The organism is Paenibacillus chartarius, assembly GCF_042432825.1.
Classification (GTDB): Bacteria; Bacillota; Bacilli; order Paenibacillales; family NBRC-103111; genus Gordoniibacillus; species Gordoniibacillus chartarius.
In genome coordinates this window covers 1-55,037 of record NZ_JBHLWN010000046.1, presented here as the reverse complement: position 1 = coordinate 55,037, position 55,037 = coordinate 1, and the positions used below count along the sequence as shown (strand labels likewise).

The 55,037-nt window shown below is 53.2% G+C and carries 56 protein-coding genes, 3 tRNA genes and 2 pseudogenes (1 of these 61 running past the window's edge); 16 read left to right on the top strand and 45 right to left on the bottom strand.

From position 1 onward, the window contains the following. The 4 genes in view from ACFFK0_RS11845 to ACFFK0_RS11830 are tightly spaced (at most 17 nt apart) and all read right to left on the bottom strand, a layout consistent with a single transcriptional unit that may run on beyond the window. Window positions 1-284: the 5' portion of a YolD-like family protein gene (locus ACFFK0_RS11845; RefSeq protein WP_377470397.1), read on the bottom strand. 43 nt of this gene lie to the left of the window's left edge; 284 of the gene's 327 nt are visible here — the first part of the coding sequence; it begins with the start codon at window positions 282-284; its stop codon lies off the left edge, out of view. Next, entirely contained in the window at window positions 281-1,522 is a 1,242-nt protein-coding gene (locus ACFFK0_RS11840; RefSeq protein WP_446686274.1) for a DNA polymerase IV, read from the bottom strand. The genes ACFFK0_RS11845 and ACFFK0_RS11840 overlap by 4 nt, the downstream gene beginning before the upstream one ends. Window positions 1,523-1,539: 17 nt before the next feature. Further along, on the bottom strand, window positions 1,540-1,917 hold the full coding sequence (locus ACFFK0_RS11835; RefSeq protein WP_377470395.1) for a YhjD family protein: 378 nt from the start codon (window positions 1,915-1,917) through the stop codon (window positions 1,540-1,542). Further along, complete coding sequence (locus ACFFK0_RS11830) at window positions 1,917-2,129, bottom strand: hypothetical protein (RefSeq protein WP_377470394.1); 213 nt, start codon at window positions 2,127-2,129, stop codon at window positions 1,917-1,919. Before ACFFK0_RS11830 ends, ACFFK0_RS11835 begins: the two co-directional genes overlap by 1 nt. 164 nt (window positions 2,130-2,293) lie before the next feature. Here ACFFK0_RS11830 and ACFFK0_RS11825 point away from each other — a divergent pair, with 164 nt between their 5' ends. Next, a complete protein-coding gene (locus tag ACFFK0_RS11825; RefSeq protein ID WP_377470393.1) occupies window positions 2,294-2,977 on the top strand; it encodes an SOS response-associated peptidase in 684 nt (227 codons plus the stop codon). 127 nt (window positions 2,978-3,104) lie between these two features. Here ACFFK0_RS11825 and ACFFK0_RS11820 read toward each other — a convergent pair whose 3' ends face one another. Next, the gene (locus tag ACFFK0_RS11820) at window positions 3,105-3,371 is read right to left on the bottom strand and encodes a DUF1292 domain-containing protein (RefSeq protein ID WP_377470391.1); all 267 of its coding nucleotides are present in this window, start codon (window positions 3,369-3,371) and stop codon (window positions 3,105-3,107) included. A 124-nt stretch (window positions 3,372-3,495) separates the two neighbouring features. On the opposite strand from ACFFK0_RS11820, the gene ACFFK0_RS11815 reads away from it, so the two are divergent. Together ACFFK0_RS11815 and ACFFK0_RS11810 are read left to right on the top strand one after the other, a co-directional pair. Further along, entirely contained in the window at window positions 3,496-3,729 is a 234-nt protein-coding gene (locus ACFFK0_RS11815; RefSeq protein WP_377470390.1) for a coat protein F, read from the top strand. Between the two features lie 14 nt (window positions 3,730-3,743). Next, window positions 3,744-4,019 (top strand): spore coat protein, encoded by a 276-nt coding sequence (locus tag ACFFK0_RS11810; RefSeq protein ID WP_377470388.1) that lies wholly within the window; start codon window positions 3,744-3,746, stop codon window positions 4,017-4,019. An 18-nt stretch (window positions 4,020-4,037) separates the two neighbouring features. On the opposite strand, the gene ACFFK0_RS11805 is transcribed toward ACFFK0_RS11810, so the two are convergent. Next, window positions 4,038-4,367 (bottom strand): hypothetical protein, encoded by a 330-nt coding sequence (locus ACFFK0_RS11805; RefSeq protein WP_377470387.1) that lies wholly within the window; start codon window positions 4,365-4,367, stop codon window positions 4,038-4,040. Between the two features lie 131 nt (window positions 4,368-4,498). On the opposite strand from ACFFK0_RS11805, the gene ACFFK0_RS11800 reads away from it, so the two are divergent. Further along, on the top strand, window positions 4,499-4,672 hold the full coding sequence (locus ACFFK0_RS11800; RefSeq protein WP_377470386.1) for a hypothetical protein: 174 nt from the start codon (window positions 4,499-4,501) through the stop codon (window positions 4,670-4,672). Window positions 4,673-4,790: 118 nt separating this feature from the next. Here the strand turns inward: ACFFK0_RS11800 and ACFFK0_RS11795 are convergent, their stop codons facing one another. From ACFFK0_RS11795 to ACFFK0_RS11775, 5 genes are all read right to left on the bottom strand, one after another. Continuing rightward, window positions 4,791-5,627: a hypothetical protein gene (locus ACFFK0_RS11795; protein WP_377470385.1), complete on the bottom strand. Its 837-nt coding sequence runs from the start codon at window positions 5,625-5,627 to the stop codon at window positions 4,791-4,793. A 153-nt stretch (window positions 5,628-5,780) separates the two neighbouring features. Next, entirely contained in the window at window positions 5,781-6,338 is a 558-nt protein-coding gene (locus tag ACFFK0_RS11790; RefSeq protein WP_377470384.1) for an NUDIX domain-containing protein, read from the bottom strand. 118 nt (window positions 6,339-6,456) lie between these two features. Continuing rightward, window positions 6,457-6,900 (bottom strand): response regulator, encoded by a 444-nt coding sequence (locus ACFFK0_RS11785; RefSeq protein ID WP_377470383.1) that lies wholly within the window; start codon window positions 6,898-6,900, stop codon window positions 6,457-6,459. Window positions 6,901-7,080: 180 nt separating this feature from the next. Continuing rightward, window positions 7,081-7,464, bottom strand: coding sequence for an SMU1112c/YaeR family gloxylase I-like metalloprotein (gene gloA2, locus ACFFK0_RS11780; protein WP_377470382.1), 384 nt, complete (start codon window positions 7,462-7,464; stop codon window positions 7,081-7,083). Window positions 7,465-7,588: 124 nt separating this feature from the next. Further along, window positions 7,589-8,053, bottom strand: coding sequence for a hypothetical protein (locus ACFFK0_RS11775; RefSeq protein WP_377470381.1), 465 nt, complete (start codon window positions 8,051-8,053; stop codon window positions 7,589-7,591). 319 nt (window positions 8,054-8,372) lie between these two features. On the opposite strand from ACFFK0_RS11775, the gene ACFFK0_RS11770 reads away from it, so the two are divergent. Together ACFFK0_RS11770 and ACFFK0_RS11765 are read left to right on the top strand one after the other, a co-directional pair. Continuing rightward, window positions 8,373-9,449, top strand: a complete 1,077-nt coding sequence (locus ACFFK0_RS11770; RefSeq protein ID WP_377470380.1) for a ParM/StbA family protein — start codon at window positions 8,373-8,375, stop codon at window positions 9,447-9,449. Between the two features lie 5 nt (window positions 9,450-9,454). Continuing rightward, window positions 9,455-10,054 (top strand): hypothetical protein, encoded by a 600-nt coding sequence (locus ACFFK0_RS11765; RefSeq protein ID WP_377470379.1) that lies wholly within the window; start codon window positions 9,455-9,457, stop codon window positions 10,052-10,054. An 83-nt stretch (window positions 10,055-10,137) separates the two neighbouring features. Here the strand turns inward: ACFFK0_RS11765 and ACFFK0_RS11760 are convergent. From ACFFK0_RS11760 to ACFFK0_RS11750, 3 genes and pseudogenes are all read right to left on the bottom strand, one after another. Next, a pseudogene (locus ACFFK0_RS11760) lies at window positions 10,138-10,284 on the bottom strand (RidA family protein); the annotation flags it as partial. 209 nt (window positions 10,285-10,493) lie between these two features. Next, the gene (locus tag ACFFK0_RS11755; RefSeq protein ID WP_377470378.1) at window positions 10,494-10,922 is read right to left on the bottom strand and encodes an SRPBCC family protein; all 429 of its coding nucleotides are present in this window, start codon (window positions 10,920-10,922) and stop codon (window positions 10,494-10,496) included. A 366-nt stretch (window positions 10,923-11,288) separates the two neighbouring features. After that, window positions 11,289-11,531, bottom strand: a complete 243-nt coding sequence (locus tag ACFFK0_RS11750; protein ID WP_377470377.1) for a hypothetical protein — start codon at window positions 11,529-11,531, stop codon at window positions 11,289-11,291. A gap of 243 nt (window positions 11,532-11,774) precedes the next feature. Here ACFFK0_RS11750 and ACFFK0_RS11745 point away from each other — a divergent pair, with 243 nt between their 5' ends. Further along, on the top strand, window positions 11,775-12,788 hold the full coding sequence (locus ACFFK0_RS11745) for a fibronectin type III domain-containing protein (RefSeq protein WP_377470376.1): 1,014 nt from the start codon (window positions 11,775-11,777) through the stop codon (window positions 12,786-12,788). Window positions 12,789-13,161: 373 nt separating this feature from the next. On the opposite strand, the gene ACFFK0_RS11740 is transcribed toward ACFFK0_RS11745, so the two are convergent. The 3 genes from ACFFK0_RS11740 to ACFFK0_RS11730 all read right to left on the bottom strand — a co-directional run bounded on the left by ACFFK0_RS11740 (window position 13,162) and on the right by ACFFK0_RS11730 (window position 14,462). Further along, window positions 13,162-13,458 (bottom strand): hypothetical protein, encoded by a 297-nt coding sequence (locus tag ACFFK0_RS11740; RefSeq protein ID WP_377470375.1) that lies wholly within the window; start codon window positions 13,456-13,458, stop codon window positions 13,162-13,164. Between the two features lie 535 nt (window positions 13,459-13,993). Beyond that, window positions 13,994-14,182: an alpha/beta hydrolase family protein gene (locus ACFFK0_RS11735; protein ID WP_377470374.1), complete on the bottom strand. Its 189-nt coding sequence runs from the start codon at window positions 14,180-14,182 to the stop codon at window positions 13,994-13,996. Next, window positions 14,172-14,462 (bottom strand): hypothetical protein, encoded by a 291-nt coding sequence (locus tag ACFFK0_RS11730; protein WP_377470373.1) that lies wholly within the window; start codon window positions 14,460-14,462, stop codon window positions 14,172-14,174. Before ACFFK0_RS11730 ends, ACFFK0_RS11735 begins: the two co-directional genes overlap by 11 nt. Window positions 14,463-14,795: 333 nt before the next feature. Between ACFFK0_RS11730 and ACFFK0_RS11725 the strand changes: the two genes are divergently transcribed. After that, window positions 14,796-16,097, top strand: a complete 1,302-nt coding sequence (locus ACFFK0_RS11725; protein ID WP_377470371.1) for a phytoene desaturase family protein — start codon at window positions 14,796-14,798, stop codon at window positions 16,095-16,097. Next, entirely contained in the window at window positions 16,075-16,938 is an 864-nt protein-coding gene (locus ACFFK0_RS11720) for an RNA polymerase sigma-70 factor (RefSeq protein ID WP_377470370.1), read from the top strand. Before ACFFK0_RS11725 ends, ACFFK0_RS11720 begins: the two co-directional genes overlap by 23 nt. 242 nt (window positions 16,939-17,180) lie before the next feature. Here the strand turns inward: ACFFK0_RS11720 and ACFFK0_RS11715 are convergent. Beyond that, a tRNA-Val gene (locus tag ACFFK0_RS11715) sits at window positions 17,181-17,253 on the bottom strand. Between the two features lie 277 nt (window positions 17,254-17,530). Here ACFFK0_RS11715 and ACFFK0_RS11710 point away from each other — a divergent pair. Next, entirely contained in the window at window positions 17,531-17,845 is a 315-nt protein-coding gene (locus ACFFK0_RS11710) for a hypothetical protein (RefSeq protein ID WP_377470369.1), read from the top strand. A gap of 110 nt (window positions 17,846-17,955) precedes the next feature. On the opposite strand, the pseudogene ACFFK0_RS11705 reads toward ACFFK0_RS11710, so the two are convergent. Further along, a pseudogene (locus tag ACFFK0_RS11705) lies at window positions 17,956-18,807 on the bottom strand (Gfo/Idh/MocA family protein). 123 nt (window positions 18,808-18,930) lie between these two features. Between ACFFK0_RS11705 and ACFFK0_RS11700 the strand changes: the two are divergent. Next, window positions 18,931-19,764, top strand: coding sequence for an S-layer homology domain-containing protein (locus ACFFK0_RS11700; RefSeq protein ID WP_377470368.1), 834 nt, complete (start codon window positions 18,931-18,933; stop codon window positions 19,762-19,764). A 119-nt stretch (window positions 19,765-19,883) separates the two neighbouring features. Then, window positions 19,884-21,062 (top strand): hypothetical protein, encoded by a 1,179-nt coding sequence (locus ACFFK0_RS11695; RefSeq protein ID WP_377470480.1) that lies wholly within the window; start codon window positions 19,884-19,886, stop codon window positions 21,060-21,062. Between the two features lie 80 nt (window positions 21,063-21,142). Here the strand turns inward: ACFFK0_RS11695 and ACFFK0_RS11690 are convergent, their stop codons facing one another. The 9 genes from ACFFK0_RS11690 to ACFFK0_RS11650 form a co-directional block, all read right to left on the bottom strand. Further along, window positions 21,143-21,337 carry a hypothetical protein gene (locus tag ACFFK0_RS11690; protein ID WP_377470367.1) on the bottom strand — a complete coding sequence of 65 codons (195 nt, stop codon included), beginning with the start codon at window positions 21,335-21,337 and terminating at the stop codon, window positions 21,143-21,145. A gap of 100 nt (window positions 21,338-21,437) precedes the next feature. Beyond that, entirely contained in the window at window positions 21,438-21,890 is a 453-nt protein-coding gene (locus ACFFK0_RS11685; protein ID WP_377470366.1) for an NUDIX domain-containing protein, read from the bottom strand. Window positions 21,891-21,928: 38 nt separating this feature from the next. Further along, window positions 21,929-22,858: an NAD(P)/FAD-dependent oxidoreductase gene (locus tag ACFFK0_RS11680; RefSeq protein WP_377470365.1), complete on the bottom strand. Its 930-nt coding sequence runs from the start codon at window positions 22,856-22,858 to the stop codon at window positions 21,929-21,931. Then, complete coding sequence (locus ACFFK0_RS11675) at window positions 22,855-23,397, bottom strand: 5' nucleotidase, NT5C type (protein WP_377470364.1); 543 nt, start codon at window positions 23,395-23,397, stop codon at window positions 22,855-22,857. The genes ACFFK0_RS11680 and ACFFK0_RS11675 overlap by 4 nt, the downstream gene beginning before the upstream one ends. A 311-nt stretch (window positions 23,398-23,708) precedes the next feature. After that, on the bottom strand, window positions 23,709-25,664 hold the full coding sequence (locus ACFFK0_RS11670) for a methyl-accepting chemotaxis protein (protein ID WP_377470363.1): 1,956 nt from the start codon (window positions 25,662-25,664) through the stop codon (window positions 23,709-23,711). Between the two features lie 321 nt (window positions 25,665-25,985). After that, a tRNA-Ile gene (locus ACFFK0_RS11665) sits at window positions 25,986-26,059 on the bottom strand. Between the two features lie 26 nt (window positions 26,060-26,085). Continuing rightward, window positions 26,086-26,162: transfer RNA gene (locus ACFFK0_RS11660), tRNA-Met, on the bottom strand. Window positions 26,163-26,263: 101 nt separating this feature from the next. Next, window positions 26,264-26,428, bottom strand: coding sequence for a hypothetical protein (locus tag ACFFK0_RS11655; RefSeq protein WP_377470362.1), 165 nt, complete (start codon window positions 26,426-26,428; stop codon window positions 26,264-26,266). Window positions 26,429-26,489: 61 nt separating this feature from the next. Then, a complete protein-coding gene (locus ACFFK0_RS11650) occupies window positions 26,490-27,455 on the bottom strand; it encodes a Gfo/Idh/MocA family protein (RefSeq protein WP_377470361.1) in 966 nt (321 codons plus the stop codon). A 138-nt stretch (window positions 27,456-27,593) separates the two neighbouring features. On the opposite strand from ACFFK0_RS11650, the gene ACFFK0_RS11645 reads away from it, so the two are divergent. After that, a complete protein-coding gene (locus ACFFK0_RS11645) occupies window positions 27,594-28,106 on the top strand; it encodes a 2'-5' RNA ligase family protein (RefSeq protein ID WP_377470360.1) in 513 nt (170 codons plus the stop codon). Window positions 28,107-28,214: 108 nt separating this feature from the next. Here the strand turns inward: ACFFK0_RS11645 and ACFFK0_RS11640 are convergent, their stop codons facing one another. The 9 genes from ACFFK0_RS11640 to ACFFK0_RS11600 form a co-directional block, all read right to left on the bottom strand. Beyond that, window positions 28,215-29,942 (bottom strand): hypothetical protein, encoded by a 1,728-nt coding sequence (locus ACFFK0_RS11640; protein WP_377470359.1) that lies wholly within the window; start codon window positions 29,940-29,942, stop codon window positions 28,215-28,217. A 12-nt stretch (window positions 29,943-29,954) separates the two neighbouring features. Beyond that, window positions 29,955-31,232 carry an efflux RND transporter periplasmic adaptor subunit gene (locus ACFFK0_RS11635; protein ID WP_377470357.1) on the bottom strand — a complete coding sequence of 426 codons (1,278 nt, stop codon included), beginning with the start codon at window positions 31,230-31,232 and terminating at the stop codon, window positions 29,955-29,957. 20 nt (window positions 31,233-31,252) lie between these two features. Continuing rightward, window positions 31,253-34,366 carry an efflux RND transporter permease subunit gene (locus tag ACFFK0_RS11630; RefSeq protein WP_377470356.1) on the bottom strand — a complete coding sequence of 1,038 codons (3,114 nt, stop codon included), beginning with the start codon at window positions 34,364-34,366 and terminating at the stop codon, window positions 31,253-31,255. A 466-nt stretch (window positions 34,367-34,832) separates the two neighbouring features. Then, window positions 34,833-37,028 carry a hypothetical protein gene (locus ACFFK0_RS11625; RefSeq protein ID WP_377470355.1) on the bottom strand — a complete coding sequence of 732 codons (2,196 nt, stop codon included), beginning with the start codon at window positions 37,026-37,028 and terminating at the stop codon, window positions 34,833-34,835. 42 nt (window positions 37,029-37,070) lie between these two features. Continuing rightward, window positions 37,071-38,570, bottom strand: coding sequence for an ABC transporter substrate-binding protein (locus ACFFK0_RS11620; RefSeq protein ID WP_377470354.1), 1,500 nt, complete (start codon window positions 38,568-38,570; stop codon window positions 37,071-37,073). Between the two features lie 6 nt (window positions 38,571-38,576). Further along, window positions 38,577-39,455, bottom strand: coding sequence for an ABC transporter ATP-binding protein (locus tag ACFFK0_RS11615; protein ID WP_377470353.1), 879 nt, complete (start codon window positions 39,453-39,455; stop codon window positions 38,577-38,579). Window positions 39,456-39,459: 4 nt separating this feature from the next. Continuing rightward, complete coding sequence (locus ACFFK0_RS11610) at window positions 39,460-42,387, bottom strand: ABC transporter permease (protein WP_377470352.1); 2,928 nt, start codon at window positions 42,385-42,387, stop codon at window positions 39,460-39,462. Window positions 42,388-42,390: 3 nt separating this feature from the next. Then, window positions 42,391-43,506, bottom strand: a complete 1,116-nt coding sequence (locus tag ACFFK0_RS11605) for an efflux RND transporter periplasmic adaptor subunit (protein ID WP_377470351.1) — start codon at window positions 43,504-43,506, stop codon at window positions 42,391-42,393. Then, window positions 43,469-44,248, bottom strand: coding sequence for an ABC transporter ATP-binding protein (locus ACFFK0_RS11600; RefSeq protein ID WP_377470350.1), 780 nt, complete (start codon window positions 44,246-44,248; stop codon window positions 43,469-43,471). The genes ACFFK0_RS11605 and ACFFK0_RS11600 overlap by 38 nt, the downstream gene beginning before the upstream one ends. A gap of 196 nt (window positions 44,249-44,444) precedes the next feature. Between ACFFK0_RS11600 and ACFFK0_RS11595 the strand changes: the two genes are divergently transcribed. Next, complete coding sequence (locus ACFFK0_RS11595) at window positions 44,445-45,827, top strand: dipeptidase (RefSeq protein WP_377470349.1); 1,383 nt, start codon at window positions 44,445-44,447, stop codon at window positions 45,825-45,827. 246 nt (window positions 45,828-46,073) lie between these two features. Here the strand turns inward: ACFFK0_RS11595 and ACFFK0_RS11590 are convergent, their stop codons facing one another. The 3 genes from ACFFK0_RS11590 to ACFFK0_RS11580 all read right to left on the bottom strand — a co-directional run bounded on the left by ACFFK0_RS11590 (window position 46,074) and on the right by ACFFK0_RS11580 (window position 50,435). Continuing rightward, entirely contained in the window at window positions 46,074-46,733 is a 660-nt protein-coding gene (locus ACFFK0_RS11590) for an HAD hydrolase-like protein (RefSeq protein WP_377470348.1), read from the bottom strand. 98 nt (window positions 46,734-46,831) lie between these two features. Next, on the bottom strand, window positions 46,832-48,691 hold the full coding sequence (locus ACFFK0_RS11585; protein WP_377470347.1) for an ABC transporter ATP-binding protein: 1,860 nt from the start codon (window positions 48,689-48,691) through the stop codon (window positions 46,832-46,834). Further along, window positions 48,684-50,435 carry an ABC transporter ATP-binding protein gene (locus tag ACFFK0_RS11580; RefSeq protein ID WP_377470346.1) on the bottom strand — a complete coding sequence of 584 codons (1,752 nt, stop codon included), beginning with the start codon at window positions 50,433-50,435 and terminating at the stop codon, window positions 48,684-48,686. Before ACFFK0_RS11580 ends, ACFFK0_RS11585 begins: the two co-directional genes overlap by 8 nt. A gap of 271 nt (window positions 50,436-50,706) precedes the next feature. Here ACFFK0_RS11580 and ACFFK0_RS11575 point away from each other — a divergent pair, with 271 nt between their 5' ends. Together ACFFK0_RS11575 and ACFFK0_RS11570 are read left to right on the top strand one after the other, a co-directional pair. Next, a complete protein-coding gene (locus ACFFK0_RS11575) occupies window positions 50,707-50,970 on the top strand; it encodes a hypothetical protein (RefSeq protein WP_377470345.1) in 264 nt (87 codons plus the stop codon). Window positions 50,971-51,010: 40 nt separating this feature from the next. Further along, on the top strand, window positions 51,011-51,682 hold the full coding sequence (locus ACFFK0_RS11570) for a YidC/Oxa1 family membrane protein insertase (RefSeq protein WP_377470343.1): 672 nt from the start codon (window positions 51,011-51,013) through the stop codon (window positions 51,680-51,682). An 81-nt stretch (window positions 51,683-51,763) separates the two neighbouring features. Here the strand turns inward: ACFFK0_RS11570 and ACFFK0_RS11565 are convergent, their stop codons facing one another. From ACFFK0_RS11565 to ACFFK0_RS11545, 5 genes are all read right to left on the bottom strand, one after another. After that, window positions 51,764-51,847, bottom strand: a complete 84-nt coding sequence (locus ACFFK0_RS11565) for a hypothetical protein (protein ID WP_377470479.1) — start codon at window positions 51,845-51,847, stop codon at window positions 51,764-51,766. Window positions 51,848-52,047: 200 nt separating this feature from the next. Then, window positions 52,048-53,298, bottom strand: coding sequence for a copper amine oxidase N-terminal domain-containing protein (locus ACFFK0_RS11560; RefSeq protein ID WP_377470342.1), 1,251 nt, complete (start codon window positions 53,296-53,298; stop codon window positions 52,048-52,050). Then, a complete protein-coding gene (locus tag ACFFK0_RS11555) occupies window positions 53,295-53,897 on the bottom strand; it encodes a copper amine oxidase N-terminal domain-containing protein (protein ID WP_377470478.1) in 603 nt (200 codons plus the stop codon). Before ACFFK0_RS11555 ends, ACFFK0_RS11560 begins: the two co-directional genes overlap by 4 nt. 205 nt (window positions 53,898-54,102) lie before the next feature. Beyond that, window positions 54,103-54,663: a hypothetical protein gene (locus ACFFK0_RS11550; protein ID WP_377470340.1), complete on the bottom strand. Its 561-nt coding sequence runs from the start codon at window positions 54,661-54,663 to the stop codon at window positions 54,103-54,105. Between the two features lie 20 nt (window positions 54,664-54,683). Beyond that, entirely contained in the window at window positions 54,684-54,902 is a 219-nt protein-coding gene (locus ACFFK0_RS11545; RefSeq protein WP_377470339.1) for a hypothetical protein, read from the bottom strand. Window positions 54,903-55,037: the final 135 nt, after the last annotated feature.

Sequence of the window (55,037 nt, the reverse complement as noted above, 5' to 3'; positions counted from 1 at the left end):
CATGTGCCGTCTACCAGCAGCTTGCGGGTCAGCACGTCGACCTTGGCGATGCTCCCGGTGACTACCCGGTATTCGTACGGGTCGAAGATGCGGACCGTAACGGTCAAGCCCTCCCGGTACGCTTCGCCGAGCAAGGCGTTGATCTCTTCCCACTTGTATGGGTCGAGCGTCGGACGCTCCCGCTTGCCCAGGAGCTGGTTCTCCCGGATCATCCGGGCTTGGTGCTCCGGCAGCCGCATCCGGCTCGATTCCCAGAGCCCGTTTCCTTCCAGCTTTTTTCTCATTTGTAATGCCCCCCGATCTTGCCGGCCCGATCCTTCGCCTGCCCGGCGGCCGAAGCCGACACCGCACGCATGATGACCGTATCGCCGAACCGCAGCTTCAGCGCATCCGTCGTCCGCTCCAGCGCCCGATACTTTTCGCGCTCCTCAAACATCGTCAGTTGGTACTGCTCCTCGTTCACAAGCTGCGACAGCCCCATGCCGACCTTGCGCACCGGCAGGCCGTTCCAATGCCGCTGAAACAGCTGCACGGCCGAGCGGTACAGCTGAATGGTCGCATTCGTCGGATCGGGCATTTTCATCTGCTTATAAAATCCCGTCGGCCGGTCGAAATCCGCCCCTTGGCAGCCTACGAACACGACGCCGCCCATGTAGCCGTTCCGCCGCGCCCGCTGGCAGACGAGCTCGGCCAGCTCCAGCAGCACGACCTTGATATCGGCCAGCGTGCCGTAATCCCGGGGCAGCGTAATCTGGTGGCCGATCTGCGTCGGCGGCGCCTCGTGCGTAAACGGGCTGACCGGACTGTCGTCGATTCCGTTCGCAATGCGCCAGTACAGCTCCGCGTCGATATCGCAGTTTTTGTGAAACCGGCGCCGCATCAGCACCTTCAGCTCCGCCAGCGGCGTCCGCGCCAAGTGGCCGATCGTCGGCATCCCCATCGCCAGAAAATGCTGCGTCATCCGGCTTCCGACCATGAACATCTTATGAATCGGCTGCGGCCACAGCTGCTTCGGCAACTCCTCCTTCGTCAGCACAAACTGCCCGCCCGGCACCTTCTTCGCCCACATGTCGCACGCCATCTTGGCCGTAACTTTAGAGTAGCTGATCCCAAGCCGCGTATATACCCCTGTCTCCGTTCGCACCTCGGCCTGAATCGCCGTGGCGATCTGCTCCGGCGTCCCGAACAGCTGGGCGCTTCCCGTCACGTCGATAAACTGCTCGTCGATCGAATACGGCTCCACAAGATCGGTGTATCGCCTCAATATTTCCGTAATCTTCGTCGACACGTCAATATACGTCTGCATCCGCGGCTTCATCACGACGAGCTGCGGACACTTCGCAAGCGCCTCCCTCAGCGTCTCCGCCGTCGTCACGCCAAGCTCCTTGGCAAGCGGGCACGCCGCAAGAATAATGCCGCTGCGCCGCTCGGGATCGCCCGCCACGACCAGCGGCCGATCCGCGTATTCCGGATGCGCCGCCTTCTCTACCGACGCATAAAAGCTCTGGCAGTCCGCCAGCATAATAATGCGCTCCTTGCTCACCCGCCATCACCGCTCGTCAGCTTGATGTTCGCATATTCACTCGCCTTCGTCAGCACCGCCGTCCGTATCGTATCCCATAACAAACTGGTCTGATGCTTGTAGCCCCGGCACAAATACTCCGCTTCAATGCCGTACCGGGTGCGTCGTTCGGTCTGAACCCGAATCCCGCATTCGCGCAGCGTTCGCTTAATCACATAATGCTCCTTCACAATCTCGTCCTGCACCTTCTTCAATCCCCTGATGAGCAGCAGATCCAGCTTGAAGCCCGCCGTCTGCGCCGTCTTGATGTCGTTGTCGAGGTAATCCAGCAGTACCGGAATGATGAGAAAATCCCGTACCAGCCTCATCTCCCCCTCGGTTGCCAGAGGTCTCATCAGCTCACCCTGCTTCTTCGCGGCAGCGGTCTGGCCGCCAGCACGTTCTCCAGCTTGAAGCTGCGCGGCGCCTGACGGCGGTAGCAGAACGCCTGCAGCGTATCGCCTTGCACCGCGCGGATCTCCACAATCCGGTGCGTCAGCTGGCGCCGGCTGTCCAAGTAAATGATCTCGACGACCGAACCGACATACTTGCTGAACTTGATCGGCATCGCAAATCCCCTCCTCAGAATGCGAATAAATGTTCGCATATTCCGTGGTATTCATTATACACCCGGAACACCTGTTCTATGCAAGAGGGAAATGTTCCTTGTAACGGAAATTTAACAAACCGGAATTTTGCCTTTATACTGATAGTACATAAGGAGGGCTGATCATGTGCGGACGGTATACGATTGTCGTATCGATGGAGGAGCTGATGCTGCGGTATTTGTCGGATTTGCCGACGGATCGCTACCATAGGCCGCGGTATAATGTAGCGCCCATGCAGCAAGTTCTGGCCGTCATTCATGACGGCGAGCGGAACCGGCTCGGGGAGCTGCGCTGGGGACTCGTGCCGAGCTGGGCGGGCGACGAGAAGATCGGCAGCCGCATGATCAACGCCCGCGCCGAGACGCTGCTGGAGAAGCCGGCGTTCCGCCAATTGGTGAGCCGCAAGAGATGCATCGTGCCGGCGGACGGATTTTACGAGTGGAAGGCTGTCCGCGGCGGCAAGCAGCCCATGCGCATTACGCTGAAGGAGGAGGCGGTGTTCTCCTTTGCGGCGCTGTACGATACGTGGGTTCATCCGGAGGATGGCCGCAAGATCAGCACATGCACGATTATTACGACCGAGCCGAACCGGCTGGTGGCGGATATTCACAACCGGATGCCGGTTATTTTGCGCCGCGAGGACGAGGCGTTGTGGCTGGATCGCAGGAATGGGGACGTTCAGCAGGCGATAAAGCTGCTGCGGCCGTATCCGGCCGAAGAAATGCGGGCTTACCCCGTCTCCGCCAAGGTCGGTAATGTGAAGAACGATACCGCGGACTGCTTGGACGAAATTGCGCTGGAAGCCTGATCCGGCAAGGAAACGCCAAAAAAGCTAAGTGAGGCGGTATCGCCTTCGCTTAGCTTCTTGGCCGTGCTGCATCAGATTGCGTTGCTGCCGGCTGCTGCTGTTTCGGTATGCAGGCTGCGCCGCAATTTTACTCGGCCGGCGCCGCCTCTATCGCCACCTGATAAGCATCCAGAATCGCCGCAGCTTCTTCGGGATTGTCGATCCCGACCAAGTACTGATCCTCCTCCTCATCCCCGACAACCCGCATCAGAATGAGTCCTTCCTCCTCATCATCGGACGCCAGCAGCGCATAAGACTCCTCGTCCATGTCGAACAACGCCTCGACGGCATACTCCTTCGTTCGTCCCTCTTCGTCCTCGACCGCAATTCGGTCTCTTACCGGCTGCTCTTCCATTAAGCTCTCCCCTTTTGGACCTTCCCGTCCGAATATTTTGATTTGGGCTCATGCGGAACTTCTTCCGGCGGCGGGCATATGCTGCAAGCATGAAAATGTATTCCGATCAGAGAGGAAGATGTCCATGTTTTCCACAGCCGGAATGACGCCGCCGCGCCCTGCGCTGGCTCCCCACGAAACGATCGAGCTTCATGAGCTGCTATCCTTTAAGTCCGTTTCTCTTGTCAAAATGAAGGAAGCTGTCGGCAAAGTGACCGATCCCGTTCTTCAGCAGCTTTATCTGCACAACATTCGGATGACCGAAGGGCATATCGCCGAATTGATGCAGCTGCTGCAGCACCGGGCCCTATTACCTTAATGAAGGAGACTGGCATGATGATGGATGATCGTTTCTACGCATTGGAACTGCTGCTGACGGCCAAAACCGGTATTCGCGACACGGCGGTCGCAATTAGCGAAACCTCTACCCCGTCCGTGCGGGATGTGCTGCTTCGCCAGTTTGAGGAAGAAGCCCAGGCCCATCAAACGGTGTTCCTCTACACGTTATCCCGCGGCCTAACCCCGTCCTACTCGCCGGAACAACTGATCCGAAATGATTTCGAGAACGCCTATATGGCCCTTCAGCTTCCGCTCCCTGCCTTAAAATAGTTCTTGGGCGGGAAAACGTTAAGGAAAATCCCGGTCCGGGACGTCCAGATAGCCTTTCAGCGAAAACAAAGCTGACCGCAGCTCATCGTTATCCATTTGCTTCGTCGCCCGGAGATGGTCCAAAAGGCTCGTATACAGGCTCATCAACCGATCGTTAAGGCTCGGCTCCGCCGAGTATTGCGGCTCATCCACGACGACCATGTTCGTTTGGAGGTCGAGCTCCTTTTCCGATAAATCGTTCAGCTCTCCCCGGACCGCCCTAAGCTCCGCTTTCAGTGAAGCGGGAAAGCTGTCTGCGTAAGAATCCAGTTGGTTAAGAACGGCTTCGATTTGCGTTCGTTTCATCATCTTGAGCACTCCTTAAGAATCTGGGATGTCTTCTGTAGCGTCCCCTCCCCAGCCCAAAAAGATGCCGACATGAACACGAGCCCGATAGCGCATCCTATCCTCATCCCGTCTTAGAGAGGAGGAACGAGCGTATGCCGCGTTCAGGAACGAACGATCAAACGTACGTCCACGATCCGCTGAGCTCCGATGCAGGCTCGAATCGACTCGAGAGCACGCAAATCGGTGAAAGCTTGGAGCAATCCAAGGCCCGAAAGCGTGCGGAATCGCATCAGGAGTCGTTCTCGGAGGTTTCACTGCCCGAATAACAAGGCCGACCTATCTGCCATTGCGGTAAAATGCAAAAAAAGAGTCCCTCATGGAACATCTCCATGAAGGACTCTTTGGCTTTCACTTTGCTTGGAGGCGTACCGGAAACGCTTCTGCTTACGGTTGAGGGACCAGCTCCCCGCCGAAATAAAGAAAGGTACGCTCAGGCCGCTCTTCGTCCACGATACCGGAAGCGATCCGACCGTCTTCGCCAAGACGCGCATAGGCTTTATGCTCTGCTCCCCATATCGAGGCGCTAGCCGATGCGCTTCGCTGCAGGACGTCTCCCGACCAACGATACACGATCACATCCGGGAAATGCATATGAAGTCCTTCGAATTGAATCGCCAGCTCCGCTCTTCCGTCACGATCGAGGTCCGCGGCATAAGGCGTTCCCCACTCCTCAAAGCGAAGCCACTTCCGCTCACCGAAATCATAGACGAGGTAAACCTTAAACCCCGGCCCGTTAGCGAACAGCTCAAGACCCGCAGCGATAGACTGCAGCCCGGAAGCGGAATGCACGGAAAGGCCGGACGGAGGAAGCCAGACGTCGGAGGAGCTCACCTCCGGAATGGCATACGATTCCCCGCCGAACCGAAGCACCGCTGTCAGACGTCCCGGCTCTTCCGCAGCGTCGTAAAGCTCCAAAGTGCTGTCCGTGCCATCTATGCTTCCTAACGAAACGTTTTTTTGGGGATAACCCGCGGGGACGTTATCGAGAGCTGCCCCCTTCGATATGACCTCCATCTCTACCGGCGCAAACGCAAGCTTTACGCTCCGCTGCAGCTCCTGCGTCGAGGCTGCCGGTATCGGCTCCGAAACGGAGGCCGCCTCACCGCGACTTAGTTCTCCTTCGCCCCTCGCCGCCCCCCGGCCGTATACCCAAGCAGTCACGCTGCCCACTAGAAGCAGCACTGCGGCGGCAATCCCGATCAATCTCCGTGCCATATTCATCCGCTTCCCCCCACTAACTCCCGGGACTCATACGCCTATGGACGTAAGCGGCTCTGGAAAGTTGCAGCGGAGCACAAGACGCGGTCCAAACCTTGCGCAAGCAAGCGGCTCCATACGGCTTGTCCGGCGGCGGGTCCTGCGGCAGCACGGCCTCTACCCGCGAAACAAACCGTATCCGTCCAGAGGCACGATCGGCTCCCTGTCCTGAAGGAGACCGTCCGACTTCGCCTCGAGCGCTGCATGAATCAGCCAGCGGGTGAAGCTCGCCACCTTCATCGATTCCATCTCTTCCATACTGTAAAATCCCGCTCCATCCACCTCAACGCCATCCGGGACGGGATCCCCCGACACATAATCCATCGCAAACGCAATGTACACGTTATGGATGTCGCGGGGCTGATCGCGCAGCGCGATCATGCTGCGAACGGTCGCCTCCACGCCGGTTTCCTCCCGCACCTCGCGGACGATCGTGTCATGTATGAGCTCCTTCTGCTCAATATATCCGCCCGGATTCGTCCAGTACCCTTTGCCCGGGTCCTGCGCCCGGCGGACGAGCAGCACCTTGCCCTCCCGAACAAGGATCGCCCCAACGCCAATGCTGTAATGTCCCCAATGCACGAAAGTGCAGACCGGACAAGCGGGACGCAGCGTACCGTCGAAATCCCTCATTTCAAGCTCCGTACCGCATGACAGACAAAATCTAACGTTCATTCTCTCAGCCTACTTTCTGTTCCCGTTCATCCTGAAGCGACGTCTCATCAACAGTATCGATAATAATTAACTTTCAAAGGAAGAAGCCGCGCAGCCGGTTCGAGCCGCGCGGCTTCTTCTATAACCTTAGCTTGCGGTACATCGAGGGCAGCCACCCGCCAGCAGAACTGTTCACAGTAGCGGACGGCGGAACATAGTACGGAGACTTCAACGTAACCGTTCCGTCCAGCACTTGTCTGGCAAAGCTTATAAATTCATCGATATCGAACGGCTTCGTTACGAGGGCGCGCGGCTTGTCAGCCGGGCCGTACGCCGACATTGTAATGATCGGAAGACGATCGTTCACCTGCAGCAGACGTTCGATCGATTCCCAGCCGTCCACATCGGGCATCACCAAATCATGGATAACCAAATCCGGCATCGACAACCGAACCGCCTGAAGCGCCTCCGCGGCACTGGCCGCCATCGTTACCTCATAACCCTCGCTGCGAAACACCTCGTTCAAAAGCACGCGGATTCCCAACTGATCGTCAACGATTAGCACTTGCTTTTTCTCTACCATGCCGTATGTGTGCTCCTTTACCTTGCGTCGAGTGCAGACGCCCATCATGCCATTCATGGTGCGGCACGCCGCTTGTTCAGCTTTGCCGACTCAACAAGTATAAGGCAAGCCTACGGATTTTGTTGTCACTTTATCGTGTCGAACGGTAGGAATACAACAAGGAAATTCCACAGCTTTCGATCATTTTTCATAGAGTTCGATCGGAAGCCGGTCGGGGTCCTGGAAGAACGTATACCGTTTCCCCGTCCACTCATCAACGCGGATCGGCTCGCAAGTAACGTGGAACTGCTGCAGATGAAGCACGGTCTGCTCGACATCGTCGACCTCGAAAGCTAAGTGCCGCAGCCCCCGCGCTTCCGGATAGCTCGGCCGCTCCGGCCGGTCCGGGAACGAGAACAGCTCAATTTGACTGCCGCCGATCTCCAGATCAAGCTTGTACGATTCCCTTTCCTCACGGTACACTTCCCGAATGACGCGAAGCCCGAGGATCTTCGTATAGAAATGTTTAGACACCTCATAATCCGAGCAAATGATCGCAACGTGATGAATGTTGTTCAGCACCATGTAAGAGCATCCTTCCTCTCGCTTGGCAATATATTCTACCCCGTTCTATTGTAACCACCGACGTATAAAAAAAGATAGAGTCATCAGAAAAAAACTGACGCTCTATCTTCACATATAGAAAAAATTAATTCGTTGCCGGAATCACAACATCGTCCGTATTGTAATTCAGAACTTGAAGGTTCGCTTGATAAATATATTCGACATGCAAGCCGCCGCCGCCGTCGATGCCGAAGCTTTTACCGATTTTGAAAGTCGTGACCGTCTTCACCAGCTTGCCAGCAGCATCGTACTGATACAAAGTCGTAGTAATGTTTGGAGTGTGGTTCGTGTACAGCGACTCGCCGTCCGTACGGAACGCGCGAACGCCGGTAATCGGCGATGTATCGAACAAGTTCTTGTCGATCACGACCAAATAGTATTTCGTACCGAGACCGTAGAACGCGTAATACTGTGTCGACGTATTCACCTTGCTGCCGATAGCTGTACCCATCCAGGACGGCGCGGTTTCCGTTGCGGCGCTGGCAGTAGTCGGAAGTACCAGGGTGAACACAAAAGCAAGAACGAAGAACAGACGGCTAAACATTTTCATAAATAACTGAAATCCTCCTTTAGGTATGCAACCAGTTCGAAATATCGACATCATTTGATGTTTCTTCATCATTATAATGTAATATTTTGTATTTACATCCCACCAAAGACCCGATGAAATATTAAGTATTGTTTGAGTTTGATTCTAAAGTCACAGATAAGCAGGTATATTCTGGGTATTTGGAAAAAATACTGATCTTCATGAACCGACAAGTCAGCCTAAAGCGTCTCGCTCCCTAGGTAGCTGTCACACCATGCGCCTGCCCATCATACAATTTTATTGAATGGTTTTGTATTTTGTTTTACTTGGAGGCTATACAATGAGTGAACATGTATTTATCGTGATGGGGATTGATCATGGAAACGGATATTTCAAAGGATACAGCGACGACGTTCCCGGACTTGTTCTCCCCAGCGGCTTACTAACGAAGGATAGCGCTCAGCGGGAGGATTCCACCGGTTTGGGCGGAAATACGATGAACGAGTTTGAGTCCAGTTTATATGCAGGAGAAAGATATGTTTGGGGGCCGTCCATCGACAAAGCGAAGGGACGCTATTTGTCTACCTATACGAGTGAAGACCGCTATGCCCAGAAGCACTACAAAATTTTGAGCCAATTCGGCATCGCCAGCCTGCTCCGGGATGACGAAGGGGCGTACGACGTATTCCTGGTTACCGGCTGCCCGCCTCGTGAAAAAGGAACGAAACGGGAGCAAGAGATCATCGATCTGTTCAAAGGGACGCATATTGTCCAAATCAACAATACCGACAAAATTATTCACGTCAAGGAATGTAAAGTATTGCCGCAGCCGCTCGGCAGTATTCTGGATCTATATATTGATGAAACCGGAACGATCGTCCGCGAGGAGATCGGCACCTCCTATATCGGCATCGTCGATATCGGATCCGGAACAACGGACTTCGACGGCATCGATGCGTTAAAGGCCATCCCTGAAGATCGTCATACGATTTCCATCGGGATGTATGAAATTTACCAGCGTCTGGCCGACCACATCAATAACCAGCACCCCGATGCGAACGCCACTCCGAAAAGCGTCGAGCTGCAATTTTCCCAAGACGTTTACCAGGTCTCCAAGCGCCTTGCCATTCCGATTCAAGAAGCAAAGGACAAAATCGTACGCGAAACGGCGGAATACCTGATCAACGAGCTTCAAGTACGGTGGAGACATCGCAGCAAATTTGACATGGTCATCCTGACCGGCGGCGGCGTTAACGTACTCGCGCCCTGGTTTAAGCTCTTTATTAAGGACATCCACATCGTTGAAGATGTCCAGCTGTGCAATGCTCGGGGATTTTATAAATTAGGCTTGCTGATGGCTAAGGAGCATTCGGAATTCGCCGCAGCCAAGCAAAGCAATGTGCCTGTCGGGAGCTGATCTGCATGAAGAAGCGCGCATCCATTGCATTTCAAATCAACTTTGCCGATCTCGAGCATCTTACTCCGGAGAATAAAAGCCGCTTATATTTGTTCTATCGGCAGCTCCGCAAGAAACGCAAGCTGGGGCAATTTTGCAAAGAGGCTTTTATTGAGAAAGCGACCCGCCGGCTTGTCGAACAGGAGCGTAAAAAGCTCAGCCGGCCGCAGGTAGCGTCCCCGGAAACTGCGGAGTCCGCAGCGCCTCCCGCACCTGTAGTGCATATCACTCAGCTTCGGACTGAAGAAAATGTCAAGAAGGCGCCGCAGCCGGTTCCTCCCCTCGCGCAGCCTGTGGGCGAAACGCAGGCAGCTCCGCCGCTGCCGGAGAACCAATCCCTGGCAGCCGCACCACTGCTGGGAAACGAGTCGCCGCAAGCCGCTTCGCCGCCGCCGAAGGCAGGTGCCCAGACCGGGCAAACCGGGCAGCATGTGGAGCATGTGGAGCATGTGGAGCCGGAACAGCCTGTGCGGTCGGAACAGGCCGAGCGGCCGGAGCAGCTGAAGCAGCTGAAGCAGCCGGATACCAAGAAAGTCGACCTGGAGAAATTGAAGGGATTGCTATAGGGGCATACAAAACAAACTCGGTCCGCCATGTCGCAGCAATCGCGAAATCGCGGACCGATTTTTTTTGCAGATTGCAGGACATCTCACTCAATTCCAAAGATGGAATCAACGATAAGGGAAAGATTGTCTCTCACGGATACCGCGCCGAATACGGACCGTGCATGCACTCCGCGTTCGCCGAACACTTCCAGCATCAGATCGGAAAAGCCGTTCAGCACCTTATGATGTTGAATGCTTCAGTGGGCGAATCGCAACGGAGGCTATATTTGGGCTTTGAGGACGTCAAGGAGCAGGATACGGTGCACGGCGTGGTACGGCTGCAGAAAGCGTGGTCAAGCGTGCTTTAAGGATGGACAGGAGTGAGGGGGTGCTGCAAATTTCAGGTTGGCATCACGAAACAACGCCGCAGTTCGTTCCTGCGACGTTATTTGTTCTATTCTTATTTGGAGGCTTCGCAATATTTTTTGAAATTGTCCATAAACGCCTGCCAGCCTGCTTGCTGCATTTCAACGGGATTAGAAGTCTCAGCTTCGAAGGTTTCAACGACTTTCGTCTCGTTGTCTTGGCTAATGAAAGTAATCTCCACTTTTCTTCCATCACCCAGCGTATAAGCAATGTATTCATTTGTTCTCACTTCATCATAGACACCGCCAAAATCAAACCCAAAGCTGCCATCCTTAGCTTCCATTCTTGTGGAAAATTTTCCGCCAACCCGTAAATCATTTTCGGCACTCGGCGCATGCCACTCTTCGGAAGCAAAGCTCCATTGAGTAATATGCTGCGGCTCCGTCCAATACTTCCACACTTCTCCAACCGGTGCCTGAACTGTGGTTTCCACCGTAATTGCTACTTTATTGCCTGTTTCCATTTAAAATCCACCTCACCATTGAAATATCGTGGCGTTGCTCATTTATTCGAAATCGTTTGAACATTTATAATATACATCGATTGGAATATATCTGTCAAGGAATATTATAGAGCGATTTGCTCTCCACATGCTATGTTCTACTTGTTTTAAACATTATGGTTATAGCATATACTAGGATTCGAACCATATTTCGTTTTGTCACTCCAGTATTCCATAATAGTATTCCGATATCTACGAATCTTTTCTCCTTTTTATTAATCTTGATTTTATACATTTTCAGCTAAATCGCTCTATTTTCCCCGTCTAATTTCAATGGCCTCTTCAAAAAGTTAACCATTCAATCCTCTATCAAAAAATCTCGTTCAACTAGTCCCAAAAGTTAAACACGATTTCCCCAATAGTATTAGGCTTCCAATACTTCACTTGTTCCAGTTCAGCCTTATTTAGCTCATGTTTGTGATCAAGAAGCAATTCAGCGCCGCTGTATCGTAAAAGCACATTTAATTCATCGCTGCAAACAACTTGATAATACCTACTTAATTCTTTCGAAAGTTGGGGGGCATCCATAAAGGTTATATTGAAGCCTGAAATTCCATTCCTGAGCAGCATATTACCCCCTAATTTGATCAAGGATAACCATTTGGGGACTGTATGTTGATAGAACTTATATAATGTCGAGGTTAAGTTATAAAAACATAATTATCAGACAAGAACCTCACTAGCGAGGCTATTTGATACAATATTTTAACATCAACTTACTATATTGTTTATATATGTATATAAATGTTTAGACAAAATTCGTCGTATAGAATAGAATCATTGTCGAATCCACAAAATTATGGAGGTAACTCGATGAAAAAAAGACTGCTTTATGGATTGATTTTCACGATTATTTTGGCAACTCTTATGCCGTTTTCGGCATCAGCAGCAACGGTTGGGCAACAATTACCAACCGAAGAGCCTGGTTGGCACAGAATCGATGACACAGATAGGAATATTCTATATTATGGGAATTTCGCACACCATACTCTAAGCGGCAATTATGCAAACACCGAAACATACTTCACCTCGGCTTCAAGTTCCAATAGTATACATTTTAAGTTTCGAGGTACTAAATTACGTATTATCTCAAACAAATATACGATTTACCCAAAGCCTACTACAATTACAATCGACGGATCATCCGAAACTTACAGTACTTATGATACCAAATTAACCAGAATGGTCCTAGTATATGAAAAAAATGGATTAACGGAAGGTGATCATGATGTCATCATTACATTTGATCCAACAGCCACTTACGGACAGTTAGATGCTATTGATATCGATGCAAACGGCTCACTATTAGACATCAACCAGCCTAACAACTTAAGTGCAGAAACTGTTTCACAGGGTATTGCACTTAACTGGGACAGTGTTCCCGATGCGTCTAGTTATAATGTAAAACGTGCTACCGCATCTGGCGGCCCATATACAACAATTGCATCAGTAACTGCAGGCACATATTATACAGATACTAATGTCACCAGCGGTACAACCTATTACTATGTGATTACATCTTTTGTTAACGGAAACGAAAGTTCTGCTTCAAATGAAGCATATGCAACTCCACAAGCTCCTGAAAATGACCGAGTCCTCTTAACGATCACCTTGATTTCAGGCATTGAGAAAGAATATGACCTTTCAATAACGGAGGTAAACGATTTTATAGCCTGGTACGAAGAGAAAGCGTCAGGAACGGGTACAGCCTCTTATGCAATCGACAAACACGATAATAATAAAGGACCTTATAAGAGTCGCAAAGACTATATGATCTTCGATAAAATTATGACTTTCGAAGTTAGCGAGTATACTCCGGTTCAATAATGTATTTAAGGGGCGTTGTATAAACGTCCCTTTCCCTATCTAGGTAATCAGTATCTAATCAAAACTTTTTGTTCAAACGTGATATATGCTTTCAGTTCTTTCTCCCAACGTTCCAATAATTCTGAAGGTGAACTTTCTACTAGGTTTTCATTTTCGTATTGCGCAGAAAATGTCCTCATAAAAAATCAACCATTCCAAATCATGCAAATTTATTTTCAAAGGGCAATCCATGTTCCTGTGTAAATTACTTAGTTGCTTTAAAGCATTCATAATAAAGTTCATAAATCCTTGCGTATTCATCTTCAACTAACATAGGCATCTCAGACTTACATCGTCAACACCACATCATTTTCATGATAAGCTTCTCCGAAGATTATAGAATTGTAACTATAGCAATATCTTTTCCAGCCCAAAGCTTGAAGGTGTGTCCCTCTTCAAGTAAGTTCCAAGGAGCCTCATCAACTAGAAATGCAACATCAGCGTATGTATTCCACGTATTTTCAATAAGACCAGTGACTCTGACCAAAATAGTCCAAGATTGCCCTGTAAATGTCCTATCCTTAAGTTCACCGTAATTTACAATAATGTCTCGAAGCCACACATTCATGGGATAGTTTTTAGGATCTTTATACCACTCGATCCTGGCTTTTACTGATCTTCTATCTTCCATACTCATATCCATCCTTACAACAGGCAACATCTATTGGAATTACGCTTAAATCTTTACCACAAACATCAAAATGAAGTAAAGCATCTTCTTCATCAAATTCCTTTAAATTGATTCCCCATCAGAGAACTATTGGAATACATTTATGTATATGTACATGTTAATTTCATTTGTTAATGACATAGTAAATTTTAGGCACTTATATAGGATAGCAAATTTTTCACATTTATCCTAATGATTGGATATTACCTGGATGTACTTATGTAGTTTCTCTAGTTCATCTGAAAAGTCGGCGATAAACCTTAAGCCTCCTTTTTTTTGCTAACTGCGTATGCCCGATGCCATCTAAGAACTTGTTCCGGAGGCCCCTTAATCTCTCTATTTCTAAAAAAAAGCATTCTGCATACTCTTCACGTAATATTGGAATTGTTGGGCTTTTGATAAAAGGCTTCAATGTTTCCAAGGCCGCTTCTCCCGCAATTCTTTTTTCTTGCTCAAATGTAATCGGTTGAACATTTTCACACAATGTTCGCCTCTCCTATGATTGATAATGCCAGGATTGTCGCCCCCTACCTTTATCCCAAACATTATAAATACTCAGAAATCCTTTGAGGAGAATTTCTGCTAAAAAACCACCTTTCAAAAATTGCTCATTTGAGAGAGCAATAACATCCCATAAAATTACACTGTCTTTTCCATACTCAATGAATGCTTGATCATCCTTCAAAATGACCACCCTTTTCAGGATAGCTCCCATGTTCCTTGTCATGCCTAAGTATCCTTACGAAGACCCTTCCAGCCAAGCCATAATCCTTCCACTCACTTTCACAGGGAGTTACAACATCGAATCTTATACCTTGTTCGTTTTCACTTGTTATCTCGTCGCCTACGTGCTTACTCAAATTAATCTCAATGACACCATCAAAATTATCGAAATCCTTGCCATAACCGTAAGACGCCAAAGTTCCTCTTTGATTTAACAATTTGAAGCTTACTGCAATTCCCATTCTTCATCTTCCTCACGGAGCCATTTGGAACATTATACCACCAAATATAAAAGAAAAATCTACCCAAATAGGATGACTCTGGCTATTTGTTCTTTACTTTGAGCAATAAACAAGCTATATCTAAATCAACCTTGTAGTACAATCCTCAAGATTGGTCAGTTCATTCTGCACGGATGGCCTTGTCTCTATTTTTAGCCGTTATAGCGTGTAAGGAGAACCGTATCATAGATAGTGGTGAAGCGAAGAAATTCACCGTAAAATTTTTTTGCGTATCTGTCACACTTCACATCCCTTCCCCGTCATACAGGTAAAATTGCGAAGGGATGATGAGTGATGCAAAAGGTCGATGTGGTTGTGGTTGGCGGAGGAATTGCGGGTTTAACCGCTGCTATTTACGCAGCAAAAGCCGGGAAACAAACGGTGGTCATTGAAAAACAGAATCGCTTAGGCGGCCGAGCCATTTCCAATAAGAAGAAAGGAGCTTACTTCAATTTGGGCGCGCATTCCTTGTATAAGGGAGATGCGTACGCGACTTTCCGGGAATTGGGGCTGACCTTGCAAGGAAAGCGGCCTTCATCGTTCGCTTATGGCGTTTGGAAAGGGAAATTGAGCACCTTGCCTTCGGATATGAAATCCTTGTTTACGACCCCGCTGTTGTCTTGGAAAGGAAAGATGGAGTTTGCTTCCTGTCTTATGAAAGTTAAAAAAGCGGATACTCGTCAATTTGACCGGATCAGTATCCGCGAATGGGTCGAAGGGAATGTGCGAGATCCCATGGTGCGCAATATCTTTTATTCATTGCTTCGTGCCGCCAGTTATGTGGTCGGGCCGGATTTGCCAGCCGCTGGTCCTGTATTGAAGCAGCTGCAAAATGCCCTTAAAGGCGCGTTGTACCTGGATCGTGGCTGGGGCGAATTGATCGAGGAATTGCGGAAAAAGGCATCCGATCTGGGAGTGCGGTTATTAACCAATACCAAAGTCTCGTCTATCGATACTCGAGGCGGGATCATACGGCAGGTTCTCTGTGAAGACGGAACGAAAATCGATACGCACCATGTTATTCTCGCCACATCGCCTGCTATCGCAAATGAGCTGGTGCCCTTTGCGGAAAAAACCGCCCTTCATACCTGGAAAGAACAGGCGATTGAGGTCACCGCGGCTTGCCTGGACGTGGCCTTGAAACGGCTTCCCAAGCCTAAGCAACAATTTGCTTACGGGATTGATCAGACCGTGCTTTTTAGCAATTATTCGCGTGCGGCTTATCTAAGCGACGATGGCGCGCAAGTCATTTCGCTCATAAAGAACCAAGGGAAAGAACCGGACCCGGATAGAGATTTGCAAGAACTGGAAGGCGTGCTGGATTTGATGCAGCCGGGATGGCGGGAAGAATTGATTGTCAAGCAATACCTTCCTAAAATGACGGTTTGTCACGACTTTATGCATATGAAACGTTCTGAGAATCCCGGACCCGCTGTACCGGAAATACAAGGATTATACGTAGCAGGAGAATGGGCGTCGCACGGTGAAGTATTGGTCGATGCCGCGACGGCAAGCGCCAAAAGAGCCATACAACATATGCTCTCCCTTGAGGGTAAGGAGAGGAATGCCTTTTATGAGCACAGAGGAATTATATAAACGTTATAAAACGGAGCTGTTTTCGTTAGCCTATCGAATGCTCGGCAGCGTCATGGATGCGGAAGATATCGTACAAGATGCTTTTTTGAGCTATGACGGGCTGTCTGACGTCGGGACAATCCGAAACGAAAGGGCGTTCCTATACAAAATCGTAACGAATCGTTGTCTTGATCTTTTGCGCTCGTCGGCCAAAAAACGGGAAATGTACGTCGGTCCATGGCTTCCGGAACCCCTGATTGAAAAAGGAGCTTCGGACAACGATCCATCCAATAAGTATTTGCGGTCCGAGTCGATTTCCACGGCCTATCTTCTGCTTCTGCAGCAACTGAGTGCAACGGAAAGGGCGGTTTTTCTTCTTCGAGAGATTTTCCATTATTCGTTTGAAGAGATTGCCGATATTGTCGGGAAAAGCAGTGCAAATTGCCGGCAAATTTTCCACCGCGCAAAAAAAAGCATCCATTTCGACCAAGACCAACAACCGTCGGTTTCCATTGCGGAGGAGACGATTAAAGAGTTTGTGAAATCGCTGCTGCAAGGAAATACGACCAAGCTTCTTGAACTGGTTAGTGACAATGTTGTGTTCTACTCGGACGGCGGAGGCAAAGTAAGCGCGGCACAAGTGCCTGTTGTCGGATTTGAGCAAGTGCTGAAGCTTCATCAAAATATGATCAACAAACATTCGGGTAAATTTACGTACTCGTTCCTCGTGGTGAATGGGCTCCCAGGAATCCGCATTCGTTTGAGCGAAGGAATTCAATATGTGTATTCTTTTGCTTATCGGGATCATAAGATCGAAACGATCTATAATGTCGCCAATCCGGAAAAGTTAAGACATCTATAGTGAAAGGTTGATTAAGTACGATAGAAAATATCTGAAATAAGACTGCCACCAGCTGCTGTTTTTACTTCCAGATTTGAAGCATTTCTTTGCCGTTGGTTCTTTGAAGCAATTCCTTGCCGCGGCGGCAATAAATCGCCTCAAGCCCTTAGGTCCCCAATTTCACGAAATCATTACTGTACTACAAAAGAGTATATCAACGACGAAAGCCGCGAGCCCTTATGGGACGCGGCTTTCTGTTGTTATGACTCGGACTGGGTTCGAACCAGCGACCCCCACCCTGTCAAGATGGTGCTCTCCCGGCTGAGCTACCGAGTCATATGATAGATCCCGCAGAAATTTAGCGGCGACAAGTGTTATCCTACCAAAAATCCGTTTGCATGTCAACAGGCAGAACATACATCAGATGGCATCGCTTCATTAAACTGCCGCGTCACTACATCCCCTCCTCCACCTTTGCCCCACACCTGCAACCTAAACAACATTAGGCGACCGCCGCTTCTGCCGATTCGCCTAGTCCGGGGTAAGTGTCCCAACATAAGCTATACAGACGCTTGGTACGCAATATATTTTTTGAACAAAGGAGCATCCCGACATGCAGAAAACAAAATCATTAACCAATAAAAGCTCGCAAAAAAAAGTAATGATCATCTTGAAGGATCATGATGCCGTAGGAACCGTGTATACGAAGATCAACACTGAAGCATCCCGCAAGGATGCGCTGATCGATGCGCTGAGACAGGTAGAGGAAGGAAAGCTTTATGCCGATAAGGAATGCCGGCAGCAGATCGAGGGCCCCTTCATTGAGGTGTATCAAGAACGCCGTGCTTCGAAGAAGGAAGAAGATTTTATTTTCCTGATTGATAAGGAGACGGTGTTCGACCACGTTGTCGGCATCCGAATCGTGTAGCGCACCGCAAGCGGAACGCTGTCGAACCGTTGGGATTTCTGCGCTCGCCCGGGAAATAACGGAGGTCGTCCTGAACCGAGAACCGGCCGACCTCCTCCCTCCAAGCTCCTCTACAACACCGTACCTAACGGCAAAATGGCAACCCGCCTCTCCTCCTGTGCGGACTTCAGACAAGCGTCGATGACTTTCATATTGTGAACGGCATCCCAAGGGCTGTATGGATGAACAATGCCATGCAAGACCGTATTCGCAAACGCGTCCAACTGGATAAGCCACAAATTCATGAGCTCCGCCTCCTCTTCCCTTTTCTCGCCGCGGACGGTGACGATGAGGTTCGGGTTGAGGTGTTCCCTCAATTGAAACGCGGACGGCAGCAGGCTCCACGTCAAGCACAAAGCGCGCGGCGCTGAACAAGTAGCAGCCGACGTCGTACAAGCCTCCCCCGCCCATCTCCAGCGAAAACCGGATGTCCCCGGCAGCCTCCGATTTATCGAAGGTGTATACGCCGTGGATGCCGCGCACCTCGCCAATTTCGCCGGACCGGATGATCTCCCGTACACGCTCGTAGCGGGGGTGATACCGGTACAGCATGCTCTCCTGCAGAAAATAACGCCGAACTGCTCGCAGGCTTCGACCATCTGTACGGCGTGCCGCTCCGATACGGACAGCGGCTTCTCGCAGAGGACGTGCTTGCCGGCGCGAGCGGCACGGATCGTCCATTCGCGGTGCAGGTGATTCGGCAGCGGGATGTAGACGGCGTCGATATCCGGATCGGCAAGGAGCTCCAAATAGCTGCCGTAAGCTTTCGGAATACGGTGCTCGGCGGCGACGGATTGGGCTTTTGCCGCATCTCTGCTGGCGACGGCGACAACCGAATTCAGCTCGGACCTTTCGACAGCGGGAATAAAGGAACGGACGGCAATGGACGCACAGCCGAGTATGCCCCATTTTACAATGCTCATGAACCAAGACCTCCAGCATGACATGACTGGCTTTAGTGGTATTGTAACATAGGCATGCATTTTATACCGGATGCTGAAACATTCTGAAAACATATAACGTTAACAACGTTGAGGTGATCAACGATGAACAACAAATGGAAAAGAGTTACGCTGATCGGGGCCGTCGTCCTCTCTGTGGCTGTCGGCGGCGCATCGGCCTATGGCTTCGAGGACACGAAAGGTGATCCGGCCGAGGCGGAGATTAACGCATTGTCGCAAGCAGGAATTATTAACGGCATTACAGAATCACAGTTTAACCCGCGCGGCACGATGACGCTGGCCCAAGGAATACACATGATTGTGAAAGGCTTAGGGCTGAATTTGGATGCGCTTCGTTTTATCAAAGAACCGGTGGCAACGGATATGTTCGACCATGTGGCGAATGACGCGTGGTATGCGCAGTCGATGATTATCGCTTTCCACAACGGGCTGACGCTGCCGCGGAGCCTGGATCCGAATGCGAATTTGACGGAAGGCGCGTTCGCTTCGCTGCTCATAGAGGGCTTGCGTGCCAAGACGGAGCAGGAGCCTCCTGCCACGCTGTTTGGCGACGCGGCCGGAAGCAAAGCCGAGCTGAGCCGCTCCAAAGCCGCACAGCTGATCACCAAGGCGATCACATTTTTGAAAAACGAAAGCAAAGACGATCAAAAGGAGCAGCCCGTGTTGATGGAACGCACTAAAGCCGCAGAAGGCGTCGATCTGGTTACGCTGACATGGCCCGCTCGCCCGACTGCTGGCTATTCGGTGAAGATTGAAGGGATCGATTTCGAAGGCACAGCCCCCTCCGGAATTGCCGTGATCCGATATTCGCTGCACGAGCCGAAGCCGGGCTCGATAAACGCTCAAGTGATTAGCGATGTTCAAGCAACGGCATATGTAGGATCCGATTGGAAAATCGAACTGAAGCCCGTTAAGTAACAGCTGCACATGTCAAGTTGAAATTAACGGCGTTAACGAGAAAGCCTCCTGTGATAATCGGTCCCGGTTACGCGAATACTGTGACAGGATACCGATAGGAACGGGAGGCTTTTGTGACGATGTTTCGAACAGGTACATTCACAGGAGCGGCGGCTGCCGTGGCTTTATGGCTGACGGTAGCGGCCAGCGGAAATGCAGCTGCGGTCACGAATGCAGCGGGCGCCGCGGGGGCGGACCATCCGGACCGCGACGCCGTGGTGTTGTCGGTGCGGGCGTCACGCACCGCCAGCTATGAGACGCGCGAAGAGCGCAAGGACAGCGGCCTGCGGCAGGCGCTGGAGGAAGCGGTTCGCGCGGATGCGGACGCGGCTCCGCCTGCGCACGTGCGCGCGGAGCTGCTGGACACGTTCGTGGCCTGGCCGGGCACGAACGGCAGCTACGGCATCGACGACGACGGCACGGTCGTCGATGCCGCCAAGGGCGTCCGGCTGCGGACGCCCGAGAAGTGGCGGCGCGAGCTAAGCGCCGCCAGGGAATCGCTGCGCGCCCGCCATTACGGGGCGCTGCTGCCGTGGAGCGAGGCCCGGAGCGCGGTGCCTCGCATGGCCAAATTCGACGTCATCGACGTCGAGACGGGGCTCGCGTTCCGCGCGCAGCGGCGCGCCGGAAGCTCGCACGCGGATGCGCAGCCGCTCACTCGCCAGGACTCGGAAACGATGAAGCGCATCTACGGCGGCAGCTGGAGCTGGGATCGCCGGGCGGTGGTGCTTCGCTACAACGACAAGCTGTATGCGGCATCGATGAACGGCAAGCCGCATGGCGGGGACGGGATCCCGGATAACGGCTTCAGCGGACATTTTTGCATCCATTTTGCAGGCAGCACGACACATGGCAAAGCGAATCTGGATCTCGCCCATCAGACGATGGCTCACAAAGCGGCCGGTCTGCTTGGTCCGTATTTGACCGCTCTCGATCCGGAGCGGATGGCCGAGCTCTTCATCATCGCCTACAACCAGCACGACGAACAACTGCTTCAGGCCGTCTCCTCGGAAAGAGATTGGCACCTTCTGCTGCCGGACAAGTTCCACGAGAGCCGGATTCAGCTCATTCGCCGCGAAGACGAGCTTCCGAAGTCGTCTTCCATCCGCTCGGATCGTCAGCAGACCGAGAGCACCGTCGTTGTCGGCGCCGGCTTGTACCGGGAAGACAGCCGCACAGCTCAGCGGGCAACACTAACCTTCCATCTCATTCATATACCCTTCTATGACGGTTGGCAAATCCAACGAATCGATCTGTGAGACTTTTACTTGCACCGCGACAAAAAACCGGACTGCGTCGAACGTGTCGACATCGGTCCGGTTTGTTTGAGCATCCAGGGTTATCCCGCCATTTTCCTTGCGGAGCTTTCCTTGTTATTCGAAGCCTGCGCCGTTGTCAAAGCGCTACGGTGCAAGGCGCATAGACCGGCAGGCTCCTTCAGGCCGTTCGCATAACTATGAAAGCCGGTACGAAACTTCGATCCGTCTCCAATGTCCGTGTGACTCTTGCTGCAGCCGATACAATAATAGGTCATGATTGTATCTCCCTTCAAACGGTGGTAACGATACAATTCGAGCGAACCTTTCCCAATAAGTCCGTAGGCTTACATAATGTCATAATAAGTCGCAATATGTCTAACCATACAGATGCTTGTCTTGTAAAATATATTCCAGCGCAATCGGATATACTTGATCCTTCATATGGTCACTAAATCTCGCGTCGTTCAGAATCTCATCATAGGCAGGCGGAACTTGAAACAGACGATACCCTTCGGTTTCAAACCCTGCCGGCCTACTATGAATTCGGGCTGCCCGGGCAACGTAGATTTGTTTCGTACTGCGCCGCTCCTGCTCGATGATGTGATACTGGGCAATCGGCACGATCGATTCCGTCTCCGCTCCCGTTTCCTCGTACAGCTCACGAATTGCCGCGTGGATCGGCCACTCGTTCTCCTCGATCTTCCCGCCGGGCAGCTCCCAGCCGCGCTGCTTATGCCGAGCGAACAATAACTGGCCTTGATAAAATGGAAATAGGAGTACGGCATCCGGACGAGTAAACGCATTTTTATCAAAAGTTAACTGTATCACCTGGTTCGGCAACGCGCCCTGAAACGTATGAATGGCTCTCACCTTCTTAGGATATGCGAATGGATGTATTTGACGGATACCATCCCTTGGCCGATTGCATTAGACAGACTGCTGTAAAGCGGAGGCGTACACACATCGCCAATGGCAAATATTCCAGGAATATTGGTCTGCCCGTATGCATCCGTCATGATGTATCCTTCCGGATCGGTTTTCACCTTCTCCTGAATCAATGGGATATTAGACTGAACGCCGATTCTGATCAACACGCCGTCCACTTGGATCGTCTCGACTTCATTCGTTTCCAAGTTTCTGAACATGATATTTTCTACCCGGTCGTTTCCTTGTATACGTTCCAGCACGCAGTTTTTCAACATGACGATGTTGTTCGTTTGTTCAGCTTCACGGATATAGTCGGAACGCGCACGAAAATGATGGGAACGGTGAATGACATATACCTTGCTGCAATGCTTCGAAAGGAGCAGAGCTCCTTCCAGCGCCCGATCTCCGCCCCCTACAACGGCGACCCGCCGCCCGGCAAAACGCCCGGCATCCTTAGAGGCCGAATACGTCTCGCCGCGGTCCAGCATCTCCTGTTCGCCCGGAATGAGCAGCTTTCTTGGGCTCGTTCCCGTTGCCAGGATCATACTCTCCGCGCCAAGGGTAACCGTCCGACCATGTTGTTGATACCGGATCTCCAGGTTGCCGGAGTCTAGATGAACGATTTTCACACCGGATTCCACAGTACAGCCAAGCTCCTCCACATGCTTAACGAGAGCTTGCCTAAATTGTTCGCCATTCTTTGTGACAAGGCCTGGATAATCGATGATTGCATTGTGGATGGAAGCCAGCTGCGCACCTAACACGGCGTTCTCTTCCAGCAAGATGTGAGATATGTTTAATCTCTTACACCAAATCGCTGCAGACATACCTGCGGGTCCGCCGCCAATAATGGCTACTTGAACTTTCATCGGCCACTCCCCTTCAGCTCGTTGACGAATTTTTCAAATTCCAGCCAATCGGACACTCTGGGCACCTTCACATCGCGATTATAAGGATAGTCCATGGCAACGGCCAGTCTGCCCGTTCCGCTGAATGCTTTCAGATTGTGGGGGGCATCGTCAAAGAGAAGATCGCCGCAAATCAATTCCTTGCGATGGCTAAAGATCAGGTTGGTTTTCCCGATAAACGGCAAATGCTGCTCGACCCAAAACTCTTTGTCGGAAAAGGCGTGCGTTCTGCTGCTTGAGACGATAACGATGTCATGATTGGCCTTTAGTCTTTGCAGTACGTCAATCGCATGGGGAAGCGGCTGAAGCGCACGAAACAAGCCGGTCTCGTCCAAATACTCATAAATTTTTTCCCCGCACTCCGGTTTGACATACAGCTCCGTGTTCCACGAAAGTAAAGCGTCGACAGACAAATGATCGTTGTAGTCGGCATTGTATTTATCAAACCATACGGACATCAGGTCGACAATGACAGAATCCATATCGATTAATAGTCTCATAGGTGGGGTTGAACTCCGATTATAAGCCTATGAAGAGAGTTTTCGGAACGCAAAATGGTGTATGTAAGCAAGCCATCATCCTCTTTCTGTAAGCAGTTGCTGCATTTATTATACTGGAATGAGGAGTTAAACAACAAACCAACCGGTGTCCGTGGCATTGTCAAGATCATGAACCCGGGTAAACAAAGTAGCGCCGATGCCTGCCGAGTAATCTCGGCAGGTTCTCATTGTTCGGCAAACATGAAAGCTCACACAAAAACTCCGAACCCACGGCACGCAGGTTCGGAGACTTCATAACCGGGATTGTTTGATCAGCTCCGCTTGAATCGATTGACGATTCCCTGAAGCTGCTCAGCCATTGAGGCGAGCTGGACCGAGGCAGAAGAAATTTCCTGCAATGCTGCAAGCTGCTCCTCCGAAGCGGCGGAGACGGTCTGCACATGGTCGGAGGAAAGCTGCGCCGACGAAGCCATCTGCACCATCGAAGCGGCTACCTGCTCTGAGCCGGATGACATTTGCTCCGCTATCGCGGTAATGTCGTGTATTTGCTCCACTATCCGCCCGGCAGACTGTTCGATTTGTACGAACGCCACACCTGCCTTCCTGGTGATCGTCATTCCCTTGTCTACTTCGGTGACGACTTTATCGTTCATGACACTGGCTGTCGTAGCGATCATGCCCGTCATTTGCGAGATAATTGTATGAATCTGTTCCGCCATTCGTCCGGACTGGTCAGCCAGCTTGCGGATTTCGCTGGCAACGACGCCGAAACCCCTCCCTTGTTCACCGACTCTTGCGGCCTCAATGGCAGCATTTAGCGACAGCAAATTTGTTTGCCCGGCAATCTCCGAAATCGCAGTATTTATTGTTGCTATCTCTGCGGAAAACCGGGACAGGTTGCTGATGAGGCCGGAGGATTCACTCACGCTTTGCAAAATACCGTTCATTTGCTCCGTGAGCTCCCGGATGGTAGCGCTGCCGACCTGTACGTCTTGGCTCGTCCTTTCCGACGATTCCGCAATTTCCCCGGCGGCTTCCGCAATCCTCTGAATCCCTGTGGCCATCTCTTCGACAGCTAGCGAAGTCTCAGCCGAAGCGCGCGACTGCTGGCCGGCCGCTTCTGCGACGTTCTGCAGCGATTCCGTGACCTGCTGCAGAGACACGGTCGTCTGCTCCGTGATCGCGGTCATTTCCTGAGACGAAGCGGCCAGCAGACTGGAAGTTTCCGACATTTCGCCAACCAGCTGAGATAACGATTCCGCCATGGCGTTGAAATCGCGGCCGAGTGCGCCGAATTCGTCATTTTGGATGACGGTAATCCGCGCCGAGATATCGCCCGACGCAATGCATTCCGTTCCGTTACGAAGCTCTCGAATCGGATTCAAAATGCTGCGGATGATGAAATATGCAACAATGGCAAATATAATGAAGGTCACGACGATAACCGTCACCGTACGCTGCCAAATCGGCTTTGCGGCGCTATCGAACTCGGAAACGACCATCGTGCCTACGACCTTCCAGCCCGTCAGCTCATTCGTTGCAAAATACGCTTCCTTTGGTTCTCCGTTAAGCACATATTTAATAAAATCATGATCTTGATCGAGCATATATTCGTACTGCTGCCCAATGGCCGCGGTTCCAGGCGCGTTGGCAGGATGGACAATATACTTGCTGCCGGTATCGAGCAAATAAATGTAGCCGTTCTCGCCGATTTTGACATCTTTGAGAAGTACATCCAGCTTCTTAAGATCCAAATTCATACCGATAACGCCTTTGCCGTCGGGAAACGCTTGAGATATGGTTACGACGGTGTTTTTCGTCGTAGCCGATATGTACGGCTGGGATACGAAAACTTTTCCTTGATTTTTCAATGTGCCTATATACCAATCCCTTTTCCGGGGATCGTAGTCTTGCGGGCCTGGATCTGGGGCTTTCATCCAAGAACCGTTATCATTGCCGAGAGTGATCAGTTCAATTTCCGGATGCTTGGCCACAAAGCCCTCGATCAGTTTGCGGGCGGTTGGGTCCTTGCGGTCGACCGCAGCCGCCGAGAGCTGACTGGCCAGCAGGTCGGTATCGAGCATAATCGGAGTGATATATTGGTTGATTGTCTTATTGACCAGTTCCACATTGGCCTTGGAAGCGGATTGGATTTTTGATTCCAGTTCCGTATGGGCAATGTCGTAGGAAAAATACCCCACGCAAAGACTCGGGACCAACAATAACAGCAGGAACGACAAAATAAGGCGCATCCGAACCGTCGTCAACCTCCAAGCACCCCGATTCCTGAGAAGGCTCAGTTTTCTTTTCTTTTCTACCATCCTTTTCCCCCCACATATCTATTGGCAATATCCATGTATTCAACATAATTCGAAAGATTCCTACTAATTTCGACAATAAACCACCTAACATTTCCCAAAGTTTTCTTTAAGTTTAAGGTCATCCACTTTAATAAAATGCCGTCTCAAAATTGGTCAAAGCTGCAGATAGCATAACCCATATATAAGCTCTATGATGATCAAACATAAGGATGATTCCATGCCTAGAAAAAGAAAAAACCCTTACTCTCGTAAGGGTTGTGCGTTCGATGGGCCCTGCAGGACTCGAACCTGCGACCAATCGGTTATGAGCCGACCGCTCTAACCAACTGAGCTAAGGGCCCCCAGTACATGTAGGGTGAAGATGATTTGGTTGCGGGGGCAGGATTTGAACCTGCGGCCTTCGGGTTATGAGCCCGACGAGCTACCGGGCTGCTCCACCCCGCGGTAACCGTCATCTGCCTGAGCTTTTCTAATAAGTCTCAGCAGCGACAAACATAAATATAGCTAATTGAAAGCAAAAAGTCAAGAAAAAAATAGATATTAATTTACAGCGAATATCGGACACCGAACCGGCCCTTGCGCGATTTATACACCTCAACGTGCTGCGGGCACTCGTAGCCGTAGATCCACCAGTCTTCCTCCATGCGCTTCGCCAAACATCCCGCCTGGAATTTGCTATCATACAGCTTCGCCCAATACACCCAACTCATGCTGGCTGCCTCCTTGTTGGTAAGGGGTAATCTGTATGTAGCATATCCAGATCTTTGCATTTTATAACCGGATCGGCGTCCCGTTGCGAGCGGACTCCAACGCTGCGACGGTAACTTGCTGCGTACGGAACGCGTCTTCGTATGTACTTCGAATGCCGGAACGGTCGCCTGTACGAAGTGCGTGCAGGAAAGCTTCAACTTCGGCTTCATAGGGGTTATGTTGGTTCTCCGTGAAGATCGTCGTGCCGCGGCGCTGCTCCTGCAGCCCTTTCCGGCTAAGCTCCAATACCCCCTCTTCCGTCAAAATGTGCAATTCGGCGCGATGCTCCACCGGCAGCATACATGCATTCGAAATATTGGCGATCGTTCCGTTCGCCAGCTTCAGCGTAACCGTTCCGACATCGGGTACAGTAACTCCCTGCTCCCGTTCATGCATGATCGTCGATGCGTACGCGGCATATACTTCTGATACCTCACCGACGGTATATCGAAGCAGGTCAACAATATGCGTCGTCTGCTCAATGAATTGGCCGCCGGAGCCTTCCTCCCGCCGCCACCAGGCGACACCCGGCATCGTCCCCGTCCAATAGCCGAGTGACATCCCGACACGTGTACCGCGAATGATATCCAGCGCTCTTGCCGTACTTTCGAGGTATCGCATATGGTAACCGACGGATGTCAGCAGTCCGCTTTGCTGCACCTGGATGACGGTTTGCCGCGGTACGTCGAGATTCAGCCCCAGCGGCTTCTCGATGAAGAATGGAATGCGGCGCTCCAATAGAGCCGCTTCAATCGGGCCGTGGGCGAACGGAGGTACGGAGATGAAGACGGCGTCCGGCTTTACCGAATCGAGCATCCGTTCCACATGATCGTAGCCGGCGGCGCTGTATTTGGACGCGAAACGCTCCGCCTTGTCCAAGCTTGTACCGCAGGCCGCGGCAAACTTCACACCATCCATCTTGGTCAAAATATCGGCGTGTACCGCTGCAAACCAGCCTGTCCCGATGAACGCAATCGAAATCGTCATTCATATTCCTCCTCGACATGATGGATCTCCTCATATGGTTGAATTGCCCTGCACTTGGGTATCCTACACCTGTAGCGGCTTTGCTTGACGCCCTCGTTCCATTATAATCGATATATACCGTTAGGAGGAGGGATTGCCGTGAAATTCGGAATCGCCGTATTCCCGTCCAAAGAAATACAAGATCTTGCTAACAGCTATCGCAAACGCTATGACCCTCATTACAGCTTAATTCAGCCTCATCTCACGATTCGCGAGAAGGAGGATTGGTCCGAAGAACAGCTGCGTCACACGATACCTAAGCTGGAGCGAGCCGCCGAGGCTTTAGCCCCTTTCACGATTCATTTCAACCGGTTCAGCTCCTTCTACCCCGTGAATAACGTTGTTTACATGGCTCTATCCGATACGGAACCAATGAAGCGTCTGTACGAGACGATTTGCAGCGAAGAGCTCGCTGAAGTGAAACGCGCCTATTCCTATACGCCTCATTTGACAATTGGCCAAGAGATGAACAGCGACGAGCTGCATGACGTTCTGGCCAGCGTTAAAGCGAAGCCGCTGGACCTTTCATCGCGGATCGACCGGTTCCACCTGCTCTACCAGACGGAGAACGGCGCCTGGACGGCACATCAATCGTTCCTGCTGCGCGGATAAGCACCATATCGGCCCGTGCTATCCGTCACAACTCATACGCGAATAAATAAAAGCCCCCTCACAGCCTTCATCACAGGTCGGAGGGGGCTCTCTCTATCTATGAAACTATTATTTCAATGTACTAATAAGGCGTTTCGCCAGCTCACCGTTCGTATTCGTGAAAGATTCATAGACATTGATTGTGAACGGAGTCTCCAACTGCTCAGTTGTCCCTTGAATGCTAACCGTGTTCGAGCCATCCTGCAGCGCATTTACCCCGGCAAAGCTTAACTCGGGAACGACTCCAATCAACTTGCCCGATGTGTTTACAACTTCCAAACGGAGCTTCGGCGAAGAGGCGTCGATAATCGCCTGCTCATCCTGCTCGATATCGAGATCCAACTTCAGTTTATACGTATAACCTGTCTGCAAGTCGAAGTTGGTGACTGCTCTCCAGTCGTTGATCGTCACTTTCAGCGGATACATATTCAGCTCCGTTACCCGCTCCGTCTCTTCCACCTGAATGCTTGGATGAACCGCTGCGATCACCGATTTGTACGGCTTGATCGTTTGGGAATCAAACAGGCTCAGCTGCAAATCTTCGATCTGCTGAGATTTCGGCACCGTGAACGAGTAAGCGACCGCCGTTGCGGCGCCTGGGACAATAAGTTTCGCCGGATTGCTTTGCGCGTAACCGACATATTCATAACCGTCGCCGCTCTGCAGCTGGGTGCCGAACGACGGCACCGGCAAATTACGGTCACTCTTGTTCAGCAGCTTAAATTTGGCGATCGCGGTCTTGTAGCCATCATTCTCGTTCTCTTGCACGTGCAGCTCAACGAGCGATACTTCCAGGTTCGGATGAATCAGTTTATTGAGCTTGTCGAAAGCGATCGGGGTGCCGAACTCGTACTTGGGACCTGCTGGCAGCACGCCGGCAACTTCTTTTGCCGGCAGCAATATATTTACTCTGCCTATTCTGAACGGCTGACTAACATCCCCGGTCACATGCTGCTCGGTTGTAAGCACATTTAAGCTGCGCAGTTCCGTGCTGTCCAATTCCATTTCAATGGCGAAATGAACGTATCTCTTTTCACCGGATTCAAGAATAATAGGAGTTTTATCAACCAAAGAACCGAAGTAAACGTCCGTTGCCGACTTGCCGTCCATTGCGAGATCAGGCAGCGCTTGACGCTCCTTCGACGGATTTTCCACCAGCATTTGAACGATACTTACAGGCTTCTCCCCACTGTAGTCGCGTACAATATCGACAGGCGTGTAAACGAGCGGTGAGTGTAAGGAAGGAATGGTAAAGCTGTCCCCCCACTTCTTGATCGCATCCGCTGTACGAATCTCGGTTTCGTCACCCTGCCATACAACACCTGATGTCGGTACGTCCAGCTTCACGGTCTCCAATTTCGGATAGACATAATAATCAACATCTACCCATACGATATTCGCAACGTTCACTTCATCGGTTCGATCGATCGTCAGCATGTAACTGAGCTCGCGGGACGATTTGGCACTTACCGAGGGAACATTTGTCGAACTAGGCTGTAATGTATATTCAGTCCCGTCATCGGCTTTCAGCCGCACTTCATAATCCGGAACGCGAGTTACTTTGCCCGACGTGTTCGTCAAACGGACGACCGCTCCAAGCAAGGTTCCACCTTTCACGCGCTGACTCAGCACACTCTTGATTTCGACTTGCAGCGAGTCGTTCAGAGTGTAAGATTGCAGGGAAGCCGCTGCTGCCGGGGCTGCGGTGTCGGCGGCGAATGCAGACGGAAGCGCGGAGCCGGCAATGACGGCGGATAACAATGCGACGGCTGCTGTTGTTTGTAAGAGCTTTTTCATGTAGTAATCCTCCTATTTCGACACTTGCACTTTGTCTTTGTCCTTAAGCAGATGCTGGCCGGTTACGACGATCTGCTCGCCTTCCTTAACACCCGAAAGCACTTCCTGATTTGCTTCCTTCAGACGGCCCAGCTCCACCTTGCGCTTCTCCACCTGCTCGCCGGCGAGGACGAATACGAACGTCTCGCTGCCTTCGCGAACGACGCTCAGCGACGGAATGGCGACGACATTCTGGTCGACCTCTTCCGTGAGCAGCACTTGCGCTTTCGTTCCCGGCCGGATTTTGCGTTCCGAGTTCGGTACTTCAAGCTCCAGCGTGTAAGCTTTCGTCGTCGAGTTCATGACATCAGCCAGGTAGCTGACCTTCGCCTTCGTCTTCTCCACAACACCCGGGATGTAGAAGGTGAGCTCTTGCTTGCCGCGAACGAGCCTTGCGGTCTCTTCCGTAAGCTCGGACTTGATCCGGATCGGGTCAAGCTGCTGAATGGTACCGGCGCGGAAGCCCTGCTGCACGGTCATGCCGACTTCTACATTCAGGTCGGTGATTACACCGCTTGCCGCTGCCTTTACTTCGAGATTTTCGACCGATTTGTCGGCCTGCTGCAGATCGATGCCGGCAATTTCCGCGGCAATTTGGAGCTGCTCCAGCTGCGTGCTGGACTCTAGCGTAGCGAGCTTATCACGGGCCGCCTTAATGTCCAGTTTCAGATTGTTCATCTGCGTTTCCATATCGTCAAGCTGCTTCTTCTGAACAAGTCCGGCATCGTAATCATTGCGAAGCTTGTTATAATTTCTCTCCAAGTCCTTCAGCTGCTGCTCCAGCTTGGCAAGGCCGTTGCGGGCCTCGGTCTTGCCATTCTCAAGGTCTTCCTTTGTTTTGCTGTAGTTTAGCTCCGAGTTGCGCTTGCTTAATGCAGCCTTCTGATGCATCAGTGAAACGTCGGAAGGATCAAGCCGGAACAGAACGTCGCCTTTGTTGACGTATTCGCCCTTCTTCTTGAGAATCTCCAGCACATCGCCGCCCGATTTGGCTACGATATCGAGCTGAATCGCGGACACGACATCCGCTACTTGCTCAAGCGGCTCCGCAATCTTCAACTTGGCGATCGGCTGCACCCGAACAGTAGGAACTTGCGGTTCGGAAGCAGCCGCTTGTGCCGGCTGCTCCGGCGCTTGCGAGCATCCCGCCGCCAGTGCCGCCGCCAAGGCGACGACACTTACCAGCTTTACGCTGCGGAACACAACGGTCTGCAGTGGTTTCTTCATCAATCGTGTGGAACGCATGGTCATATCGCTTCTCCTTTTTCCCCTCAGTGGATAACGGCTGCATTCGCGGATGCGGCCTTCTTTGCGGCCTTGCGGCTCTTGCGGTTTTTAAACGAATCGATCATTTCATATACGATCGGAACAACAACAAGCGTCAGAAGCGTCGAAGTGGTCAAGCCTCCGATAACGACTACGGCCAGGCCCTTCGAAATAATGGTTCCTTTGGAGAAGCCGAGTGCGAGCGGGAGCAATGCCAGCACCGTGGCGCCCGCTGTCATAATGATCGGGCGGAAACGCGATACCCCGGCTTCCAGCAGCGCTTCGCGCACACCTACGCCCTCTTTCTCCAGCTGCATTACTCTATCAATCAATACGATAGCATTCGTAACAACGATACCGATCAGCATCAAAAATCCGATTAATGCGGTAACGTCGAGAATCGATCCCGTGATGAGCAGGCCGACCAATCCGCCGATGGCTGCAAGCGGCAGCGAGAACAGAATGGCGAACGGAGCGCTCGCATTGCCGAATGCCAATACCATGATCAAATATACGATGAAGATCGATGCGAACATCGCCATGATCAGCTGTGTGAAGCCTTCCTGAATATCGTCGTTTACCCCTTTCACTTCGCGGGAAACGCCTGCAGGCAAATCGAGCGCGTCCAATGCGGCCGATACTTTTGCACTAACGCCGCCCTTGTCGCTGGAATTAATCTTGGCGCTGACCGTGAGCGTCTGGCTCTGCATTTCACGTCGAATCGAGACCGGTGCAGCGATTTCCGTTACTTTAGCGACTTCGTTCAGCTTCACAACCGTTCCGGATTGAGTCTTGAAGGTGAAATCGCCGATGTCTTTGACAGAATCTTTGAAGGTGGGGTCTACGAGTACTTTAGTCTTAAACATGGTGTTGTCGAATTTCATGTCTCCCAGATCTGCTTCGGCAATCCAACCGTTCACGGTTGAAAGCACTTGACCCGTGCTAAGCCCGTATAGCCGTGCTTTATTCTCGTCAACGACAATTTCAATCTGGCTCTTTTTCCTGCCCATACTGTCTTTAACATCGCTTAGCTCGGGAAACTCTTGCAGCTTGGCTTTTACAAGCTGTACCGCTTGTTCCAAATATAGCACGTCATCGCCTTTCAGTGCGTAGGAGAAGTCGGCGCCGCTGCTGCTCGGCGGTCCGGCCGAGAATACGCTGCCGCCCACTTCCGATTCCTTAGGAAGCTCATTCAACATGAGCTGCTTCCATCTGTCGAATACCTTTTGCGAATCCTCGGTATCATTCACTTCGGCAAGGATCGTCGCCAAGTTCGAGATCCGTTCGCCTGACTGGATCTCGGTAAACAATTCATAGCCGACAAGCGTTTCAATATATTTAAACACAGGCTGGCCGGAAGCGTTCTTATCCTGCTTCATCATCTCTTCAAACTGCTTTGCCTTGTTGTTCATCGTTTCGAACGAAGTCCCCGTAGGCATCTCGACGGAGAAAGACATTTGTGTCTGCTTCTCGTCACCGCCAAGGAACGTGATCGGCAAGAACGGGAGCGTACCGGCAAATGACACGATAAATGCGAGGAACGCAATCGCGAGCACTCGCTTCGGACGCTCAAGCGACCAACTCATAATGGCCTTATATCTGCGCATGACCGCTCCGTCATGGCTCTCTTCATGCTGCGTCAGCTTCTTCGCGCGAAGCACGAGCAGTTTAGACAGCATCGGAATGACGGTTAAAGCCACGAGCAGAGATGACAGGATCGCAACGACAATCGTAATGGCGAACGGCCGGAAGACAGAGCCGATGACACCCGATACGAAGGCAATTGGCCCGAATACGCCGACGGTCGTAATCGTGGACGATGTAATGGCCGCCGCCACTTGCTGCGTCGCGTACAGAATGACCGATTCGTCGCGTTCCTGACGCTTGACCAGCTGACTGTAAATATTCTCGATAACGACGATACTGTCGTCCACGACACGCCCGATCGCAATGACCATGCCGCCTAATGTCATAATGTTCAGCGTAATATTCAACCAGCTCATGGCCAGCAGCGTGATTAGGAGCGATAACGGAATGGAGACGAGAACAATGAGCGTCATCCGAACGTTTCGCAGGAACACCAGAATCATTAAGGAAGCCAGTACAGCCCCGAGGGTCCCTTCCTTGAGCATACCGTTAATCGATTCTTTGACGGAATCCGCATCATTATAAATCTTCAAAAACTTCACGCTCGGCAGCGTCGTCTTCCAGCCTTCAATCAGCTTATCCGCACCCGCAGCGAACTGGACCGTATTCGCCTCCTTCGTCTTATAGAGCAATACGCCGATTGCCGGCTCGCCGTCGAGACGCGCGTAATATTGAGATTCATTCACAGCCTCGATATTGGCAATTTGCTTCAATGACAAGGAGTCGCCCGTTGGTGTCAACAAAGGTAAGTTTTGCAAGTTATAAACAGTATTAAGCTGGCCCTTCACCCGCACCATCTGGGTATTGCCATCAAACTCGACAGTACCCGCCGGACTCGATACGAGTGCGCTGCGGATCATGCCGACCGCTTGTTCCGGCGTGTAGCCGTAGTTGTAAAGCGCATTGACATCCAGCTTAATGGTCATCGTGGCTTCCGCTTTACCGATCGAATCGACATGGTCGATACCATTGAGCGAGGTAAGCGCAGGCTCGATGGAATCTTTGTAAACCTTGTTCAAATCGTTCTGGCTCATATTGCTGTCGCCATGAACCGCCAAATAGTACACCGGCGACGAAGAGAAGCCGGCTGTCAATACCTTCGGGCTCTCTGCATTGTCCGGAAGCTTGACATTCGCGATCAAGTCCTCTACGTCTTTCTTGATGTCTTCCGGCTTCTTGTCGTTGTCCAGCTGAATAACGATCTGAGAGAAGTTGTCTGACGAAGAGGACGTCAAATTTTTCAGCCCTGCAATACTTGCGACCGCCTTCTCCAGCGGCTTCGTCACTTGATCCAGCACGTCTTCCGGAGGTGCGGTATACTGCGTCATCACGACGACTACCGGGAAGCTAATGTCGGGAAAAGACTCCATCTTGAGCGACGAAGCCGAGTACATCCCCCCGCCGAATAACAGCATGATCAGGATGAACATGGCTGTTACGTTTTTCATTGAAAATTGAATTAATTTGTTCATCAGGCTAGTTCCTCCGCTTTCCTTGTAACGACTGGATTGCAAGTGTGATAGATCGATATGTACGTTCTTTCCACCATTGTAAAATGCAAACATTTTCTGTGCATCAAAATGTTATGAACTTTCTGTGATCTTTGCACCCTTACCTTCACCTCTTCTCTCCCGCTCCTGCGATTTCCTCTCTCTTACATTCCAACCTATTGACATTATAGCGTCCCGCCTCGCTGCCGTAAGGTGAAGACAGTCACGACTTCACGGTGACGGCTGTCATATTATGCCGGTATGACTTCCGTATGACTGGCGATTTCCATATGCAGGAAGCGGTCCATGCACGATAATGCTATTATAGCTGGGGTGATGCGGCGGAAAATCCGTCTGAGGGCTGATCTGCATCTACGACCGAAGAACTTGCTTCAGCAGGAAAAAACTCCCGACCCTTACGGATCAGGAGCAGATGATCATCGAGAAATTAGTCCGATAGTGCAAACCAGGTGTTCTTCATCGTAGCGATTAAGCGTCGGTGGCCTTGGAATTCTTCATACAGATTGAGGTCATACTGCTTCAAGAAGCTCAGTTTCCACAGCAAGTCGCCGTTATATAGGTTGATTTTGAATTCTTTATATTTGCCGACACGCAAACTGGATTGCGGCGTGGCCGGCGTATCGGATGCCTGCGGCTCGAATTTGTTCATCTCGGTGCTCCATTCGATCACGCGTAACCCGTTCGTATCGTTCAATTCAAAGACGAGCTTTCGCCCATCAACATTGACATGCTTAGTCAGATCCTTTGTGATTTCATAGTCGAATTTCAGATCCAGCTGACCCTTCTCAATATCCATAGTGGTTCCAACCTTGCTGATCGACATTGTGTAAGGTCCAAGCTTAATATCCTGCAGCGGCGTCTTCACATCCTTATTCTCCTGCGGCAGCCAGAATGAGAATGGTTTGATGTACATATCGGCTCCCGCCGCTGCTGCGCTAGTGCCCGTACCCGTGTCGGTGCTGCCCGTTCCCTTGTCGCCGTCGCTGCCAAGCTTGCCGTCAGTAACCGCTTCGCCGAGCAGCACGTTCATCCCGCTCTTGTCAACGCCTTTCGGAAGAATACTATAGACCGTAAGCAGTGCCTTCTCCCCGGGTCCGACCTTATCCTTCACTTCGGCAACAGTTGCCGGATACACGGTACCGTCAGCAGTACGGAAGTGGGCAAGAAGCTTAGCTATATTCGCGAACCGCTTTTCTTTATTTTCCACGACGACTTGTGCCGCGAGCAATTCGGTCGATTTGCCTTCATACGTCTTCACATTATCAATGGAAAACTGGGAGCGGTAGCCCGTATCCTCCAGTTGATATGTGGAAGTCGCTTCGGCAATCGGAACGTTCATCACCTCGGCCGGCGTCTCGAATTCCAGAACGTCAACCGTCTTCTCATCGGTCGTCTTCTCCTGCAGCACGAGCTTGACCTTGCTGAACTCATATGTATACGGTATCTTCGCCGCCATCTGCATGCCGACCGCTGCACCGTTCGACAATCCGAGTACCTTGGCCGGAGTTATGACCTTTGCTTCCACCTTCACCGCTCCGTCGAGCAGAAAATACCCGGAAAGCTGGGGAATCGGCAATGAATCCGACGTCCCTTTATTAGCGATAAGCATATCGGCGCTAATGATGTCCTGATCCTCCCAGGGAAGCCGGTAAATTCCGTTCAGCTTGGCGGTATACAGTCCGTGCTCGTCGGTAAACTGCACTTCTTTCCCCGCTTCGGCGCCATCCTGAATCGCGACGGCCGGCAGCTGGAATGCTGCGACCGGAATGTTGCGCTTCAAGTCGGTTACATTCTCCGTAATGACCAGCTGCCAGTTGTCCGTCGGGACAGATACAGGCACGTTGCCCGATAACGTCACCTCTTTTTTGTCTTGCGGCGTTACGACCAGATCCTTAAGCCCCTTCGCTTCCAGCGGGTACATGCTGCCGTCCTGCGCGCGTACGGCAAACTGATAAGCGGGAACCGTCAAGCTGTGCGCATCGGCATTTTCCAGAACGAGCGTGATGGCGGGCAGGCTGTACTTCTCATTTTTGCCGAGAGTGAACTTGCTGACAGTCAGCTTCGTATTCGTTCCCGCCAGCTTCGTCTCCAGCGCGGCTCCCGCCGCCGCCACATTGGTGAAATTCGCGGGAACCTCGACCTCGCCGAGCGTACGCTCGAAGCTGTCGACGGAGAAATCCCACTTGATCACCCGGATCTTCAAGTCTGTCAGCGAAGTTCCCTCATTAACCGTCGAGTAAAACGACAGCTCCTTCGTAGATCCGGCCGGAATCGTGTTCTTGTCTTTGTCCTGCGGCATCAGCTTGACGGTAAACTGCGCGCCGGACTTCGTCATCAGCCGTACCCAATAATCGACGAACGAGATGTCCTTGGTGTCGTTGTTCGTGACGCTTAAGGTGAAGGTGACGATGCGGCCGTTCTGGTCGGCGAGCATATTCACACGCTTCACTTCGACGAAGCTGCTGCCGCTCAGGTCGACGCGGCCGAGCGAAGCTGCCGCTGCCACAGGGGCAGCCCCGCCGTCCGCATACGCGGTCGGCAGAGCCGTACACATCAGAGCTGCGGACAAGGCAACGGACAAAAGAACGGATCGTTGGTTCCGGCTGCGGTCAATTCGTTTCATATGATGTGTGCTCCTTTATCAGGTTGATGTAATTGATGCCGACTACTGCTCTGCAGAAATTCCATGAGGCCCGATCGGCGCGGTCGGATTCTCCTTCAATTGCTTGAGCATCGCATCGCCGTCCGTCTGCCATTTCTTCAGCGCGTCCCGGACCGAAATTTTCCCTTGCAGAGCCGACATAAAGTTTTGCTGCGCAAGTCCTTGGACACTGTAGATGTTCGGATTCTCGCGGGCAATCTTGTAATCGTTCAGATTTTGCGCTACCGGCTTCGTGTTGTAGAAAGCAGCGATGTTGAAGGTCGCGCCGCCCGGCGCCTTAATATGCTTCTTCCGCGACACGAGCTGCCCGGAGCTGCCCGATTTGAGGCGCGCCCAGTCGTCGCCGTTGATGAATTTGATGAATTTCCAGGCATCGTCGGGATTATGCGCTTTCACGTTGATCCCCATAATGCCGTTCATATAAATTTGACCGCTCACGCCCGGCGCTTCGGGATGCGACGGCATCGACACGACGTCCCATTCGATTGGGTTATACCCTTTAATGTTCGCTGCATTCTTGTTCGCATTAATGAGCTGCGGAAGCCAGCCATAATACACAACGGACATCGCCAGCTTGCCGGACATGAAGTCGTCGTAGGCGAACGGGTTGTTTTGGTCAGGCTGCATCATTTTGGCGCGATTGCCCGGCTGGCTGTAATCGATCGCCTCCGGCATCACCTTATCTTTCTGCAGCTGAATGATCGTGCTCCACACTTTCTCCCACTGGTCGGAGTCGACCGTCATGTGCTCTCCCGTGTCGTCCCACATCCGCAGCTGAAGCGGCTGGCTGTACATTTGCGTCGACCAGAAAATATCGCCGCCCGAGCCCGTATTGAAGTTGAAGCCGTAGACCGGCTTATCGCCGTCAGGCTTCGTCACGCGTTTGGCCAGATCGAACACTTCCTGCCATGTCATGCCGTCTTTCGGGAATTCGACGCCCGCGTCCTGGAACAGCTTCTTATTATAGATGAGGGCCGAGGAGCTGAATGTTGGCGCAAGCGCGTACAGCTTGCCGTCTGTTGCAGCACCTTTAATACCGTCCAGCACAGCCGGCACGTAGTCGCTCGTATCGAACTTATCCTTCTGAATCATCGGATCAAGCGGAGAGAGCATGTTGTTCTGAACCAGATCCGGAAGCTGGCCGAAGTCGACCATCACGACATCGGGCGGATTGCTGCCCTGCATGACTTCCTTCATTTTCTCATAGGGATCCGGCATCTTCTCGCCCGGCTCGGGAGCGCCGCCGTACATAAATCTGCTGTTATCCATAACCGGGACGAATTCGAGCTTAATATTCGGGTTAGCGTATTCGAAAACTTCCGTGAATTGCTGGCGGAAATATTCGTTCTCGCCTTCGCCGCCGCCGTACATCGTCGTTGCAATCCGGAGTGTGCGCTCTCCTTCGGTTTCCTTGTTCTCCGCTTTCGTACAAGCGACGGCAAGCGGTACGGTCAAAGCCAGCACCAGGCCGGTCGACACCATTCTACGAGCAACAGGTTTCATGAATCATTACGCTCCTTCAATTGATTTAGGTGGTTTGATGACGATTTGTTCTCCGTCGAATTCCATGGAAGCTTTACCGCTGATGTTCAGCTTCTGCAAATATTCCTTCGGCACTTGAAGCCTGCCGGCGCGGTCGAGGACGACATACTCTTCATGGACGTTGTATACCGAGCTGCGCTCTTCGCCTCCGCGCAGATCGAGGTTAGGGTTGCGCTTAATGAACTCCGTAGAGGTCATTCCGTCGCGGATCGCCACGACGCGGCCGACTTTGCCGGCCATCGTCAGGTCATGGGTAACGATGACGATCGTCACGCCCAGCTCCTTGTTGAAGCGGTTGAAGATGTCCATGATGAGATCCGCCGTCCGCGTATCGACCGAGCCCGTAGGCTCGTCGGCCAGCAGCAGCTTCGGCTTGTTGGCCAGCGAGATCGCGATCGCCACCCGCTGCTGTTCGCCGCCGGACAGCTGATGCAGCTTGTTGTGCAGCCGGTGGCCGAGGCCGACCCAATCGAGCAGCTGCTTGGCGTATTCACGGTCGTATGTGCCGCTCAGCATCATCGGCATCTCCACGTTTTCCAGCGCCGACAAGAACGGAATCAAGTTCCGGGCGTTGTTCTGCCAGACGAACCCGACCGTGCTGCGCTTATACTCGACGAGCTGCTTATCGGTAATCTTGAGCAAATCCCAATCGCCGACGCGTACTTGCCCGGCTGACGGTCGGTCGAGCCCGCCAAGTATGTTGAGCAGCGTCGATTTGCCGGAGCCGCTGTTGCCGATGATGGCCATCATTTCCCCTTGATCGACCTGGATGTTGAGGCCCTGCAGGGCGACGACTTCGAGGTCGTCGGTTTTGTAGATTTTGACAAGTCCGTCGCAGGTGATCATCGCGTCACTTCTCCTCCCCGAGCTTCACCGCTTGATGTACGCGCAGTCTGCGGATATGCAGGAACAGCAGAGCCGCGCCGATGCCGATCATAACGGTGACGACGACGTACAGCTGATACGTATCGCGGGCCTCCCATACGACGCGGAACGGCGGCACTTGCGTTCGCACATTTTCCGATGTTTGCAGGAAAGGCAGGAATAAGTAGCTCGTGAGCTTGCCGATCCCGATGCCAAGCGCGATGGAGAGCCCCGCGGTAAACAGCTGCTCGAGCAGCAGCATACCGGTCAGTCCGCGCCGGGACAATCCCATCGCGCGCAGGACACCGAACTGGACGACGCGGCTTGACAGGTTAAAGAACCAATACAGCAAATAGCCAATCAGCGAAACGGCTACCGAAACAAGGAAGCCGAGACTAAGAATGCCGAACACGCCGCCGCGCGCCGGGTGCTTGCCCTGGGCAATGAGCTCGTTGCGCACGTCCTTGATCGTCGCCAGACCGATGCCCTTCTGCTGCAGCGCTTCGACGAGCGGCGTCGCACGCGCCCCCTCCTCCATCTTGATCCAAACTTCATAGGGAAGAAGCGGAGCTTGGTCGTAAATATAGTCCAGGTTGGCGATAAAGAACGGCCGCTGCTCCGGATATTGGCTGGGCCAGTACGGCAGTATCCCGACGATGACGAATTCGACCGGCGTCTGAGCGATCGTAATCTGAACGAGATCGCCTTCCTTAAGCTGGTATTTTTGCGCGAAGCCGGTCGGTACGATGACCGCCTGCTCGTACGCTCCAAGCAAGTTCAAGTATTGATAAGGGTGGGCGGGAAACAAGTCGTTCCTCCACCAGGCAACCTTCGCGAAATCCACATTATCGATGCCGAGTACGCTGCCCTCTCCGGTTGTCTTGCCGGATACGACGACATTGCCGGAAGTCCGCAGCACGCGCGCCGCATGCTCGACGCCCGGGAGCTCGCGGAATACTTCGAACGGCGGCTCGACATAGCGGATTTTCGTCGGCTCCTGCTGACCTTGGCCGCCGGGGCCGCCCTGACCCGGAGCTCCCTGGCCTTGACCTTGGCCTTGCCCCTGACCGCCTTGACCTTGCCCGGCGCCTTGACCCGCTTGCCCGCCTTGCCCGCCTTGACCGCCTTGACTGCCGCCCTGCTGCTGCGGCAAATCCTCGGCAAAGCCTTCCCATACCGCCTGAATCTGAATGTCGCTTCCGTACTGATATAGCGTGCGTTCCTTCGAATTCAGGTCGATCGTGCGGGCCGCCGACGAATTGTATACGCCGAGTCCTAGCGTCAGCACAAGCAGCAGCATCAGCGGGTAATACGATTTGGCCGATCGTGACAGCTGCACAAGCGTAAGAAATAAGGGTACCGGCAAAAATTTGCGTCCGAGCCAGCCGAACAAGCGCAGCAGCCACGGAAATACCCGCAAGAAAAACAACCCCAATGCAAAGATCGAAAGCGCCGGAATGAAAAACAGCAGCGGATGCACCTGCAGCTGATCCGTCGTAAGCCCAGTCTCGATCGAAAGCACCTGCCTCTGATCGAAAAGATAGTAGCCGTAGGCGACGAGACCGAGCAGCGCCACATCGAGAAACCAGCGCTGCCATCCCGGCGAACGGTCGGCGCGGGCGAGCTGCTGCTTGTAGGAAACGATCGACGAACGCGCCGCTGCAACGGCCGGTCCAACTGTGGCCGCGATCGCCACAATAACCGCAGCCGCACCGTACAGTAGCGCATCGAGATTGAAGCCGACCGGCACGGCCTTACGGTCCACAAACTGCAGGAAACCGTTTGAGGAGCCGATGCTTTTGGCCATCAAATAGCCGAGCAGCGGTCCGACCGCCAGCGCGATGACGCCGAGCAGCAGCCCTTCAAGCAAGTATACGGCGACGATTTGCCGGGTCGAGCCGCCCCGCGAACGAAGCACCGCAATGACGCTCCGCTGTTTGTCGAGCGATTGGCGGGCGTTCATGACGATATAGAAAAATACCATGGCAATCATCGGCGCCGCCAGCGTGAACAGCATGATTTGCAATTGCACGCTCTCCCGCTTGAAATCTTGCAGGATGGATAGGAAGGAAATATCGACCTTCGTATTCTTAAGCGTTTGGTACAAATTGATGTCGAGCCTGTTCAGCTTCGACTCCAGCGGAGCGAGCTGGCTCGTCTTGATTTCCGAAAGATTGAATGCATAATACCAGTTGGCGAGCTGCAGCGGCACGTTCTTCTCCTTCAGCAGCGCCTTCTCCATCGCCGAATCGGAGACGAGCAGCATGCCGAGCAGGCTTTCGAACCCTTGATACCAGTACGGATCCGTATCCGACAGCGGCTTGAAGCTGCCGACGATCTTCACCTTCACCGGGGCCTGACCGTTGGCAAGCGGGTAGCTGAACAGATCGCCGACATGGACGTCGTTGCGGAACAGCGCTTCCTCGAAAACGACCGCCTCCAGGATGCCGTTCTGCGGCGTGTCGGCCGCCCACTGCCCGTTCACGAGCTCGACCCGGTCCTTCAGCCCCTCCATGGAAACGATTGTCATTTGCCTGCGACGGCTCGGATCGATCTTCGTCGAGGCGTCCGGCGTCAGCTGCGCTCCGCGGATCGAATACGTCCGTACGAACGTATCCGCCGGAAACCCAAGCTCGCCGGGAATTTGCTCCTTGATATAACGGTCGACATTGCCAAGCGCATCCAGATCAGCCTTCTCGTTACCGGCCGCCTGATAGCGCATGAGCAGCGATCCGGCCGGGAGGCCTTCGCTGTTATCTTGCAGCGTCTGGGCCACGACACGCTTCAGCGAGCCGTCGGCATACATCGGAATGCTCGTCGTGAACGCCACCGCCATGACGAGACCAAGCAGCGTGCTGAGCGTCAGCCAGCGCGTATTCCACATTTTGCGGTACAGGAATCGCAGCATTTGCATATGTTATCGCCCTACGACTTTCTGCCCCGGGGTTAGACCCTTTACGATCTCGACATCCGTCGCGGTCTGCTGGCCGATCTCTACGTCGACTTCCTTCTTGTTGCCTTGCGCGTCTACGACCTGTACGTAATTGCGGCCGGAATACGAACGCAGCGCCGCCAGCGGAATCGTAACCGCATTCTCTTTCCGCGACGTAATGACGGACACGCTGAGCGGCGTACCGCGATTCAAGCCCTCCGGGAATTTCTCCAGCTCAATCAGCACGTAATTGTCGATCGAATCGCGTTCCTGCTGATCGCCGTTCGGGAACGAACCGGGAAAGCCGCCATTTTGCCCGCCGCTGTCTTCCTGCTTCGGATTCGGCAGCTGCTTCACTTTGCCTTTGTGCGCTCCGGCACCGTTAATGTCCACCTGCGTCTCCATGCCGACGGCAATTTTCTTCAGATCGTCCCCCGAAATCGAAGCGGCGACGGTCAACTGACTAAGATCCGCGACCGTAGCGATCGTATCGTAGGCCTTCATCGAATCGCCCTTCTTCACGTAAACGGACACAATCGTTCCGGCGAACGGGGCGGTCAGCTTCGACTTCGCCAGCTTCGACTGCAGAGACGCCAATTCTTCACGCTTCAGCTCGAAATCAATTTTAGCTTTCTCGATATGCTCCGGCGACACCTCATCGGACTTGCGCAGCGTCTCGATCATCGTCAGCTCGTCCTGCCGCGTCTGCAGCTGCTTCTGCTTCAGCTGGCTCTCGAGATCGGAGACGTCCAGCTCGGCGATGAGCTGCCCCGCCTGCACCTGATCGCCGGATTTGACCGCTACGTTCTTGATGCGCTTTCCGTCATTTTCCTCTGTAAAATACAGCTCTTCCTCAATCGTCGCCATCAGCTTGCCGCTCCCGCGAACCTTCGTCTCGAGCGTCTGCGTCTTCACGTCGTACGTCGGCTTCTGCGACAGCTTCGCCGGGGTAATCGTCGGCAGCTGCTCTTCCTCCGCTTCCTTCGGCAGCAGCGAGCAGCCGGAGCTCAGCAGAAGCGCGGCCGCCGCCCCCAGCGCAAGTGTGGGCTTCCATAGTTTTGAATTAAGATATGAATGTTCCGTCCACCATTTCGTAGACATGATCGGCAACCTCCAAGATCGTTGGGTCATGAGTCGTCATACAAATCGTAACGCGTTCGCTGCGGATAATATCCCGGAAGACGGCCATCACTTGAGCTCCCATCTGCGAATCGAGCTCAGCCGTCGGTTCGTCGGCCAGAAGCAGGCAGGGCCGATGCGCGATCGCTTTGGCGATGGCGACGCGCTGCTGCTCTCCGCCGGACAGCTCGAACGGCCTGTGATGCATCCGTCTGCCGAGCCCGACCAGCTCCAAACAATGCTGAACGCGGGGCTTCCACTCGCTCTTCGGAGTGCCCGCCATCCGCAGCGACAATTCGACATTCTCCCAGGCGGAAAGCAGCGGCAGCAGAGCGAACGATTGGAAAATAAACCCGATATCGCGGCGGCGAATCCGCGTCCGCTCATCGTCCCCCGCCGAGTGAAACGGATGTCCCCTGAACAGCACCTCGCCCCGGTTCGGCTGATCGAGTCCACCGATAATGTTCAGCAGCGTCGTCTTGCCCGAGCCCGACCGGCCCTTCAGCATGACGAGCTGCTGCGGCCTCAGCTCCATCGTGATGCTCTTCAGGACGTGCAGCTTCTCGCCGCCGACCTGGAACGACCGCTCAACATTATGTACGGTAAGAATCGGTTCGCCCGACGATGGCTCTTCCGGCTGGAGCGTGTCCGTCGCCGTTTCCGTGCCATGCACGGTGTCGTCAAGTATAGCCGACGCAGCGTTCCGCCGAAACCATCCTTTCATGGGTTCTTTCTCTCCCTTCCCCTTCATGCTTGAACTCTTAACGAGGAATTGCCAATAAAAGTTACAATATCCGCAAAAATTTTTTCATTCGCCGCCGTGTCCGCTGAATTTGCATCGCCGCGCACCGTTTCTATATGATAGAAGAACACGGGGAAGCATTTCCTCGAGCCTACTCTACATATAGGAGTGTCATCACATGACCCATTCATTGGATACGTATTTTCAGCAGCATCGGGACGCCCATCTCGCGGAGCTGAGCGATTATTTGCGCATTCCGAGCGTCAGCGCGGTGCCTGAGCACGCCGGAGACGTACGGCGTTGCGCCGAGTGGACCGCCGATGCGCTGCGCCGCGCGGGCTGCGAGCATGTTCAAGTGCTGGAGACCGAAGGGCATCCGGTCGTCTACGGCGACTGGCTTCACGCTCCCGGCAAGCCGACCGTACTCGTCTATGGTCATTACGACGTGCAGCCGCCCGATCCGCTCGAGCTATGGGAAACGCCCCCGTTTGAGCCACAGCTGCGGAACAACAAGCTGTATGCTCGCGGAGCTACCGACGACAAGGGACAGCTGTTTATGTACATCAAGCTTGTCGAGGCTTGGCTGCGGACGCAAGGCACAATGCCCGTAAACGTCAAATTTTGCATCGAAGGCGAAGAGGAAGTCGCCAGCTTGCACACCCCTCCGTTTATTGAAACGCATCGCGAATTGCTGGCAGCCGACGCCGTCGTCATTTCCGATAACCCCATGATCAAGAAAGGGCAGCCGGCCATCATGTACAGCTTGCGCGGTCTCATCGGCGTCGAAATCGAAGTAATTGCAGCGAATCAGGATCTGCATTCCGGCCTGTACGGCGGCGGAGTGCCGAATGCGGTGCACGCCTTGACGGAATTGCTTGGGTCGATGCATCGTCCTGACGGAACGGTTGCCGTTGAAGGCTTCTATGACGCCGTGCTGCCGCTTTCGCCCGAAGAGCGGCAATCGCTCGCGAACGCCGGTGAAGATGAGGAGCAGCTACGCCGGGAGCTTGGCTTGTCCGCCTTGTTCGGGGAGCCCGGCTTCAGCTTTGTCGAACGAACGACGGCCCGGCCGACGCTGGAGGTCGTCTCCATCTCCGGCGGTTTCCAGGGCGAAGGCATCAAACCGATCGTTCCGGGGCGCGCCGTCGCCAAGATCGCGTGCCGTCTCGTCGCTTCCCAGAAGCCGGAAGAGATCGAGGCTGTGCTGGAACGGCACATTCAGCGGCATACGCCGGCCGGCGTGCAGGCCAAGATGAAACGTTCGCTGAGCGGCAACCCGTATTTGACCCCGATCGACCATCCGTTTATGCGGGCTGCGGCCGAGTCGTATGCGGACGTATATGGCGTGAAGCCGGTATTCACCCGCGGCGGCGGCTCCATTCCCGTTGTCGAGGTATTCGGCAGGCTGCTGGACGCCCCTGTCGTGATGATGGGATTCGGTCTCAAGGAAGAGAACATGCATGCCCCGAACGAATATTTCGATCTCGACAACTTCGACCTGGGGCTGCGGACGCTGGCCCGGTTCTGGGATAAGCTCGGGCAAACCCGGATCGGTCAATGAGCGCCAGAATGCCCCGGCTGTGACTGCAGCCGAAAAGCACCTACATGAAAAAATAGGGTCATGTGGTGAAGTTTTTCCAACAGATACCACTAGCCCAAATATTTACACATATTAGTATATTCGTCAATAAAAAGATGCGCTGTGCAGGAACGAAAGCTTCTTCGCCTGCAAGCGCATCTTTTAAATATAATGATTCGTTTATCTTGTCGTTCGATGCAATAAGATTGAAGAATGATAATGACCCCGTTAAGATATCGTGGCTGGGCTGGCGACCTTTCCCGTCACATAAGCCAGCAGCTCCAGCGGCTCCGACACGATCGCCGACGCTCCCGCTTCGCGGAGCAACTCCGGCGCATCGTATCCCCAGGCTACGCCGATCATCCGTACTCCCGCTTTCACACAAGCAACGGCGTCGCGATGCTCATCGCCGACGTACAGCACTTCGTCCGGCCGCACCCGATGACGCTTCATCCAGCTGCGCAGCGCCTGATGCTTCGCAAACAATCCGCGCGACGACAGCACTTCGGCGAAGGGCGGCAGCCCGGCCTTGGCCAGGAACGCCCCGATCGTCGCTTCGGAGTTCGATGACAGGATCGTTAACGTGACGCCGGCCGACTGCAGCTTGTGAAGCAGCTCGGGAATACCCGCAATCGGCTCCAAGTCTTCAATGTAGGTACGGTAACGGCGCTTCGCCTTCACCGCCAGCTCCGGGATGCGCAGCACCGGAATGCCGAGCGCCCGGCCGCGGTCGGGAAGCGACAAGGCGCGCAGCGCCTCCAGATTCGCTTCATCGATACGGCCGAACCCGTAACGCTCAGCCAGATCATTATATAATCGAATAATTAAGGCCCGGGAATCGGCGAGCGTCCCGTCAAAATCAAACAGTACGTGGCGTATCTTCGGCACGGTTGATGCCCCCTTCGGCAGTGCTTCAGCATAAGCTTCAGGACAACCGTACCACGGTGCGCCGACATTTTCAACCAAAATCTGCCACAGCCGAAACGCTACCCCGTTTGCAGCTCCTCCAGCCCTTGACCGCCCTTCGAGTGCTCGTAAAGCTCGCGGTAATAACCATCAAGCTCGATCAGCTCGGCATGCGTCCCCTGCTCCACGATATCGCCATGCTTCATGACGATAATACGGTCGGCATGCATGATCGTCGACAACCGGTGCGCGATAACGAGCGTCGTCCGCCCGGCGGAAACGACTTTCAGCGCATGCTGCACAAGCTGCTCGGTGAAAGAATCGAGATTGGCCGTCGCTTCATCCAGGATCAGGATCCGCGGCTGCAGCAGCACGATCCGGGCAAAAGAGAGCATCTGCCGCTCTCCGGCCGACAGCCCGCTGCCCCGCTCCGACAGCACCGTATCGTAACCGCGCTCCAAGCGGCGAATGAACGGCTCCGCTCCGACGAACCGGCACGCCTCTTCCACCTGCTCGCGGGTATAGCTCTCGTCGAACATCCGCACATTGTCGACAATCGAGCCTGAATACAAGAACGGCTCCTGCTGGACAAGTCCGATAATGCGGTGCAGCGTGCTCTGCGGTATGCTCCGCACATCGACGCCGTCGATCTCGATCGATCCCGCTGTCACATCGTAGAATCGGCACAGCAAGCTCATCAACGAACTTTTGCCCGCCCCCGTCACCCCGACGATACCGATCATTTGCCCGGCTTCGATCTTCAGATCAAGGCGGTTGATGACTGGAATATCCGGCGAATACCCGAACTCGACGCCGCGGTACGCGATCTCTCCGTGAATCCCGGAAGGCTGAACCATAACGGCTTGAGCAGGCTCGGGGTCACGGACTTCAGGCTTCGTTGCAAAAATCCGGTACAGCCGGTCCATCGAAACCGTCGTCGATTGGAACGTGTTCCACTGCTGCGTAATCGCGTTAATCGGCTGGAAAAATTGCCGTATATACGAGATAAATGCGTACAGCACACCGAACTCCAGCTCGCGGTGAAACACCGCCATGCCGCCGATCCATACGAGCAGCGCAACGGATACGTTGCCCAAAATATCGAATGACCGGTTAAACAGCACGTTCGTGCGAATTTCCTTCACATTGGCTTTCCAATACGAACGGTTGCGGTTTTCGAATTGCTTAAACTGCTCTTCCTCTTGATTGAACGCCTGGATCAAACTCATCCCGGCCAAATTCTCGGCCACGAAGGCGACCATCCGCGACAGCTGCGTCCGCGCCGCCTGATACGTCCTGCGCAGCCAGCTGCGGAATACGGCCGCGATTATGGCGATGATCGGCAGCAGCAGCGAGCTGTACAGCGCCAGCATAACGTCGAGCTGGAACATGAACACCAGAATAAACACGAGCGTCAGGCCGTCGCGAATCAGGCTGAGCAGCACCTGCGTGAAAAACTGCGAAATCGACTCCGTATCGCTCGATTCATTGGTCACCAGCGAGCCGATCGGCGTTCGGTCAAAGAACGACATCGACAGCTTCTGTATGTGCCCGAACAAATCTTTCCGCAGCTTGGCGACAATGTTCTGGCCGATATGCTGCAATAAATTATTTTGCCAGTAGGTGAACAGCAGGCTGATGAGCGCGAGCGCGGCATAGGCGCCGCCGACGAGCCACAGCAGGCTCATGTCGGTTCGCCCCTCCATCAAATGATCGTCAATGACGACTTTGACCAAATACGGCTGCAGCAAATCCGCCAAAATCGCCAGCACCGCGCACACGCATACGAGAGCAAACGTCCAACGGTGCGGCTTGCCATAGGCGAAAATGTGCCGGAACGCTTCCTTCCGTTCCTGCGCCGTCGCCGAATAGGAAGCGCTGATCTCCGGCTGCTGCCGGTTTTGCGATGCTCCCGGCTTCCGGAACAACGATTTACGCATGAGCGACACCCCCCTCCTGGATCGCATACAGCTTCGCGTAAGGACCGTCCTGCTGCAGCAGCTCCCGGTGCGTCCCCTTCTGCACGATGCGTCCTTCCTCCATCACGACGATGACATCCGCGTGCATGACGGCCGATAAGCGGTGTGCGATGAGCAGCGTCGTCTGCTTCGCTTTGTTGGCGCGCAGTCCTGCGATAATGTTCGTCTCCGTCACCGCATCGACGGCGCTGACGCTGTCATCGAGGATGAGCACCGGCGCCCGCTTAATGAAGCCGCGCGCCAGCGACGTCCGCTGCCGCTGGCCGCCGGAGAGCGTAATGCCCCGCTCCCCCAAGCGGGTGTCGAACCGCTGCGGGAAAGCTGCGATGCTGGCGGCGATTTGCGCCTGACGGGCGGCCTGCTCGACTTCGTCCATCTCGGCTGACCGGTCCGAGAAGGCGATGTTGTCGCGGATCGTCGTGCTGAACAGGAACCCGTCCTGCGGCACATACGCGATTTTCTTGCGCAAGCTCTCCAAGGTGATGTCGCGCACATCGCGGCCTCCTACGCGCATCGTGCCCCGCGGCGCGTCGTAAACGCGCAGCAGCAGCTTCACCAGCGTCGTCTTGCCGGAGCCGGTCTTGCCGACGAGAGCGACCGTCTGCCCCGGCTCGATGTCGAGATGAATATCGCGCAGCGCAGGCTTCGCCGATCCCGGATAATGGAACGTCAAGCCGCGGATGCGGATGCCGAGCGGTCCGTCCGGCAGCGGCAGCGCGTCCGCATCGTCCTTGATGTCCGGCTGCTGCGCCAGCAGCGCATTGATGCGCTCCAGCGATGCCCGCGAGCGCTGCATCATGTTGATCACGTTGCCGATCTGCTGCAGCGGCCCTACGATCATCCGCAAATACAGCGTCAGCTCTACGAAGCTGCCGAGCGTGATTTGCTTCGTAACGGTCAAATAGCCTCCGATAACGATCGATACGACCAATGAAAGCGATCCCAAAAATGGCAGCAAAGCTTGGAACAAAGAGGACACCCGGACGAGCTTCAGCTGGTTGTCGCGGATGGCATCTACCTTCTCACCGAAGCGCCGCATCGCCATCTGCTCCGCCGCGAACGTCTTCGTCACGCGAATGCCCCCGAACTGCTCCTCGGCCGACTCGGTCATGGACGCGAGCGATTCCTGCACCTGCATGGAACGGTCGCGGATCACCGGACCGAAGCGAACGACTAGAACCGGGATCGCGAGCAGCGGCACGACGCACACGGCGATCAAGTACAGCGGAATCGAGCTGAACATCATCATGACAACGCATGCCAAAATCAAAAACACAGCGTTCGTCGTCTGATTCACACCGTTGGAAATCGATTCGCGCACGCTCGTTACGTCGTTGACGACATAACTGATCAGCTTGCCGATCCCTTGCTTGGAGAAGTACGTCTCGCTCAGCTTCGTGAAATGCGCGAATAACCGCTGTCTCGTCATAAATTCAAACTTTCGCCCGAGCCGCGCCACAGTAAATTGGCCGATCCCGAACAGCAGCCCGTAAGCAATCCCGATCGCAAGCAAAATATAGCCGTAACGGGCGATTGTCTCCGCGGTCATGCCGCCCAGCTGCAGCTCATCGGTGAATTGCCCCAGCATCCTCGGAAACAAGGCATTGGTTACGTTGGCTGCAATTAGAAACGTAACGGCAAATGCATAAATCGGAATATGACTGCGTACGAATGAGGTCAACAGCCCCCGCTGTTTGTCTTTCAATCGCGTCAGCTCCTTTCAAAGATACGTTCCGTTCCGCAGCACCTCCCCCATTCTACTCCCGCTCCCCCAGCAGGGCAAACCGCTTACAGGCACAGGAAACCACGTCATGGGGGCAGATCACTGTTAACGTGAACATAGCCAGCCGTTACCTCCCTTTTTGTTCCGATATCGCCGCATACCTGCCGAAAGTTGTGTTAGGGAAACATTTTTCATGAAACCTTATGCGCCTTTACGGAGTATGTAAAAGAAAGATCGCTCGCGTAATAAGGAGGTGGAACATCTGGAGCTGACGTGGTCCCTGCAGGATCTGCTGCTCGCCCTTAGTGCGGCAGGGTTCCTCTACGGCGTATGGCAGCTGCTGCCTCATGCGCTCCCAGCCGCTCAAGCGGCATACGTCGATGGCGGCCCGGCGACGGCTGTTCGCCTTCCCGGCAAACGGACGCCCCGGCCTGCCATTCGACGAATAAGGCGCGTCCAAGCGCCCGCGCAGGAATCCGGAGGAACGGGCGACGAGCCGAGCCTTCCTAACGAATAGGAACCGAACCCCACATTCCTAATCTTAAGGAGGCTTTCCGATGAATTCCTGGTTTGAAACCATCTCTTCTCTCCTGCTGCCTGTTTTGGAGCTTATCCAACGTTATACCCATGATTGGGGCTTGGCCGTTATCGTACTGACGTTGCTTGTCAAGACCGTCCTCTATTTGCCTCAGCTGCAGGCGGCCCGTCAGCAAGTGCGGATGACACACGTACAGCCGGAGCTGCAGCACCTGCGCGAACTGCACAAGGACGATCCGCAGCAGCTCGCCACGGCGACGATGAAGCTCTACGAAGAGAAGGGCATTCGGCCGTTCCGTTCCATCCGCAATGTCCTGCTGCAAATGCCGATCTGGATGGGCCTGTACGGATTGTTTCTCGTGCACGGCGCGGCGATGACGTCCGTGCTTCTGCCTTGGATCGGCAACCTGTCTATGTCCGATCCGCTGCACGTGCTGCCGCTGCTGACGGCGCTCGGTACAGGCTTGACGGTGCTCATCCCGCTCACGGCGGACAGCGCGGCGGCCTCGCCGACAGCCGTTTGGACCGGGCGCACGGTCATGCTGGCGCTTGCGGTGCTGCTGCCGCTCGCCTTCATGTGGCGGGCTCCGGCTGCACTCGGTTTATATTGGCTGACCAGTTCGGCGTTTTCGCTTATGGAAAGGCTGTTTTACCGGACCGGATGGGGTAAGCGGCTGCTGGCGCGAGCCTAAATCAAAACGGCAGTTCAGGACGTTGTAGACGTCCCGGACTGCCGTTTGTTCGTTGTGCTGCTTTGTGCCGTAAACAGTAGCTTAGCTTCTTCGGAGGTCATATTTTTCATAAGGCACGTTGAGTAAATGACCATTGATGTTAACCGAATCGTCATCCAGCCACATGATCTCCGCCGAATTCGGATTCAGCAATCAATGTTCCTGCCGGCAGCCTTCTCATATCGAAGAAAGCCCAACAAATACCATACACGGCTGCCCCGGCCAACAAGAGGAATATTGAAAAAAAAAGACGAAGTAAACTTTTTTCTTTGTCCGTTTGATGTCTAACTCATCATCGTATTGACCTGGATCCATACATTTGCATCTCACTCATTCTCAGGAATGTAGAACATCCTGTCGCCGATCTGAATATCGCCGTCATCGTGAAGGAAGAACACCGTACGCACGACGGTCTGATCCGCATAGGTGAGAGTGAGCGTATTGCCTGCGATGCTGTATGTTCCTTTATCGCTCTTGGAGGTGGATGAATGAGTCGTTGTAACGTGAACATCCAATGTGCCTAACGATAAATCGGTGCTTTCAAACGTTCCGTCGCTTCTGAAGGTCAAATATTCCGTCCACGAGGTGGAAAAGGCGTGAATCCCCACTAAGCCTTCATAACCGATATGTTTAAACGTTCCCTGGAGTGTATGCCCGCTGGCAAGCGGTAAAGCGGCCGTCATCGTCACATCGTTCACCGTCAGCTCGCCATGCTTCGTTGTGCCGATTTTGAGCGATTTGCCGTTACTGGTCGTCAGTTGCCCATCCTTGATCGTATAAGATAAGCATTCGTCGACAGAGCAATCGATCGTTTCCGGTCCGCCTCGCTTCGGAAGCCCGATGACGATCCGCTGATCCGGCAGAAAGGTGTACAGATCCCAACACATACCGCCGCATTCGTAACCGCCAAAATCGTCCCTCCATCCGTAGTACAACCCCTGCAAATCGTTCAAATCCACTGCTTTGATTTCTGTTGGAGCATCGGGAGCTGCCTGGGGCGCAGCTGCCGGTTCGGACGGCAATGCCGGTGTCGGCTCCGCCGCGGGCTGCGACGGCGCCGGCGCTGCGGCCGCCAGATCGGCCAGTTTCTTCTCCATCTCTTCCTTCGTCATGCCGAGAATCTTTAATAAGTCGGATGTTATGATCGATATTTCACGATTTACGGCATCCCAATGCACGATCGCTCCCGTCGACTCGCCGACAAAACGGAGCGGCACCATCGTATGGCCATCTATGATTTGCGCGCTTTGACTTAAAGAGACACTGTTGCCGTTGACAGTTGCAGTTGATCCGCCGATAACGAGCTCGATGTTCAGCCCCTCTTTCGTCCCTGTCACGCGTTTCCGGTCGCCGTCCCAAGTGACGCTCATGCCCATTTGTTCGAACAGCGGCCGAAACTGCACCAGCGTCGTACCGCCGATAATAACCGGCGGAACCTCGAAAGACATTTGCGTCGTATCGACGAACACCTTCGGCGGAATCTCGCCGTCGGCCGCAGTTCGGCCGGGAATCATCGTTACTGAGGCAACCATCATTATCATGAATACAAATGCAAGGCCTGCCCGGAACATCCTCATTTCTTTGCCTCCTGCCCTTTATCAATCGTCGTTTGCGGCGGTGATTGAGGGGCGTCGGCCGGCGGCGTTTGCTGGGAAGTCCCATCCTGATTGTCCAGAAGAACCAACGCTTGTTCCTTCGTAATGCCAAGCTCCTTCAAGAACGCCTCACTGATAATTTCAATTGTTCGTATATCACCATGCCAGGCAACAACCGCCCCGGTCGCTTCACCGACGAATCGCAGCGGTACGAGCGTATTTCCGTCCACGATTCGCGCTGCTTTTTCCAGCATGACCTCATTGCCATTTACCAAAGCTTTATTGCTGTCTATCGTCAAAAGGAGTGTCTCGTTATTTTTCTTACCTGTGATGGTGCGGCTTTCCCCGTTCCATGTAAGCTCAATGCCCGTCGCCTCAAATAGCGGCCGAAGCTGTACGAGTGTCACCCCGTCCTCTAAAAGCGGATCGATTTCGAACGTTATCGTTTGCAAATCCAGTTGTACTTGGATCGGCTGCTCCGCTGCAGTTGCTGTTGTATCATTGGAGAGGATCGCCCCGGCGATAAGCAGCAAACACCCCATCCAAGCCAAAACTTTGCGCCAACAAATAGACTTGCTCATCACGCCGCCATTCCACTCCTTTAGGCCAAGGTCTGTCGGACTGAAGCGCCCCCATCAGGTTACCATAATGTTCCACAAGCTTACATGGAACCGCAGTCCCTTTTCCTTGCAGCATGTGTCGAACGAACGTAGATCATTGTAGTTTGACGTGTCTCAAGCCGCAATGAATAAAGCTTGCCGTACACAGCGATGCGTGCAGCAAGCTTTATTTTCGAACAATGATACGTTGACGTTCCTTCCATTCGAATGGTTCTTCGGGGTCGAAGGCGGACAGGTGAATGGTGAGATCCAGCGCTTGGATGCGAGGCCCATAGAAACGTTCGGGGCCATCCGCCCAGCATGAATACAGCTCTACTTCATCTCCGGCTTCCATATTGCGGTCCAGGTAAGCGAACAGCTCGGTTACGCATTTTTTGTTACGTTCGTATAGGTCAGATACCGTCCGTTGGTTATCTGCGCCGAGTCGAAACGAGCCTCCTTCGGGGTTCACCTGGTACATGACCGGATTCGAGAAAATGTGCCTGCCCTGCTCGCGGCCGAGCGGTCCGCTGACATAAATGCCGGCAGCGTCGAGCTCCGTCTCGTACACATCGATCGTGATCGCATCCGGCGAATATTTTTCCAAAAGCACTTGCATGTGGGGTTGATCTCTAGCTTGCGGATTCACGTTGGCCAGGTAATCGGCTATCGTCATCGTTGTCTTGCTATGGCCGAATGAGCCTGTCGGCATTTCGCGGGTCGCAGCCATGTAATAGAAGATGGACACTTTGCACCTGCCCTGCGTCGTTATAGGAGATTTTGGAACAAATACCCTGCGATGGCGCCCAGGATGAAGGTCAGGCTGAGATTGAACTTTTTGTACTTGCGAATGATCTGGCTGGAAATCAGTTCCATAATGATAAGAATGCCGGACAGAGCGATTTTGATCCCCCATCCGAAGAATGGAAGCGCAGCACCCATCGCCAGTGCCATCAGAGCTAAGAACATTGGAAGTGCGAATGTCATGGATTGTCACCTCTAGCGAGATGCTGTTCCCAGGAGTTTGGACGATTCTATGTTGCCACGAGATCAATACCTTAGGGTCTGTCAAGATCTTTGTGTAAACTCATTTAAAAAAGCTTTCTCCCCGAGGGGAGAAAA

What these genes read in the sequence shown, in the direction of transcription:
- ACFFK0_RS11820 (WP_377470391.1), bottom strand. Translation starts at nt 3,371, where the DNA reads ATGGAAGAGCAGCCGGTAAGAGACCGAATTGCGGTCGAGGACGAAGAG.
- ACFFK0_RS11830 (WP_377470394.1), bottom strand. Translation starts at nt 2,129, where the DNA reads ATGCCGATCAAGTTCAGCAAGTATGTCGGTTCGGTCGTCGAGATCATT.
- ACFFK0_RS11800 (WP_377470386.1), top strand. Translation starts at nt 4,499, where the DNA reads ATGCCGCGTTCAGGAACGAACGATCAAACGTACGTCCACGATCCGCTG.
- ACFFK0_RS11840 (WP_446686274.1), bottom strand. Translation starts at nt 1,522, where the DNA reads ATGCTGGCGGACTGCCAGAGCTTTTATGCGTCGGTAGAGAAGGCGGCG.
- ACFFK0_RS11740 (WP_377470375.1), bottom strand. Translation starts at nt 13,458, where the DNA reads ATGGAAGATAGAAGATCAGTAAAAGCCAGGATCGAGTGGTATAAAGAT.
- ACFFK0_RS11745 (WP_377470376.1), top strand. Translation starts at nt 11,775, where the DNA reads ATGAAAAAAAGACTGCTTTATGGATTGATTTTCACGATTATTTTGGCA.
- ACFFK0_RS11610 (WP_377470352.1), bottom strand. Translation starts at nt 42,387, where the DNA reads ATGCAAATGCTGCGATTCCTGTACCGCAAAATGTGGAATACGCGCTGG.
- ACFFK0_RS11695 (WP_377470480.1), top strand. Translation starts at nt 19,884, where the DNA reads ATGTTTCGAACAGGTACATTCACAGGAGCGGCGGCTGCCGTGGCTTTA.
- ACFFK0_RS11765 (WP_377470379.1), top strand. Translation starts at nt 9,455, where the DNA reads ATGAAGAAGCGCGCATCCATTGCATTTCAAATCAACTTTGCCGATCTC.
- ACFFK0_RS11710 (WP_377470369.1), top strand. Translation starts at nt 17,531, where the DNA reads ATGCAGAAAACAAAATCATTAACCAATAAAAGCTCGCAAAAAAAAGTA.
- ACFFK0_RS11790 (WP_377470384.1), bottom strand. Translation starts at nt 6,338, where the DNA reads ATGAACGTTAGATTTTGTCTGTCATGCGGTACGGAGCTTGAAATGAGG.
- ACFFK0_RS11635 (WP_377470357.1), bottom strand. Translation starts at nt 31,232, where the DNA reads ATGACCATGCGTTCCACACGATTGATGAAGAAACCACTGCAGACCGTT.
- ACFFK0_RS11810 (WP_377470388.1), top strand. Translation starts at nt 3,744, where the DNA reads ATGATGATGGATGATCGTTTCTACGCATTGGAACTGCTGCTGACGGCC.
- ACFFK0_RS11640 (WP_377470359.1), bottom strand. Translation starts at nt 29,942, where the DNA reads ATGAAAAAGCTCTTACAAACAACAGCAGCCGTCGCATTGTTATCCGCC.
- ACFFK0_RS11565 (WP_377470479.1), bottom strand. Translation starts at nt 51,847, where the DNA reads ATGTGGCTGGATGACGATTCGGTTAACATCAATGGTCATTTACTCAAC.
- ACFFK0_RS11545 (WP_377470339.1), bottom strand. Translation starts at nt 54,902, where the DNA reads ATGACATTCGCACTTCCAATGTTCTTAGCTCTGATGGCACTGGCGATG.
- ACFFK0_RS11570 (WP_377470343.1), top strand. Translation starts at nt 51,011, where the DNA reads ATGAATTCCTGGTTTGAAACCATCTCTTCTCTCCTGCTGCCTGTTTTG.
- ACFFK0_RS11795 (WP_377470385.1), bottom strand. Translation starts at nt 5,627, where the DNA reads ATGAATATGGCACGGAGATTGATCGGGATTGCCGCCGCAGTGCTGCTT.
- ACFFK0_RS11630 (WP_377470356.1), bottom strand. Translation starts at nt 34,366, where the DNA reads ATGAACAAATTAATTCAATTTTCAATGAAAAACGTAACAGCCATGTTC.
- ACFFK0_RS11650 (WP_377470361.1), bottom strand. Translation starts at nt 27,455, where the DNA reads ATGACGATTTCGATTGCGTTCATCGGGACAGGCTGGTTTGCAGCGGTA.
- ACFFK0_RS11690 (WP_377470367.1), bottom strand. Translation starts at nt 21,337, where the DNA reads ATGACCTATTATTGTATCGGCTGCAGCAAGAGTCACACGGACATTGGA.
- ACFFK0_RS11700 (WP_377470368.1), top strand. Translation starts at nt 18,931, where the DNA reads ATGAACAACAAATGGAAAAGAGTTACGCTGATCGGGGCCGTCGTCCTC.
- ACFFK0_RS11675 (WP_377470364.1), bottom strand. Translation starts at nt 23,397, where the DNA reads ATGAGACTATTAATCGATATGGATTCTGTCATTGTCGACCTGATGTCC.
- ACFFK0_RS11620 (WP_377470354.1), bottom strand. Translation starts at nt 38,570, where the DNA reads ATGAAACCTGTTGCTCGTAGAATGGTGTCGACCGGCCTGGTGCTGGCT.
- ACFFK0_RS11605 (WP_377470351.1), bottom strand. Translation starts at nt 43,506, where the DNA reads ATGTCTACGAAATGGTGGACGGAACATTCATATCTTAATTCAAAACTA.
- ACFFK0_RS11625 (WP_377470355.1), bottom strand. Translation starts at nt 37,028, where the DNA reads ATGAAACGAATTGACCGCAGCCGGAACCAACGATCCGTTCTTTTGTCC.
- ACFFK0_RS11585 (WP_377470347.1), bottom strand. Translation starts at nt 48,691, where the DNA reads ATGCGTAAATCGTTGTTCCGGAAGCCGGGAGCATCGCAAAACCGGCAG.
- ACFFK0_RS11720 (WP_377470370.1), top strand. Translation starts at nt 16,075, where the DNA reads ATGAGCACAGAGGAATTATATAAACGTTATAAAACGGAGCTGTTTTCG.
- ACFFK0_RS11730 (WP_377470373.1), bottom strand. Translation starts at nt 14,462, where the DNA reads ATGGGAATTGCAGTAAGCTTCAAATTGTTAAATCAAAGAGGAACTTTG.
- ACFFK0_RS11655 (WP_377470362.1), bottom strand. Translation starts at nt 26,428, where the DNA reads ATGAGTTGGGTGTATTGGGCGAAGCTGTATGATAGCAAATTCCAGGCG.
- ACFFK0_RS11725 (WP_377470371.1), top strand. Translation starts at nt 14,796, where the DNA reads ATGCAAAAGGTCGATGTGGTTGTGGTTGGCGGAGGAATTGCGGGTTTA.
- ACFFK0_RS11595 (WP_377470349.1), top strand. Translation starts at nt 44,445, where the DNA reads ATGACCCATTCATTGGATACGTATTTTCAGCAGCATCGGGACGCCCAT.
- gloA2 (WP_377470382.1), bottom strand. Translation starts at nt 7,464, where the DNA reads ATGGTGCTGAACAACATTCATCACGTTGCGATCATTTGCTCGGATTAT.
- ACFFK0_RS11600 (WP_377470350.1), bottom strand. Translation starts at nt 44,248, where the DNA reads ATGAAAGGATGGTTTCGGCGGAACGCTGCGTCGGCTATACTTGACGAC.
- ACFFK0_RS11825 (WP_377470393.1), top strand. Translation starts at nt 2,294, where the DNA reads ATGTGCGGACGGTATACGATTGTCGTATCGATGGAGGAGCTGATGCTG.
- ACFFK0_RS11750 (WP_377470377.1), bottom strand. Translation starts at nt 11,531, where the DNA reads ATGCTGCTCAGGAATGGAATTTCAGGCTTCAATATAACCTTTATGGAT.
- ACFFK0_RS11755 (WP_377470378.1), bottom strand. Translation starts at nt 10,922, where the DNA reads ATGGAAACAGGCAATAAAGTAGCAATTACGGTGGAAACCACAGTTCAG.
- ACFFK0_RS11785 (WP_377470383.1), bottom strand. Translation starts at nt 6,900, where the DNA reads ATGGTAGAGAAAAAGCAAGTGCTAATCGTTGACGATCAGTTGGGAATC.
- ACFFK0_RS11815 (WP_377470390.1), top strand. Translation starts at nt 3,496, where the DNA reads ATGTTTTCCACAGCCGGAATGACGCCGCCGCGCCCTGCGCTGGCTCCC.
- ACFFK0_RS11835 (WP_377470395.1), bottom strand. Translation starts at nt 1,917, where the DNA reads ATGAGACCTCTGGCAACCGAGGGGGAGATGAGGCTGGTACGGGATTTT.
- ACFFK0_RS11805 (WP_377470387.1), bottom strand. Translation starts at nt 4,367, where the DNA reads ATGATGAAACGAACGCAAATCGAAGCCGTTCTTAACCAACTGGATTCT.
- ACFFK0_RS11560 (WP_377470342.1), bottom strand. Translation starts at nt 53,298, where the DNA reads ATGAGGATGTTCCGGGCAGGCCTTGCATTTGTATTCATGATAATGATG.
- ACFFK0_RS11615 (WP_377470353.1), bottom strand. Translation starts at nt 39,455, where the DNA reads ATGATCACCTGCGACGGACTTGTCAAAATCTACAAAACCGACGACCTC.
- ACFFK0_RS11775 (WP_377470381.1), bottom strand. Translation starts at nt 8,053, where the DNA reads ATGAAAATGTTTAGCCGTCTGTTCTTCGTTCTTGCTTTTGTGTTCACC.
- ACFFK0_RS11680 (WP_377470365.1), bottom strand. Translation starts at nt 22,858, where the DNA reads ATGAAAGTTCAAGTAGCCATTATTGGCGGCGGACCCGCAGGTATGTCT.
- ACFFK0_RS11555 (WP_377470478.1), bottom strand. Translation starts at nt 53,897, where the DNA reads ATGAGCAAGTCTATTTGTTGGCGCAAAGTTTTGGCTTGGATGGGGTGT.
- ACFFK0_RS11770 (WP_377470380.1), top strand. Translation starts at nt 8,373, where the DNA reads ATGAGTGAACATGTATTTATCGTGATGGGGATTGATCATGGAAACGGA.